Source organism: Streptomyces kryoterrae, assembly GCF_054072135.1.
This window is the reverse complement of the sequence record NZ_CM133358.1, coordinates 8,622,501-8,678,056: the sequence shown is the minus strand read 5'-3', so window position 1 is coordinate 8,678,056 and position 55,556 is coordinate 8,622,501. Positions and strand designations below refer to the sequence as shown.

Sequence of the window (55,556 nt, the reverse complement as noted above, 5' to 3'; positions counted from 1 at the left end):
GTCCTCGTCCGGGACCCCGTCGAAGTTCTCCGCGATGCACTCGGCGCTGTCGCGGAAGGTGCCCTCGGCGTGCGGGTAGTCGTTGCCCCACATGATCGTGGAGAGGCCGGTGATGTGGCGGGCCTTGACGGCCGTCGGGTCGTCCGCGAACTGCACGTGGATCTGGCGCCGGACGTACTCGGTGGGCTTGAGCGGGTAGGGCCACTTGTCGTTGATGGCGAACAGCCGCCCCATAGAAGGCTGTTCGGTCGGGGGACGGTTGTCGTCCCAGAAGCCGAGCCACCAGTCGGGGTCCTGGCCGGTGCCGGTCTTCCACGCCTTGTCCATGTAGCCCATGAAGGAGACCAGCCAGCCGGCCGTGTACTCGATCAGGTTGAAGTGCAGGTCGGGGAAGCGTTCGCACACACCGCCGCCGACGAGGCTGGCGATGATGCCCTGCGGACCGGCCACGGCCGACCCGACCGCGAAGCCCATGGTGCGGCCCGCCACCATGTCGTCGGTCAGGTTGCCCTTGCCCATGTTCATGGCGTTCATCAGACCCCGGACGGTCACCGCCGTCTCGGACACCGCCTCCTTGACCTTCACCCCGCCGGTGGCCACGTGGATGAAGACCGGCAGCCCGTGCGCCTGCGCCGCGGCCCAGACCGGGTCGTACTCCCGCGAGTAGAAGGGCAGCGGCGGGATCTCCGGCAGGAGGATCGCCCCGAGGCCCAGGCGTGCGATCCGTTCGATCTCCGCGACGGCCTCGGGCACGTTCGTGAGGGGGATCGCCGCCGTCGGGCGCAGCCGGTCCTTGTACGGCAGATACCGCTCGACCAGGTAGTCGTTCCAGACACGGGCGTGCGCCATGGACAGTTCGTGGTCGTCGGTGAACAGGACGAACAGCGACAGGTTCGGGAACATCACCGAGGCGTCGACGCCGTCGATGTTCATGTCCCGGATGATGTGCTCGGGATCGCCGTCCGGGGTCTCCCCGCCGGTCTGACGGTATTTGGAGATGGTCCAGCCGTCGAACCCGATGGTGTGCAGTTTCTTGAACTCCGTGTGCCCGCCCGGCACGATCGGCTCGTCGAGCGTGAACTCCTCTTCCCAGAGGGCCCGTTCACGCAGGTTCTTGGGGAGCCGGGTCTTGAAGAGATCGACCGGCTCGATGATGTGTGAATCGCCGGAGACGACGAATTCCTTGAACACAGGCGGTACCTCTTTCGAACATCGTTGTTCGCGCAGAATCCACCCCGCGGATGAGGCCGAAGTTACCTGTACCGATCGGTCTAGTCAATGATTCAGCATACGGATTAGCGGCCTGACTCATTCAAGAAGCCTGACAGGCGCCTGACTCAGGGCCGATCAACGCATCCCCTTCCCCTGCGCCTGCAATTAAGTACACTCAACTGCATGACGACGGCTTACTCGTTCTCTTCGCAGCTCTACATTGACGGGCGTCGCACGGACGGCGATTCGGAGGCGTCGCTCGCCGTTCGCAATCCGGCCACGGAGGAATTGATCGCCGAGGTCCCCCAGTCCTCGCTCACGGATGTGCGACGCGCCGTCGAGGCAGCGCGCCGGGCCTTCGACGAGGGCCCGTGGTCCCGGCTGAAGCCCGCCGAGCGGGCCGCGGTGCTGTTGCGCATGGCCGAGGAGATGGAACGCCGGCTCCCGGACCTCGTCGCCGTCAACATCGCCGAGGCGGGATCGGTCCGTCCCCTCGCGGAGGGCCTGCAGACCCGCGTGCCGGTGGCGCACCTGCGCGACATGGCGGAGCGGGTGATGCCGACGTTCGCCTGGGAGCGCCCGATGCAGCCCACCGTCGCGCCGGGCATCGGCATCTCCCAAGGGGTGCTGCGCCGCGAGGCGTTCGGCGTGTGTGCCCTGATATCCGCCTACAACTTCCCCTTCTTCCTCAGCATGATGAAGGTGATCCCGGCTCTCGCGGCGGGCTGCACCGCCGTACTCAAACCGGCGCCCGCGACCCCGCTGGAGTCCCTCCTGATCGGCGACTTCGCCGACGCCGCCGGGCTGCCCCCGGGCGTGCTGAACATCGTCACCGGCGACATCGAGGCCGGCCGCGAGCTGACCACCCACCCCATGGTGGACCTGGTCAGTTTCACCGGGTCGGACACCGTCGGGCGCACGGTCTACGCCCAGGCCGCGGCCTCCCTGAAGAAGGTCGTCCTCGAGCTCGGCGGCAAGTCGGCCAGTGTCGTCCGCGCCGACGCCGACCTCGACGGCGCCGTACGGTCCGCGCTCGCGGGCATCACGACCCACGCCGGACAGGGCTGCTCGCTGCTGACCCGCACGCTCGTCCACGAGTCCGTCCACGACGAACTGGTCGCCCGGCTGGGCGAAGGGCTCGCCGCCGTCAGGGTCGGCGACCCGGCGGACCCGGCCACCACCATGGGCCCGCTGATCAGCGAGGCCCAGCGGGACAAGGTCGAGAAGCTGATCCGGGTCGGCGAGGAGGAAGGGGCCCGGATCGTCCACGGCGGCAAGCGCCCGGCGGGCCTCGACCGGGGCTACTTCGTGGAACCCACCCTTTTCACCGGCGTCGACAACGGCATGACCATCGCGCGTACGGAGTTCTTCGGACCGGTCGGCGTCGTCATCCCGTTCGCCACCGACGAGGAGGCGGTCCGGATCGCGAACGACAGCCCGTACGGCCTCGCCGCCGCCGTGTGGAGCGCCGACACCGTGGCCGCCCACGAGATCGCGTCGCGCGTCCGGGCCGGCGGGGTGACGATCAACGGCGGCAGCGCAGGCGTGAATCCGCGGGCGGCCTTCGGCGGATACAAACAGAGCGGACTCGGCCGGGAGTGGGGCGAGTTCGGGCTCGACGAGTATCTGCAGACCAAGACGGTCAGCTGGGCGGCACGATAGCGCTCCGCTGGAAGGGCGGTCATGAATCTGCGGGCCGGGGGGCCTGGTCGCGCAGTTCCCCGCGCCCCTTTCGGGGCGCGGGCGCGCCCGAATTCAGCAAGGCCCCTCAGGGAGCGCACCGCCCGCCAACACCTGCCTCGTCCTCCGACGAGGCCCGCCCCCGAGGAAGCACCCTCACACCGTCAGCACCATCGCCGATCCCATCCCCCCACCCGCGCACATCGCCGCGACCGCCGTCCCGCCACCCCTGCGGCGCAGTTCGTGCGCCAGGGTCACCACCATGCGGGTGCCGGTGGTCGCGATCGGGTGGCCGAGGCTGCATCCGCTCCCGAACGGATTCACCCGCTCCGGGTCGAGGCCCAGTTCACGAGTCGTGGCCACGGCAACCGCCGCGAACGCCTCGTTGACCTCGAAGAGGTCGACGTCCTCGATGCCGAGCCCGGCCCGGCCGAGCGCCTTGCGGATCGCGGCGATCGGCGCCAGCCCCGTCTCGACCGGGTCGACGCCGACGCTCGCCCAGGACCGTACGGTCGCCAGCGGCGTCAGTCCGTGCGCGGCGGCGACATCCGAACCGGCGACCACGACCGCCGCCGCACCGTCGTTGATCCCGCTGGAGTTGCCCGCCGTGATGGAGAACCCCTCGATCTCGGGGTGCAGCACCTTCAGCGCGGCGAGCCTCTCGCCGGTGGTGTCGCGCCGGGGATGCTCGTCGATGTGAAAGACCGAGGTCGCGCCGTCCCTCCCCGTGACCTTCACCGGCACGATCTCGTCGTGGAACCGGCCCTCGTCGATGGCCCGTACGGCCCGCTCGTGCGAGCGCAGCGCCCACGCGTCCATCTCCTCACGGGTGAGGCCGGCCAGCCGGGCGGTGTTCCAGCCGACGAGGACACCCATGTCGTTGTTGGGGGCCTCGGGCGTCGGAACGTGGGTCGGCGCCATCCAGGGGTCCTGCCAGTCGTCGGTGCCGGGGATCCGCCACCGGGACACCGGCGCCGTGGACGACGAGTGGGTGCCGCCCGCGACGACCACGCGGTCCATTCCGGCCCGTACGCTCCCGGCGGCGGTTGCCACACTGGCCAGCCCGGAGGCGCAGTGCCGGTTGTGGGCCAGTCCGGGTACGTGGGTCAGTCCGGCCTGGAGAGCCGCGTACCGGGCGATGTCCCCGCCCCCGGCGAGGGACTCGCCGAGGACGACGTCGTCGATCGTCTCCAGCGGCAGCCCACTGCGGTAGGCGGCCTCGCGCACGACGACGGTGGCGAGTTCGAAGGCACTGGTGTCACGCAGGGTTCCCCGTCGGGCGGTTCCGATCGCGGTACGGCACGCGGAGAGAAGCACGGCATCAACCATACAATTGAGAGTACTTAAATACGAGAGAGATCAACAGCCTCTCCGTGGATCCTCCTGGAAATCGGCGGTCAACCGCCGATCATCGGTCGCACATCTCGACCCGATTCAGAAAAGAGGATACCTTGTTCGGGTGAACTTCGAGCTCAGCGAAGAGCAGAGCATGCTGCGCGAAGCCTCGCGCGACCTGCTGGCGGACCGGGCCCCGATCGAGCGCGTACGGGCGTGGCTGGACCGCGACGAGGACGTCGACCCCGAGGTGTGGCGGCTCACCGCCGACCTCGGCTGGCCCGGGCTCGGCCTGCCCGAGGAGTACGACGGCAGTGGCCAGGGACTGGTGGAACTCGCCCTCGTCGGCGAGGAGTTGGGGCGCGCCCTCGGGCGGGGTCCGTTCGCGCCCACCGCGATCGTCGGCCGGGCACTCGCCGCCGGGGGCTCACCCGGCCTGCGGTCCGAGGTGCTGCCCGTCCTGGCCGCCGGATCATCGTGGGCCACCTGGGCGTTCGCCGAGCCGCGGGCCCCGTGGTCCCTCGACGGCGTCCGTGCCACCGCCCGCACAGACGGGAGTGTGTGCGTCCTCGACGGGGCGAAGACGGCGGTGCAGGACGCCGGCGGCGCCCGCTGGCTGCTCGTCACCGCCCTGCACGAAGGCGTCCCGGCCTCGTTCCTCGTCGACCGCGACGACGCGGGCGTCACCGTCCGCCGCCAGCGCACCCTCGATCCGACGCGCGCGTTCCACGAGGTCCGTCTGGACGGCGTACGCGTCCCGCGCGACCGCCGCCTCACCGGCGGTCCCGCCGAGATCCAGCGGCTGCTCGACGAGGCGTCGGTGCTGCGGTGTGCCGACGCGCTCGGGGTGATGCGGCGTCTGCTGGAGCTCACCGTCGAACACACCACGACCCGTGTGCAGTTCGGGCAGCCGATCGGCACCTTCCAGGCCGTCAAGCACTCCGCCGCCGACATGGCGCTCCTCGTGCACGGCGCCCGCGCGGCCACCCACTACGCGGCGATGGCCGCCGACGCGGACACCGACGACGCGGCCCGCGCGGCCTGTGCCGCCGCCTCGTACATCTCGGCGGGATCCGGCGAGGTCGCAGCGCGGGCACTCCAGCTGCACGGGGGCATCGGCTTCACCTGGGAGCACGACCTGCACCTTTATCTGCGCCGGGCCAGGGCCGACAGCGTCCTGTACGGCGACGCGGCCGTCCACCGCGACCGTCTGTGCACCCTCCTGCGGCCCTCCCCCGCGACCGCGTCCTCCTGAGCGAGTAGAAGCGCGAAGACCCGAAGCAGACCCGAAAGGTTCCCGATGGAGATCAAGGGCAAGAAGGCCGTGGTGTTCGGCGGCGCGTCCGGTATGGGCCGGGCCACTGCCGAGCTGCTCGCGGCCCGCGGCGCCGAGGTCGCCGTACTCGACCGTCCGGCGTCGGCGGGCGCCGAGGTCGCCGCCGCGTTCGGCGGGAGCTTCCATCCCGTCGACGTCACCGACTTCGAGGCGACGGAGAGCGCGCTGAGCGACGCCGTGGAAGCCCTGGGCGGGCTGCATGTGTCGGTCACCACCGCGGGCGGCGGCAGCGTACGGCGCACACTCGGCAAGGACGGGCCGCACGACCTGGAGACCTTCCGCCGGGTGCTCGACCTCAACGCCGTCGCCACCTTCAACGTCAGCCGGCTGGCCGCCGCGCACATGAGCCGCAACGAGCCCGAGGAGCCGGACGGTGAACGGGGCGTCATCGTCAACACGTCGTCGATCGCCGCCTTCGAGGGGCAGATCGGCCAGGTCGCCTACTCGGCCGCCAAGGCGGCCATCGCCGGCATGAGCCTCACCATGGCCCGCGACCTCGGCTCGCTCGGTATCCGCGTCGTCGCCATCGCACCCAGCCTGTTCGAGACGGGCGCCACCGAGAGGATCCCCGCCGAGGTACGGGCCGCGCTGGTCAAGGACGCCGCGTTCCCCCGCCGCCTCGGCCACCCCGAGGAGTACGCGAAGCTCGCCCTCGCCGTCGTCGACAACCCCATGCTCAACGGCCAGTGCCTCCGTCTGGACGCCGGCCAGCGATTCGGACCGAAGTGAGGTTCTGATGCCGGAACAGACAGAATTCCAGGGCAAGGTGGCCCTCATCACCGGAGGCGGCCGGGGCTTCGGCAAGGCGTTCGGCGAGGCCTTGTCCGGCCTCGGCGCGCATGTCGTGCTCGCCGACATCGACGGCGGCGCCGCCACCGAGGCGGCCGCCGAACTCACCGCGAAGGGCCTGAGCGCGACCGGGGTCACCTGTGACGTCGCTGACGAGGGCGAGGTCGGCGCGGTGGTGAGCGGGATCGTCGAACAGCACGGCGGACTGGACGTCCTGGTGAACAACGCCGGCCTGCACGCCGCCTACAACAGGCCGTTCACCGAACTGGGACTGGCCAAGGTAAGGCGAGTTCTCGACGTCAACGTCATGGGCACCGTCATCTGCACGCTCGCGGCCCACCAGGCCATGCGGGGCCGGCCCGGTGCCTCCATCGTCAACATCTCGTCGTCGGCGGCCTACGCGAACCGAAGCATCTACGGCGTGTCCAAGCTGGCCGTGCGGGGCCTGACGGTGTCGTTCGCGCGGGAGTTCGCCGCCGACGGCATCCGGGTCAACGCGATCGCGCCGGGTCTGATCCTCACCGACGCCGTACGGGCCCAACTGTCCGCCGCCGAGGCCGAACGCGTCCTGGGCGAGCAGATCCTGCGGCAGGAGGGCCGGGAGCAGGACATCGTCGAGGCGCTGCTGTATCTGGTCTCGTCGAAGGCGTCCTTCGTCACAGGCGAGACGCTGCGCGTGACAGGCGGTTTCGCGCTCTCCGTCTAGCCCTGCTTCCCCGTCGACACGGCTGTGGCCCCGCGACATTCGTCGCGGGGCCACAGCTGTATTGGCCGTCCTACACGGTCACCGGTTCGTTGTCCGGCTTGTCGGCCAGCTCCTTCTCCTCGTTCGTGATCGCTTTCAGCAGCACGTACGGTGTGGCGATCTTCCAGACGGCGTACGCGACCGAGGGGATGATGTTCGCGAGAATTCCGTTCCAGGCGAGCGGTCCGTCCTGGTTGAGGAAGACGAAGGCGCCCGGGATGAGCGTCACTCCCAGCACGATGCTCAGCCAGCCGTACCAGCGCGGGAAGAGCGGCTTCTCCCGGGTGTGGTCGATGAACGCGGCGTATCCGATCGACCAGACCTGGAGGACGAAGATGCAGGCGTTGCCCACGAACATCAGCCAGAACATGTCGACCATCGCGGTCAGGACATCGACGGAGTGGGCCTCCGGCCGATAGGCCGCCGCGGCGAGGATCGCGAGCGGGAAGAAGAACCCGAGCGGGGCCACCACGCCCGTGGTGAGCTGGGTCATGGACAGCAGTCCCCAGCCGCCCTCGACCCGGCGCAGCTGCAGGCTCGTCACGATGACGTACGGGTACTCGAACGGGACGAGCAGAACCATCAGGGCGACACAGGTGAGGATCCCTGTGCGATGGTCCTTGAGGAAGGCGACGACGTCGTCGGGGCTCTCCGTCGGGCTCATCGGCGGCGTGAGGTGACCCACGGCGAACGCGACGAGGAATCCCACGAAGAGGATCACGCCACACCACGCCGAAATTCTCTGCAGTCGTATATAGAGGTCCTTCTTCATTGCGGCTCCCTTGTATGCCGACCGGTTTCCACCGGTGTCTACCGACCGATCTCGTCCCAGCCGACGAGCCTGTCCATGAGCACGCTCGCGCTCGACAGGTAGTCGCCGTATCCGCTCCGGAAGAACAGCAGCGGGGTCTTCATCGACTCGACGCGCAGGTCCCGAACCCGCCCGACGACCAACAGGTGATCGCCGATCTCGACGATCTGTTCCACCGTGCAGTCGACCCAGGCGACGATCCCGTCCAGCACGGGATTGCCCAGGGCCGACGCCTGCCACGTGGCGCCCTCGAACCGTTGCCCGGCCGGCCCCGCCGCCAGCTGCCGCGACAGCCGCTCCTGGTTGCCCGCGAGCGCGTTGGCGCAGAAGCGGCCCGCGGCCCTGATCGTCCGCAGGGTCGCGGAGGAGCTGTCTGCCAGGAAGGACACCAGGGGCGGGTCCAGCGACACGGACGTGAAGGTACCGACGACCATCCCGTGCGGCCGTTGTTCGGCGTCCGTGGTGGTGATCGCGACCACGCTCGTGGGGAAGTTGCCCAGCACGTCGCGGAACCGCCGCCCGTCGATCGCGTGCGCGTCCGCCGTCCGGGAGTGCGCCGCGCCGTCGCTCATATCAGGATGCGCATCGGTTCGGGCAGTTCGAGGCCCATCGCGGCCAGCGCGTTCGCGTGATAGGCGGCGCCCGGCACATGGATCATGTGCTGGAGTCCGACATGCGCGTCGCGCCAGTACCGCTGCATCGGGTTGCCCTTCCGGATCGCGTTGCCGCCGGAGCGGGCGAAGATCTCGTCCAGGGCGGCGACGGCCCGCCAGGCGCAACGGACCTGGTTGCGCCGTACGTTGGCCCGGTCCTCCAGGCTGATCGGCTTGCCCGCCTCGACCTGGTCGTACAACCGGCTGATGCCGTCGAGGAGTTGCACCCGGGAGGCGGCGATCTCGGCCGCGGCCTCGCCGGCGGCGTAGAGGACGTACGGGTCGTCGCGCACCTGGACGCCGGTCACGGCGACCCGTTCCTTCTGCTGGGACAGGTGCAGGGCGAGTGCGCCCTCGCAGATGCCGACGACGGCCGCGGTGATGCCGAGCGGGAACATCGAACTGAACGGCAGCTTGTAGAGGGTGTCGGTCAGCCCGATCGCCTCCGCCGCGGTGCCCTCCTGGACCATCTCCTGGCGGACCGTGCGGTATTCGGGGATGAACGCCTTGTCGACGACGACGTCCTTGCTGCCGGTGCCGGACAGGCCGACCACGTCCCAGGTGCCGTCGATGATCTCGTAGTCCTCGCGGGGCAGCACCACGTGCAGCACGGTGATGGGCCCCGCGGGCCTGCCCTTGCCGTCCCCGAGCAGCGCCCCGAGGAAGTCCCACTCGCAGTGGTCGCTCCCCGAGGAGAACGGCCAGCGACCGCTGAGGACATAGCCGCCGTCGACCGGGTCGGCGATGCCGTTGGGCATGTACGGCGAGGCGATCCAGGTGTCCGGGTCGTCGTTCCAGACCTCCTGCGCGAGCCTGGGGTTCATCTGGGCGAGCTCCCACGGGTGCACGCCGACCACACCGCACACCCAGCCCGCTGCCCCGTCGTGGCGGGCGACCTCCATGACCGCCTCGGCGAACTCCCGGGGGTGGGCCTCGTAGCCGCCGTACGCCTTTGGCTGCAGCATCCTGATCACACCGGCCGAGCGGAGCAGTTCCACCGTCCGGTCGCTCAGTTTGCCGAGTGACTCGTTCTCGTCGGCGAGTGCGGCCAGTTCGGAACCCAGCTCCTCGACACGACCCACCACTTCATGCGTCACGCCGCACACCTCCTGGTGACTGATCCCTCGCGTACGCCGGACGTCCCCGGCGGCAGGATGTCCTCAGTGTCGTGACACCCCCCGAGGCCCGCTGAGCGCTTTCCGCTGACCGGGACAGGCCCGCCTCAGCGGGTGACGCGGGGCCGCAGCGCGGCGGTGGAGCGGCCCTCGATGGCGGCGAACCACACGCCGGCGCCGTAGGCGAGGTCGTCGAGCCGGCGGGCGACGCCGTAGCGGAACGGGTCCAGTGAGTCGTCGCCACGCCGGTACTCAAGTGCGATGTCGGCCAAAGCTGCGACCGTCGCGGCCCGCCGCATCCGCCGGGACATCAGGCAGCCGACGGCGGTGAGCGGCCACCAGTGCCGGGTGAGCAGCGCGGAGGTCTGCGCCAGGGTGGCGAGCGCGCCGTTGCCCGCGAGCGGCACGGCCAGCCGGTACGGATGCCGCGTACCGTCGAACTTACGGCCGATACGCAGAACGACGACCCCGAGGACGGTGCCCGCGACCGGCGCCGACCAGCGCCGTTGGGCGAGCAGCGCGGCGGCGAACACCGCGCTCCAGGGCGCGAACACGGCCGGTGCGATGAACTCGGGGTGCCGCAGGGCGAGCGGATGCGCCCCGGTCCCGTACACGGCCTTGCGCAGGAACCAGTCGCCCACCCGCGCCCGATGCTCGTGGGAGGCCCGGACTGCGGGCTCGTAACGCACCCGCAGTCCCGCGCGGACGAGCCGCCAGCACAGGTCGACGTCCTCCCCCACCCGCATCCCCTCGTCGAACCCGCCCGCGTCCCGCAGCGCGTCCACCCGTGCCACCGCGCAGGCCGTCGGCGCCCAGGAGACGGGCGTGCCTGGGCGCACGGGGGCCGGGTGGGCGCCGAGGTCGAGGGAGGACCGGGTGTTCTCGTACCGCTCGATCCAGGTCGTGGCGCCGCCGGTCAGCCCGGTGATTCGGGGTACGGCCATGGCGACCCGGGGGTCGGCGAAGTGCCGGAGCAGGGTCGGGACCGTGTCGGGGTCCAGCACGATGTCGGAGTCGGCGAGGACGACGTACGGCGTGGTCACGTGGCGGAGCCCGGCGTTGCGCGCGCCGGCGGGGCCGGCGTTCGTGTCGAGGGCGACCAGCCGGGCGGCGTACCGGGCGGCGACGGCCGCCACGGCCGCCGGGTTGCGTGAGGCGTCGTCGACCACGATCACAGGCGGTCCCGAACCGCCTGTGCCGCCTGTGCCGCCTGTCCCGATGCTGTTCAACAACCGGTCCAGCTGACGCGGACGGTCGCGGACGGGGATCACGACCGTGTACCGGGGGTCGGGCGGCAACGGCAGCGAGTCGACGACGGGATGCGCCATGCCGCGGTCGAGCAGCCGGTCCGCGAGGAGCGCGCTCGCCGCGTCCCGTACGGGAACTGTCCGGCCGACGACGAGTCCGCGGGCCCGTGGCGTCAGCCGCAGCAGCCGGGTCGGGAACCCGCCGACGAGCGCGCGGCCTCCGTCGACGACCCTGGTGTGCCGGTCGAACGCGACGACCACGCCGACTCCGACGGGAAGCGTCATCGGCGTACGGTCCCGGGCCAGCGGGCCGGATCGACGAGGCGGCCCCGCTCGTCGACCGTCCACGCGCCGATCCACCAGCCCATGGCTGACACCATCGCGCACCCCCTCGTCGGAAACCCACCGACGAGGACGCCCCCTCCGTCGACAACCCCGGTGCACCGGTCGAACGCGAGGACGCTGCCCACAAGAAGAGTCATCCGCGCACCGCCCCGGGCCGGCGGGCCGGATCGACGAGGCGGCCTCGTTCGTCGACCGTCCACGCGCCGATCCGGCGGACCGCGGCCGACACCATCGCGTCCAGCGTCCGGCGGCCCTCCTCGGCCGAGGCCCCGGCGGGATCGCCGAGTACTCCGGTCGGCGAGACCGCGCGGACACCGTGGGCGACGAGGTCGGGCAGGAGGTCGGTCAGAGGGCGCGTGTCGCCCGCGACGGCCGCGTCGAGCCGTACGCGCTCCGGGTCCAGGCGCAGCATCAGGGAGGTCTCCGTGCGGCCGGCGTGCGCGTCGCCGCCGGGTGTTTCGCAGCCGGTCCAGGCGACGTGGTGGCCCTCGGCGCGGAGTTGGGCGAGGGCCGCGTCGAGGGTGGCGGTGTTGCCGCCGTGGCCGTTGACGAACACGACGCGGCCCGCCCACAGGGAGAGGGAGCGCGACAGTTCCACGACCACCGCGCCCAGCGCCCCGTGCCCGATCGAGACGGTTCCGGGGAAGTGCGCGTGTTCGCCGCTGGCGCCGTAGGTGACCGGCGGGGCCACCCACGACCCAGGCAGGGCGTCCGCCGTGCGCTGTGCGACGGCACGGGCGACGACGGTGTCGGTGTCGAGCGGCAGATGCGGGCCGTGCTGCTCGGTCGACCCGACCGGGACGAGGACCAGCGCACCGGGCGGTACGGCCGGCCAGACGGCGTCGGCCAGGATGTGCGCCGCCATGGTCAGGCGACCGGGGCGGGACCCGGCAGTTCGGCGCCCCCCAGGGTCAGCGGGAAGCCGGGCGGTATCACCAGGTCCTGGGGCGACAGTTCGTGGACGGAGGAGTGGCCGAGGCCCAGTACGGCCGAGTCGAGGCCGCCGCGCAGGATGTCGAGCACGTTCTCGACACCGGCCTGCCCGTTGGCGGCCAGGCCCCACAGGTAGGCCCGGCCGATCAGGACGGCTCGGGCGCCGAGGGCGAGGGCCTTCGCCACGTCGCTGCCGCGCCGGATGCCGCCGTCCAGGAGGACTTCGACCTGGTCGCCGACCGCCTCCGCGACGGAGGGGAGCACGCGGATCGTGGCCGGGGTGGTGTCCAGGTTGTTCCCGCCGTGGTTGGACACGGACAGGGCCGACACCCCGGCGTCGACGGCCCGTCTGGCGTCGTCGACCCGGGTCACCCCCTTGAGCAGGAAGGGGCCGCCCCACTCCGCGCGCAGCCACTTGACGTCCTCCCAGGTCGGCGGCGCGGTCTGCATCCACTCGCCGTAGGCACCGAAGAAGGTGGGCGCCTCGCCGCCGGGGGCCCGCAGGTTGGGCACGGTGAGGTCGGGGACGCGGCCGGACCTTGCGTACCGCCACAGCCAACCGGGCCGCGGCAGCACGTCGGGGGCGAACTTCAGCATGGTCCGGAGGTCGAGCTTCTCCGGGATCGCGGGGCTGCCCCAGTCGCGGCCGTGGGAGAACGACCAGTCCAGGGTGACGATGAGCGCCTTGGCGCCCGCCGCCCTGGCCCGGTCCATGCGCTGGACCATCGCGCTGCGCGTGCCACTCCAGTACATCTGGTAGAAGAAGTCCGGCTGGGCGTCGGAGACCTCCTCCACCGGCTTGCTCGCGAACGAACTGAGGCCCATGATGACGCCCCGGTTCGCGGCGGCCCGGGCGACGGCCACCTCACCGTCCGGGTCGACCGCCTGTACGCCGGTCGGCGAGATGAGCACGGGCAGCGCGGTGGGCACGCCCAGTACCGTCGTCGTCAGGTCGCGCTGCGCGTGATGGCCCACGACGCGCGGGGCGAAGCCCAGTTCGGCGAACGCCGTGATGTTGTCGTCGATGGTGCGCCCGCGCTCGGAACCCGCGACGAGCGCGCCGTAGACGGAGCTCGGCAGCCGTTTCCTGGCCCGGCGCTGCGCCTCGGCGACCGTCTCGAACCAGGGGTTCCTAGGCATGTCTCGCGTCCTTTCCGGTGGGCGTCAACTCCAGCCCGGCCAACGGGTGTTCGTCGCAGTCGCTGACCGGCGGTCCGACCGGTGGCCGCCGGGTGAGGACGAGGTCCACCGTCCTGCGGGAGTGGTCGCCGGACGGCTTGGGCACCCCCGATCCGTCGCGGTGGGCCAGCAGTTCCTCGCCGTATCCCTGTACGCACTCGGGGTCGGGGCCGTCCAGCGGCAGCCCGGTGAAGAACTTCGCGGCCATGCAGCCGCCCTTGCAGGTGTCGTAGAAGGCGCAGGAGGCGCAGGCTCCGCCGTGCTGCGGGGTCCGCAGTCGCCGGAACAGCTCCGAATCCCCCCAGACCTCCGAAAAGCCCCCCGGCTCACGGACGTTGCCCGCGAGGAACTCGTCGTGGATGGCGAACGGGCAGGCGTAGACATCACCGACCGGATCGATCAGACAGACCACGCGTCCGGCACCGCACAGGTTGAGGCCCGGCAACGCCTCGCCGTACGCGGAGAGATGGAAGAAGGAGTCCCCGGTCAGCACGTTCTCGCCGTGCGCCAACAGCCAGTCGTACAGCTCGCGTTGCTGCCCGGCTGTCGGATGCAGGTCGTCCCAGACGTCGGCGCCGCGTCCGGAGGGCCGCAGCCGGGTCAGGCGCAGTTGGGCGCCGTAGCGGTCGGCGAGCGCCTTGAAGGCGTCCAGCTGCGGGATGTTGTGCCGGGTGCAGACCACGGAGATCTTGAAGTTCCGCATTCCGGCGGCGGCGAGGTTCTCCAGCGCGCGCAGCGCCGTCGCGTACGAACCGGCCCCGCGCACCGCGTCGTTGACGTCGGCGGTCGCGCCGTCGAGGGAGATCTGGACGTCCACGTAGTCGTTGCGGGCCAGGCGGGCGGCTGCGTCGGGGGTGATGCGGACGCCGTTGGTGGAGAACTTCACGCCCACGTGGTGTGCGGTGGCGTAGTCGAGGAGTTCCCAGAAGTCGGCGCGGACGGTCGGTTCGCCGCCGCCGATGTTGACGTAGAAGACCTGCATGGCCTCCAGCTCGTCGATGACGGCCCTGGCCTCCTCGGTGCTCAGCTCACGGGGGTCGCGCCGGCCGGAGCTGGACAGACAGTGGGCGCAGGCCAGGTTGCAGGCGTAGGTCAGTTCCCAGGTGAGGCAGATCGGCGCGTCGAGCCCGTGCTCGAACAGGTCGACCAGCCGTGGCGTGGCAGCGACGGGAGCGGTCATGGTGTCCTTCCGACGACCATCGACGACTGGACAAGGACCGCCAACGCCCGTCCGTAGCGCGGGAGTTCGTCCTCCCCGAGGCCCGCCGTCAGGCAGGCGGCACGGGCCGTGGGCGCCGCCGCCAGGGACTGGACGACGGCCAGCAGACGACGGTCCTTGAGGAAAGAGAGCTTGCGGGTCCCGAAGTGGTAGAGCAGCGCGCCGAAGGGTTCGGGGCGCACGGAGACCTGAGGGTGCAGGTCCCAGGCCCGGTCGAGGTCCATGAGGACAGCCGTGGTCATGGCGCGGCCTAGTAGACGCCGCACATACCGTCGATGGAGACCTCCTCGATGAGGTCGTCCGCCTCGATCAGCGACTCCAACGACTCTTCGGCCGGGGTCTCCCCGCCATGGATCTCGGTGGCCGGGACGGACCGGGTGACGTGGATCTCGGTCATGCGACTCTCCCTGTACATCGCTCCCATCGGACATCCGGAGAATAATGGCACCGGGTGCCGAAAGTGAAGGGGCCGGGCGTCACAAGAACTGCGAGGGGCATGCGAGAGACACAAGAGAAGGTCAACTCCCCGTGAACCAGGCACAGATGACGCCCGACGTCATCGTCATAGGGGCCGGCGGCAGCGGCGCGGTGCTCGCGGCCCGGCTGTCCGAGGACCCCGATCGCACCGTGCTGGTACTGGAGTCCGGCCCGGTGCCCCGCCAACTCTCCTCGTTTCCGCCCGAGTTGCTGGACGCGCGGCTCGTGCCCGGTGCGCGGCCGGGGAACCCCGCGGTCCAGCCGTACCCCGCGCACCTCACACCGCACCGGCCGTACACGGTCGTCCGGGGGCGCTTCCTCGGCGGCTCGACCACCGTCAACGGCGGGTACTTCGTCCGGGCCCGGCGCGAGGACTTCGACCGGTGGTCGGCGGCGGGCGGTGCCGCCTGGTCGTACGACGGTGTGCTGCCGTTCCTACGGGCGCTGGAGACCGACCTCGACCACGGCGCCGACGCGTCGCACGGGGCGGCCGGGCCGGTACAGGTACGGCGCACGGATCTGCGGCACCCCGCCGCCATCGCGTTCCAGGACGCGGCCCACCACCTGGGTTTTCCGCAGGAGCCCGACAAGAACGCCCAGCGGGAACCGGGGTTCGGACCGGTCCCGTGCAACGCGGTCGACGGAGTACGCCTCAACACCGGCGTCAGCTACCTGCTCCCCGCCCTGGACCGGCCCAACCTGACGGTGCGGGGCGGCAGTACGGTCCACCGGATCGTCATCGAGCACGGCCGCGCGACCGGCGTGGTCGTCGAACACGACGGGCACCGCGAGATCCTGGACTGCGGCGAAGTCGTCCTGTGCGCGGGGGCGTTGCGCTCCCCGCACCTCCTGCACCTCTCGGGCGTCGGACCGCGCCTGGACCTGGAACGACTCGGCATCCCCGTCGTCCGGGACACGCCCGCCGTCGGGGTCCGGTTCGGTGACCATCCCCAGGTCGCCCTGGAGTGGACGCCCCGCTCGCCCCTCCCCGCACCCGTCGGCTCCTGGCTCGGCGGGGGCCTGCATCTGCGGTCGTCGGACGGTCGACACCCGGGCGGCGACCTGGAGATCCTGCAGTCGCTCGTCCCGCTGTCCGGGCTGATCGGCGGGACGGTGACCGTGCCCGGAGCGCCCCTCGCGTTCCTCGTGTCCGTCCAGTCACCGGGCCTCGAGGGCCGTATGCGCACCCGGTCCGCCGACCCCGACGTACCCCCGAGCCTCGACTACAACTACCTGCGCACCCCCGAGGACAGACGCCGCATGCGCGAAGCGGTCCGTACGACCGCCGCGCTGCTCGCCACCCCCGCCTTCGCCAAGGTGTCCGCCGGTCTCGTCGAGCCGGGCCCCGGGATTCTGGACGACGACCTGTCGCTCGACACCTGGATCCACGCCCACCTCGGCACCTCCCACCACACCTGTGCCACGGTCCCCATGGGCCCCGCCGTCGACCCGTACGGGAGGGTGCACGGCATACACGGCCTCCGGGTCGCGGACACCTCGATCCTCCCCTCGGCCCCGCTACGCGGCCCGGCGGCGACCGCCGTCCTCATCGGCGAGCTGATCGCGGACGCGATGCGCTCCGCGGGATAGGCGGTTGTTTGTCCGCGGGCCCGGTGGGGCTGGTCGCGCAGTTCCTCGCGCCCCTTCGGGACGCCACCGAACCGCAGCGAGTCCAAGGCCGGACCGTTGAACCCCGGCGCGGTACGGCGTCCCGTAAGGGGCGCGGGGCTGTGTCGATATGCGGCTCCGCCGCGTGGGCACGACCAGCCACGACGGCGCCGCAGCGAACCCACAACCCCTCGCGGACCTTCCAACGGAGCGCTGCTCACAGACCGCGCGCGGTGGCCCCGTCGAACCCAGCGCCAAGCTGCCGCATCGCGTGATCCAGAAGCACGCCGAGGTTCTCCTCCTCGGCGGTCAGCCAGTGTTCGTACGCGGCGATGCACGCGGCCAGGGCGGCATGCCCGAGCAGCCGCGGCAGCAGGTCGGACGCCGGACGGCCCATGCGCCGCGCGGCGAACTCCGTCACGAGCGCCCGCCACGTCGTGTAGCGCACGGTCGAGTCGGCGTGGAGCGTCGGCACCCGCAGGATCAACGTCATCCGCTGCCGGTGCCAGGGCACCACCGCCGGGTCGAAGCGGTTGAACTCGACCACCGCGCCGCGCAGCGCGTCCATCATCGGGGCGGCCGGATCGGTCGCCGCCAGCAAATGCTCCAGCCGCACCAGCTGGTCCTCGAAGTCGCCCCACACGAGGTCGTTCTTGGAGGCGAAGTAGCGGAAGAACGTGCGTCGGCCGATGCCGGCGGCGGCGGCGATGTCGTCGACCGTCGTCGCGTCGAAGCCCTGTTGGGCGAACAGTTCGAAGCCCAGGCGTTCGAGAGCGGCCCGCGAGGTGACCCGCGGCCGGCCCGTACGGGTCGCCCCTTCCTGGGTGTCACCGCCGGCCCGGTACTCCGCCGACCGCACCCCCGCCGCTCCGCCCGCCACGCTCTCCCGCCGTCCCGTGTCAGCAACCACACCGCACATCATGCATCGGCCGAGCCCCCGGACACCCACCCCGGCGGCACCGCGGGGAATCATCGCAGGCGGGCCGCTGTTGTCGCGCACAACAGCGGCTGTACGAATCCCCAGCACAGACCCCAGGCACAGATCCCCAGCACGAATCCCAAGGAGGCCGGGCGTGTACGGCGACCCAGCGACGATCCGCAAGATCCTGACCGAGCTCGGCGACACCTGGGCGATCGTGGGCCTGTCGTCCAACCAGCAGCGGGCCGCGTACCGCGTGGCCGAGGTGCTCCAGCGCCACGGCAAGCGGATCGTCCCCGTCCACCCGAAGGCCGAGACGGTCCACGGGGAGCGGGGTTACGCCTCGCTGGCCGACATCCCCTTCGACGTCGATGTGGTCGACGTGTTCCTGAACAGCGCCCTCGCCGGTCAGGTCGCCGACGAGGCCTCGGCCATCGGCGCCAAGGCCGTCTGGTACCAGCTCGGCGTCATCGACGAGGCCGCGTACGACCGCACCCGCGCCGCCGGCCTCGACATGGTCATGGACCGCTGCCCGGCCATCGAGCTGCCCCGTCTCGGCTGACCCTCGCACGGACCCGTTCCGGCAGCCTCACTGTGCCGGCCCACCGGACCGAGCCCGTCGCCGCAGCAGGAGAAGTCCGCCCGCGAGAGCGGTGATTCCGGTCGCGGCGGTCCAGGCGACGACGTCCGTCGTACCGGTCGCGGCGAGGTCCTCGGCCTTGCCGCCCTGGGCGGTCGCACCCGCCGAAGGCGACGCACCCGCCCCACTGGCGCTCGTGCTCTCCCTACCGGCGCTCGCACCAGGACTAGGACTCGGACTCACGCTCACGATCGCCCTGTCCCGGGTGAACGCCAGCGTCCCGAAACCGAGTTGGTCGTATCCCCCGCTGTTGGGGCCGTAGTCACCGCCGCCACCCTCGGGGGACGCCTGGGCGGCGATGCGCGTCAGGTAGGTCGCGGACAGGCCCCGGCGCCTGGTGTAGTGGTTGGCGATCATGGCCCAGACCGGCCGGGTCATCGCCGGGTCCACGGCGGCGGCGCTGGTCGCGCTCTCGCTGCCCGACCAGCCGCCCACCGCACCCTTCCTGCGGGTGTTCGCCGTGTACGGCACCTCACCGCCCATGCTCCACCTGGCCACGTACTGGGCGCCCTTGAGGAAGCGGCTGTCGTCGTAGCCGTACAGGTCGATGCCCTGGTTCCAGGCCATCTCGCAGACCGTGCCCATCAGACCGACGCCGAGCAGCGCGTGCCCCTGGTCGCGGCCCGCCTCGACCCATTCGCCGAGCCCCTGGTCGTCGTACACGACCGGGATGGCGTTCTTGACGGAGCCCATGCCGGCGCCGTGCTTGAAGTACTCGACGGCCCGGTCGATCCTGGCGCGGTCGTCGCAGAGGATGCCGACGGCCAGGACGCAGGCGATGGCCGTGAGGTCCCAGTTGGCCCAGTAGTTGGTGATGACGGCGCCGTTGTGGTTCGTCAGGAAGTCCTCGCTGAGCGGACAGAAGACGTCCAGCATCATCTTCTGGAAGCGGGCGAGGTCGAAGTCGGCGTGGTCACGCACGAGTTCGGCCGCGTTGGCGAACTGGTAGCCGTAGAGACCCGCCGCGAGGAACCGGTCGGCCGATCCCGCCACCCCGGTCAGTGTCGCCGACCAGGCGTTGAGGATCGCGACGGCGGTGTCCGCGTACGCGCTCTCACCGGTGACGTGCCACCGCAGGGCGTTCTGGTAGGCCGCGTGGATGTCGTTGTAGAGGATCGCGTAGTTCTGCGGCGAGCCCGCGCCCCGGTAGACCGTCGCCTGCGGGTTGGCCGTCCAGCCGCTCTGCGCATGACGGTTGGCGGTCAGCCGCGCGAAGCCCGCCGTGTACGGCGCCGCCCCGGCCTTCACCTTCCGCGCCATCCGGTCCAGATCCGTCCGGGTGTGCAGCATGCCCGGATGGACGAGACCCGCACCGGCCGCCGTGGCCTGCGGGGCGGCGAGGGTCGTACCGACACCGACCGTGACGGCGCCCGCCGCCGCGCCGGAGAACTTCAACATGCCGCGACGGCTGATCCCTGTGTTCAAAGCGACGGTCCTTGGCTCTGGGGGGGGTGAGTTGCTCTCGGAGTTACGGAGAGGAGACGCGCTTCAGAGCCGCCGATAACGAAAAGTGCGGGTTACCCAACCACGGCGGACGGTCGACATAATGCTCGGGTGACTTTCGCCTCACCTCCTTCCGGCCCCACGCCCAACTCCCCGTCCACGCAACGGTTTCCGGTGGTGATCGTGGGAGCTGGACCCGCCGGGCTCACCGTCGGGAACGTCCTGCGGGCCGCCGGCCTCGACTGTGTGGTGCTGGAGACGGAGAGCCGGGAGTTCATCGAGCGGCACCCCCGGGCCGGGTTCATCGAGGAGTGGGCGGTACGCGCGCTCCAACAGCGGGGCCTGGCCGACACGTTGCTGGAGCGGGCCGGTACGCACACGAAGTGCGAGTTCCGGTTCGACGGCCGACGCCATCGCTTCGAGTACGCCGAGCTGTCGGGCCACCGCCACTTCGCCTATCCCCAGCCGCTGTTGGTGACGGACCTGGTGCGCGAGTACGCGGACGTGCGTGGCGGCGACATCCGCTTCAGTGTGCGGGACGTGCTCGTCCACGACCTCGACACCGAGCGGCCCGCGGTGTCCTACGTGTCGGCGGAGACAGGCCAACGGGAGTATGTGCAGGGAGAGTTCATCGCCGGGTGCGACGGGGCACGCGGAGTGACCCGTACGGCGATTCCGGCTGCGCACGCCCGCGTCGCGCGGCACGACTACGGCATCGGCTGGCTGGCCCTTCTCGCCGAGGCGCCGCCTTCCAACGACTGCGTGATGTTCGGCATCCACCCGCGCGGCTTCGCCGGGCACATGGCCCGGGGCCCCGAGGTCACCCGCTACTACCTGGAATGCCCTCCCGGTGACGACCCGGAGAACTGGCCGGACGACCGCGTCTGGGCCGAACTCCACGAACGTCTCGACGCGTTGGGCGCACCCCCGCTCAACGAGGGCCGCCTGATCGAGAAGCGTGTTCTCGACATGCACAACTACGTGGTGGAACCCATGCAGTTCGGGCGGCTCTTCCTGGCCGGCGACGCGGCCCACCTCACCGCTCCCATCGCCGCCAAGGGCATGAACCTCGCCCTGCACGACGCCTTCCTGCTCGGCGACGGACTCGTCGACTACCTCACGAAGGGCGACCCCGACGCCCTCAACGACTACTCGAAGGCGTGTCTGCGGCGCGTCTGGCAGTACCAGGAGTTCTCCCTGTGGCTGTCCGACATCTACCACGGGGCGTCGTCGGGCGACCCGTTCCGCTCGGGCACGACCCTGGCTCGCCTCCGCCGCATCCTCAACTCCCCAGCAGCGGCTGCCGCGTTCGCCGACGTGTACATCGGCAAGGACGCCGACCACTGACCCCGGAATGCGCGGCGACCCGTACCTGCCCCCGGCTCACCGGCAACCCGCCGCCCGATGTCAGCTGACGCCCAGCCCGTCCACCACCACAGCACCCGGAAGCTCGGCGAACGCCTTTCCCTGCACCAGCAGCTTTCCGCGCCGCCGCCCGCTGCCGACCAGCACCCAGGGGAGGTCGACGAGGGCCGAGTCGACCAACAGGGGCCAGGCGTCCGGGAGTCCGATCGGCGTGATGCCTCCGTACTCCATGCCGCTCCCCCCGACGGCCGTGTCCATCGGTACGAACGAGGCCTTGCGGGCGCCGAGTTGGCGGCGCACCACCCCGTTCACATCGACCCGGGTGGTGGAGAGGGCGAGACACGCGGCGAGGGTGGTCTCGCCGCCGCGTTTGCCGGCCACGACCACGCAGTTCGCCGACTGTTCGACCAGGTCCCGCCCGTAGTGCTCGACGAAGACGGCGGTGTCTGCCCATTCCGGGTCGGTGTCGACGTACAGGACCTGGTCGGCGGGCACTCCCCCGGAGGGGACACCCCCAGCCGTCCAGTGGCGTACGGCGTCGGCGACCGGGGCGACGAGTTCGCCGAGGCAGTCCGGGGCCGGGGTGGCGGTGTCGAAGTCTCCGATGGGGGCCCGCATGACGGCACGCCAACAGCCGTGGGCGGACACCCGGCCGGGCGTCTCAGCTCACCGGCGGGACCGACACCGACATCAGCATCTCCAGCGGTTCGGCGCCGTCATTGCCGTACGTGTGGGGGACGTTGGCCTCGAAGGTGGCGCTCGCGCCCGCCGGGACACGGTGTTCGACCCCGTCGACCGTGAGCGTCAGTTCGCCCGCCGTGACGTGGAGGATCTCGAACGTGCCCGCGGGGTGCGGGTCGGACGGGCTGCTCTCACCGGGCATGAGGTGCCAGTCCCACAGCTCCAGCGGGCCCGGCGCCTCGGTGCCCGCGAGGAGCCGGTTGTAGCTGCCGGCGTCGGTGTGCCACAGTCGTACGGCCTGGTCGGCGGCGACGATGCGGACCTTCGGGCCCTGTTCCTGGTCGAGCAGGGTGGTGATGCTGACGCCGAGCGCGTCACCGATCTTCACCACCGTGCCGAGGCTGGGGTTGGTGCGGGCCTGCTCGATCTGGATGAGCATCCCGCGGCTGACCCCGGCACGGGCGGCGAGCGCCTCCAGGGTGAAACCGCGCTCGGCGCGCCAGCGCTTCACGCTGCGCGCCAGCGACTGGGTCAACAGGTCGAGGTCCGACAACGTTCCGTCCAAGTTCTCGTCCGACACTCTGTCTTCAGCTCTGCCTTCGGCCTTGTCTCCGGCCTTGTCTTCGGTACCTCATCCTGCCGTACCACCCTGAGTACAGAATTATGGATGACAGAGTTCAGTTCATTGCACTACCGTGTGGTGAACCGAACTGTTCACTCCACTGTACTGCGAGGCGTCCCCATGACCGCATTCTTCGCCCTGGTCACCAGCCTGCTCTGGGGGCTGGCCGACTTCGGCGGCGGCCTGCTGACCCGGCGTATGTCCGCGTTGACGGTGGTCGTGGTCTCCCAGTCGATCGCGGCGGCCGTGCTCGGCACGATCGTGGTCCTGACCGGCGGCTGGAGCGAGGCGGGCCCGAGGCTCTGGTTCGCGGTCGCCGCGGGCGTCGCCGGACCGGTGGCCCTGCTCTCCTTCTACAAGGCGCTCGCCCTGGGCCCGATGGGGGTCGTCTCCCCGCTCGGCTCCCTCGGCGTCGCCGTCCCCATCAGCGTCGGGCTCTTCCTCGGCGAGCGTCCCGGGCTGCTCCAGTTCGCGGGGATCGCGGTCGCCGTCGTCGGGGTCGTGCTCGCGGGCGGCCCGCAGCTCAGGGGCGCGCCCGTGCAGCGGCGGGCGATCCTGCTCAGCCTGCTCGCGGCGTTCGGCTTCGGCACGGTGTTCGCCCTGATCGCGGAGGCGTCGACCACACTCACCGGCCTCTTCCTCGCCCTCTTCGTGCAGCGCGTGACGAACGTGGCCGTCGGCGGCGTCGCGCTGTACGTCTCGGTCCGGCGGGGCGGCTCCGCCCTCCCGGCAGGCGGCTTCCCCTGGCGCCTGCTCCCCGCGCTCGGCTTCGTCGGCCTCGCCGACGTCGCCGCCAACGGCACCTACTCGATCGCCGCCCAGCACGGCCCGGTCACCGTGGCCGCCGTACTCGCCTCGCTCTACCCGGTGGTCACCGCCCTGGCCGCACGCGGTTTCCTCAGCGAACGCCTGCGCGCGGCCCAGGCTGCGGGCGCGGGCCTGGCCCTGGTGGGCACGCTTCTGCTGGCGACGGGCTGACGACCGGCCACCGTGACCACCGGATCAGGACTCCGCGCGCACGTCCCCGGCGCGCTCCTCGGCGTCCAGCTCCGCCAGCCGCGCCACCGCCCCCTCGTCCAGCTCCGCCAACGCCCGCAGCTGCTCCGGAGTGATCCCCTCCGGTATCGGCGTCGGGGCCGGTGTCCGCAGCGGTGGCCGCCAGCCCCCGGCCGGCGTCCAGCGGCGTACGACCCTGGCCGGAGCCCCCGCCACCACCGCGTGGTCGGGCACCGTCCCGCGTACCACCGCACCGGCGGCCACCACCACGTTCCGCCCGATCCGCGCCCCTGGCAGGATCACCGCACCGGTGCCGATCCAGCAGCCCGGGCCGATCTCCACCGGCTCCATGCGCGGCCACTGCTTGCCGATGGGCTCGTGCGGATCGTCGTACGAATGGTTGGTGGACGTCACGTACACGTACGGCCCGAAGTAGCAGTCGCTGCCGATGGTGACCGTCGTGTCGGCGATGACATGGCTGCCGCGGCCGAGGACGACTCCGTCCCCGATGCGCAGGATGGGGTCGGGGCCGAGGTCGAGATCCGGCATCAGGCCCGCCGTCAGGGTCACCTGCTCGCCGACGATGCAGTGGGAGCCCAGCTCGATCCAGGGTTCGCCGAAGACGGTGCCCAGCGGGAAGGCGAGCCGGGTACCTGTTCCCATCGCCCGGAAGGCCAGCCGCCCGGGGTTCTCCGCGGTCACGGAGCCCGTGCGCTGCACCCAGGCCCAGCCCGCGTGCACCGCGCGCTGCGCCAGCCGACGCCGCCATGACGAGAACGTGTTCTTGGGCTTGGGCACCCGCACACCGTACTCACGGCCGAGCGGGCCCAGCATGCCGTACACCTGTGATCTTCGCCCCACGGAGGTGGCGTACGGTCTGTCGTACTCGAGGACCAGGAGGCGCGATGACGCACAAGGCGTTGATCACCGGCATCGGCGGCAGGGAACCGAAGGTGGACGAGGAGGCGTTCGTGGCGCCCATGTCCTCGGTGATCGGGGACGTGACCCTGCAGGCGGGTGCGAGCGTCTGGTACGGGGCGGTCCTGCGCGGCGACGTCGAGCGGATCTCCGTCGGCGCCCGGAGCAACATCCAGGACAACTGCACGCTGCACGCCGACCCGGGGTTCCCCGTGACGATCGGCGAGCGCGTCTCCGTGGGCCACAACGCGGTGGTGCACGGCGCGACGGTCGAGGACGACTGCCTGATCGGCATGGGCGCGACGGTCCTGAACGGCGCGGTGATCGGCGCGGGTTCACTGGTGGCGGCACAGGCACTGGTACCGCAGGGCATGCAGGTCCCGCCGGGCTCACTGGTGGCGGGTGTGCCGGCGAAGGTGCGGCGGGAGCTGACGGAGGAAGAACGCCAGGGCGTCACACTCAACGGCACGCACTACGCGGAACTGGCGAAGGCCCACCGGCAGATCCACCAGTAGAGCAGCTCACCCGAGGGGCGCGGGGCCGCATCGAAACGCGGCTCCGCCGCGTGGGCGCGACAAGTCACGGTCGGCCCGCGCCCGAAGTCACTCCCCGGCCCCCACGGTCTCGACCTCACGCACAGCACCCTGCGCCTTCTTGGCCTTGCGCTTCAGCACCAGCATCGACGTCAGACCGAACAGCACCGCCAACAGCAGCCCCAGCCAGGAGAACCGCTTCAACCAGGACTCGGCGACGACACCCACGTAATAGATGACCGCCGTGGTACCGCCCGCCCAGATGATCCCGCCCAGCACGTTGGCGATCAGGAACTTCCAGTACGGCATCCGCAGCACCCCCGCGAGGGGCCCCGCGAAGATCCGCAGCAACGCGACGAAGCGGCCGAAGAAGACCGCCCACATGCCCCACTTCTCGAAGGACCGCTCGGCCGTGGCGATGTGCCCCTCGCCGAAGTGTCTGGGGAACTTGGCGCCGAGCCAGGCCAGCAGCGGCCGACCGCCCTTGCGGCCGATGGCGTAGCCGATGGAGTCACCGATGATCGCGCCGGCGCTCGCGCACGCCCCGAGGACGAACGGGTTGATCTCGCCGTGCTGGGAGGCGAGCAGTGCGGCGGAGACCAGAATGATCTCGCCCGGCAGCGGAATGCCCAGGCTCTCCAGCCCGATGACCAGTCCCACCAGCGCGTAGATACTGACCGCGGGGATCGTCTCCAGCCATTCCTGCACGTGCAACGCCGGTTCCTTCCGATCTCGCCGTACGCCCGGTACGCCTGTGTCCCCGGCGTGCGCCCGGCCCCGGGCGCACGCCAAAAGCCTACCGGGTCAGGGTGACACCGCCGTCCGCGCGCGGGACACCCCTGTACGGGAAGGAGTCCGGGGGTCAGGACGCCGCACGCACCTCCGCCCGTCGCTGACTCGTATCAGTCACCTGGGCAGAAGCGCGCCGACGGCCCCCGTGACGGAGCCGACCGCCTGTACCACCGTGACGACGACGGGCTCCGCCGCGTTCAGCGGCTGCGGCGGCAGGGCCGTCCCAGGAAAGGGCGCGGACTGCTCGTTGCCGTTGTCCGTGACGTACCGGGTCTCGAACTGCTGCTCGGAAGTGGCCTCGGGTGAGGGCGTGGGCGACCCGCCGGATCCCGAAGTCCCGCTTCCCGCATCGGGCCTGGGCCCCTGCTGCTCACCTTCCGGACCGCCCTCCCCCTTTTCCTTCTGCCGCTGTCCGGACTCGCCGCCCTTCGCGTCCTCACCGCCCTTGCCGCTCTCCTGCCGGTCACCCTTCTCGGCGGAGTCGTCGGACCCGGACGGCTTGGAGTCGAACGTCCAGATCTCCCCCGCCGCCCCGGACCTCGTCCTGACCACCACGTCCGTGCCGGCCCGGAGCGAGACGGGCACGACGGCCAGTTCCTCGCGCCAGTGGGGCAGCAGTTCGCCCTGGACGGTGATGTCGTAGCGAACGTCGTCGGCGTCGGACCCGACGCACCCGGAGAGAACGACGTCTCCGTCGCCGGCGTGGGAGTCGAGGCACAGGCTGGGGTCGGCGAGGCTGCGCAGGAGGCCGTCGTACTCGTACGACCACTGCTGGGTCTCGGCGGCGGAGCACTCGGCCAGCCGGGTCCCGGCGCCGGCCACGACCCGGCCGCCCCGGATGTCCAGGCACAGGCCCGTGGCGACGTGGCGCAGCCTGCCGCGTTCCGTCACACCGGGATAGCCGGCCGGAGTGGTCGGCGGGGAATCGCCGGCCTGAGACTGGGAGGCCGACCCGTGGTCGGCGGGGCTCGGGGAGGTGGTGTCCGGGGCGGCCGAGTAACCGCTCGCCGTGCCCCAGGTGGCCGTCGGCACGGTGCTCTCGTCCGACCAGTCGCGGGCGCCGAGCACGCTCGCGAGCAGCGCGAAGGACATGACGCCGACTCCGACGGCAACGGCCCGTCTCCGCCTTCCCGGGAGGACGAACCGCTCGTCGGGCAGCGGGAGATGGGCCATGAACCGATGGCGGCCACCGGTGCGTCCGCCGTCCCGGCCGGCCGGGCCGCGGGGAGAGGCACCCTGACCGCCGCGTCCCGGGCGGGAGTCGAGGTAGCGGCGGGCTCCCCAGCCGAGCACCGCCTCGGCGAGGAGCGTGCCGAGTTCGCCTTCGAAACAGCCGAGTTGCTCGGCGGCGTGCCGGCAGTGAGGGCACGTCAGCAGATGCTGCTCGACATCGGGCAGCAGAGCGCCGCCGCGCCGGATCGAGACGTCGAGGAGACGGTTGTAGAAGCGGCATTCATTGGTCGGCGCGAGTTCCCGATGGGCACGTACACAAGTGGAGCGGAATTGCTCGCGGGCCTGCTCCACCGCCACCGAAGCGCTTGCGGAGTCCACCCCGAGCAGACCGGCCGTTCCGGAAATGGGTTCGGCCTCGACCTCGGTGTGCCAGAGCAGGCACTGGGCAGCTCTCGGCAGGGCGCGGAATGACCGCTCGGCGAGTTGCCGCCTTTCCGATGTCCGGGCCCTCGCCGCGCGTAGACCACGCGCACCCGTGGGTTTGCGGAGTTCCGGAAGCACCACCGAAATACCGTCTTCGGCGGACCACTCCCGGACCGTTTCCCTTACCGCCACGAGGAGTTGGGGCCGCAGCGCCTGATTCGACTCACTGCGCTCCAGCCGCCCGAACACCCGGTGAAAGGCCGACGTGGCCGCCATGGTGGCGAGGTCTCCCTCGGCCGCGAGACAGATGGCCGCGTAGTCGTACGTCGACTGCCAGTGCCGCGCCAGCAGCATGGCGACGGCGTACGCGCTCTCCCCCTCCACCCGTCCGCGCAGTTGCGCGGCGAGGTTCATGTCGGATTCGGCCGGGCTCGCGCCAGGACGAGGAGGGTAGGGCGGACGTGGGGGGTGTGGGGATTGCACAGAACCAATTCCTTCCAAGCCGCAGGACGGCACGAGCGAATTGCACATCCACGGGAAAGAGGTGCTTGATTGGTGCGTACCTACGACTCGTCAGCTGTGGGACTTCGGGTCGACCGGCACGGAATCCCGAGCGGGAAAAGGGGGTCTGACCTCCGCCCCCGCGCGAGTTGGCTCACACTCGCACACACGTCTCACCATAAACAAGCAGTGCGAGTGACCAAAGTTCAAAACGAAGAGAATTCAGATGTGTTACCGGCGGTATCCGCACCGGCATTCGAAATTGCACCCCGATCGCCCGTCGAGTTGTGTGCATGAGCACCCGGATGGCACACACAATCTTCAACTTCCGGCCTCACGGGGGCCTCACGGGGACGGTAGTGGGCACAGAACGCCAAGCGCCTGGCCGCACACGGCCGGACCGGGGCGGTGGGGCCCAACCGGCAGACACCCAAACGGAGTTGACCATCGTCACCGGGCGCGCCGACCGGATCGCGGCCCGAAAAGACCGAGACCCGGCAGGTCCGTGGACCTGCCGGGTCGTGGCGACTCCCGGGAGTCGGTGAACTGTCGGCGGCGACCGTCAGCCGTTCGGGCGGAGGGTCCAGATGACGGTCATCTCACCCGTGACGGCGCCGTCCTCACGCTGGATGGCGACGGTCACCGGGAACTCGGGGCGCTTGCCCTCGTCGAGTTCGGCGACCACCTCGGCGGCGGGGCGGCCGAGGGTCGCGGTGGCCCTGACAGGGCCGAGCGCGATCTTCTTGAACGCGATCTCGGCGGTGACGGGCAGCGGTACGGCACGGGAGAGCTGATCGCCGAAGGCCGCGAGGACGACAGCCCCGCTGGCCGACTCCCCGAGCGTGAACATGGCACCGGCATGCGGTCCGCCGACGTGGTTGCGGTACTCACCCTGGTCCGGAAGAGCCAGCACGGCCTTCTCCGGAGTGGTCTCCAGGTACTCGAGGTTCAGCGTGCGCACCATCGGCACGGTGGCGGTGAGGAGTTCGCCGATCGACATCTGCTCTGTGCTCATGACCTTATGTTACTCACGAGTAGCCAGATCTGACCAGATACGGCCCCTCGACCGCCGGCCGGCCGTCGTATCGTTACCGGCCATGTGGCCAGAACAGCAGCCGCCCGGGGGCGAGCAGAACCCGCAGGACCCGCAGCACGCGCAGGTCCCGCCGCACAATCCGTACCAGCAGCCGGGCTATCAGCAGCCGAACCCGTACCAGCAGCCCGGATACCAGCAGACGGGGTATCCGCAGCCCCACCCCCATCCCCAGCCGCCGCAACAGCTGCCGGGGTGGGGCGCTCCGACGCCGACGGGCGCGCCGCAGCCGTCGCCAGGTGGAGGCGGAGACGGAAACGGGAACCGGACGAAGATCACCGCGATCGTCGCGGCCACCGCGGTCGTGATCACGGCCGGGGTGACCGGTTTCCTCGTCCTGGGCGGTGACAAGGACAAGGAAGCGGGCTCGGGTAACAAGGACAAGCAGTCGAGCGAGTCCGCGCCTGCTTCGACGCCCGCCTCGGCATCGGCGGACCCGAGCACCTCGGCATCCGCGCCGGCCTCCGACGACAACCCGCGGGACTCCCAGGCCGAGCAGCCGACCGTCGCCGGCTGGAAGGTGGTCGTGAACCCGAAGTGGGGCACCGCCTTCGACGTACCGGCCAACTGGGAGGTGGAGACGCCGGGCACGCTGATCGGTTTCGAGGACGCCGACGCCAAGGCCGGCGCCAAGCCCCTCATCACCATGTCGGCGCCCGCGTACTACAAGTCGAAGTGGTGCGTGTCGGACGACGACAAGGACGGCCGTACGTCGGACACCGCACTCGCGGCCGTGGGCACCAAGGGTGCGAGCGGCGCGAAGAACGCCGACGAGGTCGCCGTGAACCAGGTCCCCTGGTGGGTCTACGGCGGCTACACCCAGCCGGACAAGAAGAGCCTCGCCTTCGACGAGAAGGCGACGCCGTACACGACGAAGTCCGGCATCAAGGGCAGTTTCGCCAGGGCCCATTCGAAGAACACACCCCAGAAGGGGAAGTGCGCGAGCGACGGCAAGGCCATCACCTTCGGCTTCAAGAACTCGGCCGGCAACTTCGTGGCATGGAGCCTGTACGGCGCGACGGGTGTCCCCGGGGAGGTCTCCGAAAAGACGATCATGCAGATCCTGAGCACGGTACGGCTGCACGGGGACCCGACGGGGGCGTGAGCGACCCGCCGGGCGGGAGCGCGGGTGCCGCTGACCGGCTGAAAGCGGCCGGTTCCGGTCGGGGCGAGTCGGAAATTGGTTTGGCAGGTCGGCGGCGGCCCGCGATAGTCGCCCGGTGACCTCCGCCGACTCCCCCGCCCTACGTCCGCGCCTCCCCTCCTGGGCCGGCCGCAACTACAGGCTGCTGACAGCCTCGGCGGTCGTGACGAACCTCGGCAGCAACGGGGCGACGATCGCCGCCGCGTTCGCCGTGCTGGAGGCGGGCGGCGGTGCCGGTGACGTGGGTCTGGTGGCGGCGGCGCGGACGTTGCCGCTGGTGCTGTTCCTGCTGATCGGCGGCGTGATCGCCGACCGGCTCCCCCGGCATCGTGTGATGGTCGCCGCCAACGCCCTCAACTGCCTCTCGCAGGCGTCGTTCGCGGTGCTTGTCCTGGCGGGAGAGCCGCGGCTGTGGCAGATGATGACGCTGACGGCGCTCGGCGGCACCGGGCAGGCGTTCTTCGGGCCGGCCGCCGAGGGCATGCTGCTGTCCTCGGTCGAGGGCGACCAGGCCGGCCGCGCCTTCGCGGTGTTCCGGATGGCCATGCAGAGCGCGGCACTTGGCGGTGCGGCCGTCGGCGGGGCGATGGTCGCCGTGCTCGGGCCCGGCTGGGTCCTCGCGGTGGACGCGGTGGCGTTCGCGGTCGCCGGGGCGTTGCGCTCCTTCCTCGACGTGAGTCACATCCCGGCGCGCCGGCCGGGCGGCGGGATGCTCGCCGATCTGCGGGAGGGCTGGCGGGAGTTCGCCGGGCGGTCGTGGCTGTGGGTGATCGTCGTCCAGTTCGCCGTCGCCAACGCGGTCATCGGCGCCGCCCAGTCGGTCTACGGCCCGTTCGTGGCCCGCGACAGCCTCGGCGGGGCCGGGCCATGGGGACTGGCGCTGGCCACGTTCGGGGCCGGCACGGTCGCCGGGGCCGTGCTGATGACGCGCTGGAAACCACGTCGGCTGCTGCTCGCCGGCACGCTCTGCGTGTTCCCGCTGGCCCTGCCGGCCGCCGCGCTCGCCGTGCCGGTGCCCATCGCCGTGCTCTGCGCGGTGATGTTCGTGACCGGCGTGACGCAGGAGGTGTTCGGCGTGAGCTGGATGACCGCGCTGCATCAGGAGATCCCCGAGGACAAGCTCTCCCGTGTCTCCGCGTACGACTGGTTCGGCTCGGTCGCGATGCTCCCGCTCGCCACGGCGCTGGCGGGCCCGGCGGAACACGCCTTCGGCCGCGCACCGTCCCTGTGGGGCTGCGCGGCCCTGGTCGTGGTGGTGACGGCGGGCGCCCTGTCCGTCCGGGACGTACGAAACCTCACCCGGCGCACGAAGGAGGTCACCCGGGACGCGGCCCAGGAGGCGCCGGTGAAGGGCGAGTTGAAGAGTACGGGCGGCTGACGACTGCGCCGCGGCCCAGCCCACCGAGCCTCACCCGATACCGAACCCCCCTTGCGGTGGCACCGGTGACGGCACCGCCTCGTCGTCCCGGACAGGTGCGGCACCCCCGATGAAGTCCCGTACCGCGGGCCCGTGTTCGAGGCGGGCCGGGAAGGCGTCGGAGGCGACGCGTCGGGACAGGGCGGCCGGGTCCAGGGGGTGGTGCGAGGCGACGAGCACCGCGTTGCCGAAACGGCGGCCCCGCAGGACGCCCGGTTCGGCGATCAGCGCCAGCTCCTCGAACACCGTTGAGAAGGTGGCGAGTTGGGAGCGCAGAAAGGCGAAGGGCGCCGAGTCGGCGAGGTTGGCGAGGTAGACACCGTCGCCGCGCAGCACGCGCCCGGCCTCTTCGGCGTACGTGAGTGACGTCAGGTGCGCCGGGACGCGCGAGCCGCCGAACACGTCGGCCACGAGCACATCGGCGGAGTTGTCGGGGGCGGCCTCGAGCCAGGCGCGGGCGTCGGCCGCGTGCAGGGCGATGCCCGTGCCGGCGGGGAGCGGGAGGTGTTCGACGACCAGGTCGAGCAGCCCGCGATCGGCCTCGACGACGTCCTGCCGTGACCCGGGCCGGGTCACGGCGACGTACCGGGGCAGCGTGAACGCACCCCCACCGAGGTGCAGCACGTCCAGCGCCCGCCCGGACTCCGCGACGACATCCAGGACGTGCCCGAGCCGGCGCGCGTACTCGAACTCCAGATGCGTCGGTTCATCCAGATCGACGTACGACTGGGGCGCCCCGTCGACGGTGAGCAGCCAGGCACGCTCACGATCGACGTCCGGCATCAGCTTGGCAAACCCGTGATCGACGGCACGGGCAACGGGTATCGACTCGTTCACCCGTCAATTGTGCCTGTCGTGCAGCGCCCCTATGGGGGCGCGGGGCTGCGTCGTTATGCGGCTCCGCCGCGTGGGCGCGACCAGCCACAACGGCCCCGCAGCCCCCCACCAACACCAGCCACCCTCACACAATGGCTGTTACGGTCCCAGCCCCCACAGTCCGCCCACCCTCACGGATGGCGAACCCGAGCCCCGGCTCCAACGGCACCTCACGCCCCAGCTCCACAGTCATCATGACCGTCTCCCCAGGCCGCGCGACAGCCATCTCACCGAGGTCCACATCCCCCACGACATCCGCGGTCCGGATGTAGAACTGCGGCCGATACCCCGTGGCCACCGGCGTCGCGCGCCCACCCTCCCGGGTCGACAACACATACACCTGCGCGGAGAACCGGCTGCTCGGCACGACACTGCCGGGCGCCGCGACCACATGTCCTCGCCGCACCGCGTCACGCGGCACCCCGCGCAACAGCAGCGCCACGCTGTCCCCGGCCTGGGCCTCCTCCATGGGCTTGCCGAAGGTCTCCACGCCGGTGACGACCGTGTCCACGTCCGCGCCCAGCACCTCGACCCGGTCGCCGACACGAACCGTGCCGCGCTCGACCGCGCCCGTGACGACCGTCCCCCGGCCGGTGATGGTGAGCACGTTCTCGACCGGCAACAGGAACGGCGCGTCGAGATACCGCTCGGGGACGGGCACATACGTGTCCACCGCGTCGAGCAGCGCGTCGATCGACGCCGTCCAGCGGGGGTCGCCTTCGAGCGCCTTCAGACCCGACACCCGTACGACGGGTACCGCGTCGCCGCCGTAGCCCTGCGCGGTGAGCAGTTCGCGGACCTCCAGCTCCACGAGGTCCGTCAACTCCTCGTCACCCGCGTCGGCCTTGTTGAGGGCGACGACGATGTGGTCGACACCCACCTGGCGGGCCAGCAGGACGTGTTCGGCGGTCTGCGGCATGATCCCGTCGAGCGCGGAGACGACGAGGATCGCCCCGTCGAGCTGCGCGGCCCCGGTGACCATGTTCTTGACGTAGTCGGCGTGACCGGGCATGTCCACGTGCGCGTAGTGCCGGGTGTCGGTCTCGTACTCCACGTGCGCGATGTTGATGGTGATACCCCGCGCGGCCTCCTCCGGGGCGCGGTCGATCCGGTCGAACGGAACGAACGTGCCGGAGCCGCGCTCGGCGAGCACCTTGGTGATGGCGGCGGTCAGGGTGGTCTTGCCGTGGTCGACGTGGCCCATCGTGCCGATGTTGAGATGCGGTTTCGTGCGGACGTATGCCGTCTTGGACATGGCGGTACCTCGAAGCCTCTTCAGCGGTACTGAGTGAAGGTCCCGGCGCGGAGAACGCGGCCGGGACGGGGACCCCGAGGAAGTTCGCCGACCCTCCCCCTGCGGGGTCCGCCGGACGATCCGGGAAGGGTCAGCTTCGAGCGCCGTCGACTGCGGCCGCGAAGATCGGGACGGCAGCCTTCGGGGCATCCGCGACCGCGGATGCTGCGAGGAGGAAGGCGTACCGGAACATGGGGCTGATCCTCGCCGACGCGTCACCGCGCGTCGAATGGTTTTCCGGCGGTTCTCTGCGGACCAGGGGTTCCGGGTCGCGGGGATGCCCGCCACAGTGGCGCATGTCACGGCGTGGTGTTTCCGCAGGGTGTGGAGGCACGTGTCGCCCGGCGCGCCGGGAGTTCCCCCGGTTGTTCCCCCGTTGAGACGAACCATACGGCGGCCACACACACTCCTCAGATAATCTCGGCGAATGCTCGATGCCACCACCCGCTCTGGGGGCACCGCCACGGCCACTCCCCGGGCCATCGCCACGGAGCTCGCCCCGCTCTCGCCCGCCGCCATCGTCGTCGCCCCGGCCGGCGGCCTCGCCGCGCGCTGCACGAGAGCACTGCTCTCGCCATGGTCGCGGCTGTCGCTCCTGGTGCTGCTGCTCGGCGCCGCGGCGGCCTGCGTCCTGCTCTTCGAACCGCAGCGGCTCCTCGCCGACGGCTGGCCGCCCCAGGTCGGCGGTGCCGCCGCGGCGATGGTCTTCGGGGCCACGTACGGACTGTGCACCGTGGCGTTCGTGCCACGCCCGCTGCTGAACCTCGCGGCGGGCGCGCTGTTCGGTTCCCAGCTGGGCCTCGCCGCCGCCCTCGCGGGCACGGTCCTGGGCGCCGGGGCCGCCTTCGGCCTGGGCCGCGTCCTCGGCCAGGACGCGCTGCGCCCGCTGCTGCGCGCCCGCTGGCTCCAGGCGGCGGACGGCCAGCTCAGCCGGCACGGCTTCCGCTCCATGATGGCGGCGAGACTGTTCCCCGGGGTGCCCTTCTGGGCCGCCAACTACTGCGCCGCCGTCTCCCGCATGGGCTGGCTGCCGTTCCTGATCGCGACGGCCCTCGGGTCCGTCCCGAACACCGCCGCATATGTCGTCGCGGGCGCCCAGGCCTCCTCGCCGACCTCCCCGGCCTTCCTGATCGCGATGGCCTTCATCGCCGTACCGGCCGTGGTGGGCACCGTGGTGGCCTGGCGCAAACGACACCACCTGCGCGGGCACTGATCCCTCTCAAGGGGTGCCCTGGTACACGTCCAGCCGCCCGCACATCCCGAACTTCCCGTACGCCGAAGGCTGTTCGGCCCGTACGACGGCCGCCGCGAGGTGGGACGCGTCGCCCTGTTCCAGCCGGTCGAGCTGGTCGCCCGTCGCTTCGGCCGCCGCCCGGGCGCCGCGCCGCCAGCGCTCGCGCCAGTCGGCGATCCGGGGCCGTACGAGAGCAGCCGCGGCCTTGTGGAAGGCGGCCAGCGCCTCCGGCCCCGCCGCGTCCCGCAGCGCCCGGTACCCCTCAAGTGCGAGGTCCCGCCGGGCCCGGGCGACCCGCTCCCGCTCGGCGACGGGCGCGTCGGCCGGGATCATGGTCGCGGCGGCGTACGTCTCCGGGTCGGTCAGGTAGCGCGGCGGCAGCGTGAGCACGGCGTCCCCCGCCTCCGGCAGCCCGCTGTTCTGCATCAGGACGGTGATGCGCAGTTCGTCCTCGTTGACCAGCCGGTGGATCGTGCCCGGCGTGAACCAGGCGACCGTACCGGGTGCGAGCGGCGTCTCCTCGTACCCCGACGCCGTGAGGGTCTGCACCGCGCCCCGCCCGCCCGTGACGACGTACGCCTCCGAACAGGTCAGATGCATATGGGGAGTTCCGCCGCACACACCGTCGACGGCCGGCCAGTCGTAGACGGAGAGGTGCGAGACGGCGACGCCGCCGGGCAGCCCCGCGAAGGCCGTCCCGTCCGGTCCCGCACTCACCACGGGTGCTCCTGCAGGTACTTGGCGACGCCCTCGCGCTCCCACTCCCCGTCGGCTACGACGACCCGGTAGCGGCGGGTGAGCGTGTCGCCGGGCGCGAGCGCCAGTTCGTCGTAGTAGGCCCAGGAGGGAGCGACGGCCGCGAACGGCTCGTTGCGCACGAACCAGTGGGCCGGGTGGGCGCCCTCGCTCCCCAGGTGGTCGTTCTCGGGCGCGTGTGCGAAGACCAGCGTGGCGTGGCCGTCGGCACCGTCGAACTCGCCGGAGTACGCCAGCCACGGCGCCTGCCCGCCCATCAGGCCCGGCCCCTCGGAGTCGGGGCCGAGGATCCGACCGTCCCGGAAGGCGCGCGGGCCGCGCCAGAACAGGCCGGTGTAGCCCGCCGCCTCGCGCCCGGCGGTGGTGGGGCTGCCGAAGAGCAGCGGCTCGTCGCGCCGGTTGGTGATCGCGCTCGTCCAGGTCAGCGCCCAGGAACCCGCCGCCGGATCGACGTCGTGCACCTCGACCCGCCGCGACTCCTGCGCCCACAGCTCCCCGCTGTACGGATGCCAGGTGAGCCGCTCCGCGATGACGGCCCGGCCCGCGTCCGAGGCGACCTCGTCGAAGCCGACGTGGGCCATCGAGCCGACGCGCTCGGGGAGGGCGAGGTATCCCTCGCCGTGCACATAGGAGTTGCCGCCCCACAGGTTCGCCCCCGACAGGTGCGAGGCCGTCAGCTGGAGGCCCTTGTGCCAGCGGTGGTCGTTGGGCCGGTAGTCGGTGACGACGTTGCCGGCGAGCGTCCGGACCGGGTGCAGATACGGCTTCGGCGCCTCCCAGGCCGCCTCGGCCCCGTACACGTAGCTGAACAGCTCGACGCCGGTGACGGGTTCGGTCACGGTGATGCGGTCGCCGTGCGCGTGGACGATGCGCAGGCCCTCGGACGTGGTCACGCGGAGGCCTCCTCGGTGGCGGATTCGGTGTCGGCTTCGGTGTCGGCTTCGGAAACATCACCATCGTCGTCGGTCGCGGGCGCCCAGCCGGGCGCCCCGCCGTGCAGCGCGACGTAGTAGGGGTCGCCGGGGCCGATGTCACCGGCCCTGACGGTCGTGTCCGTGAAGGCGGACTTGTACAGCGCGGTGATCAGTTCCAGGCTGGTCCGCCCGTCGGCCCCGCTGCTGCGCGGCCGTTCACCGGCGCGCATGCTCGCGACCAGCTCGCGGAGCTGCGCCAGGTGTGAACTAGGCACGTCAGCACCGAAGTCCCGCCAGTCGGCCACCTCCGCCTCCGGCACGCCCGGCGCGGGGGTGATGGTCCAGTCGGCGTTGCCGTGCCCGTACAGATGGGTGAGTTCGACGGTGGCCCGCTCGCAGTCGATACGGATACGGCTGACCTCGTCGGGGCTGAGCACACTGTTGACGACGGTCGCCAGCGCGCCGTTCGCGAACCGGACGAGCGCGGTGGAGACGTCCTCGGTCTCGATGTCGTGGACGAGCCGACCGGCCATGCCCCGCACCTCGCTCCACGGCCCCAGCAGATCCAGCAGCAGATCCATCTGATGGATGCCGTGCCCCATCGCGGGCCCGCCGCCCTCCGTCTCCCAGCGCCCTCGCCAGGGCACGGCGTAGTAGGCGGTGTCGCGGTACCAGGTGGTCTGGCAGTGCACCACGAGCGGCCGGCCCAGCGCCCCCTCGGCGAGCAGCCGCCGTACGTGCGTGGCGGCCGAGCCGAAGCGGTGCTGGAAGACGATCGAGGCGTACGGGCCGCCCCCGAGCCCCTCCTCCGCCTCGATGGCGTCGAAGTCGGCGAGCGTGGGCACCGGCGGCTTCTCGCACCACACCCAGGCCCCGGCACGCAGCGCGGCCACGGTCTGCTCACGGTGCAGGGTGGGCGGCGTACAGATGGTGACCAGGTCGGGCCGCTGTTCCCGGAGCATCTGCTCCAGGTCGGTGTACCCGTGCGGAATCCCGCTCTCCGCGCAGAACGCCTTCACCGCGTCGGCGTTGATGTCGACGGCGGCGACGACCTCGGTCTCGCCCTCGTCGGCCAGCCGGGCGAGCGCCGGCAGATGCGACCCGCGCCCGATGGCACCCGCCCCGATGACGGCGGCCCGGATACGACGGCCGGTGAGCGGCGGGAGGGGGGCGAGTGAGGTGAGGTCGGCGGGAGCGCCGCCCGCGGGGGACTGCCCCGGTGGGACCGGGGAGGTGTCGGGACTGGTTACGGGTGTGGTCATGTGCGTGATCAGCACTCCATCGGACGCGATGCCTGACGTGGGCCAACGCGTGGTGACTCCGGACCTCCGGGGCAGCAAGCGCTTTCTCTTCACGCGCAAACTATGTTCCGTCCCAGCGGCCGGTCAACACCAAGACCAGGGTGCCGACGGGATGGACGGTGCGGGCGGGCAATACGGAGAACCCCGCCCTTTACCACCCCTTGACTCCGGCCCCTGTGCTCGGCCTGTCACCGGGGGCCGCTAGGCTGCCCCCAACACACCTGCTCTTTGCCGTCTTTCGCTGTCGCGCGCGACGACCCGGTGTGCCCGTCGGCCCTTCCACGATCAGCGCTTGGACCACGTAACTTCATGTCTTGGTTTGAATCCCTCATCCTCGGACTCGTCCAGGGGCTGACCGAGTTCCTCCCCGTGTCCTCCAGCGCGCATCTGCGCCTGACGGCCGCGTTCTCCGGCTGGGAGGACCCGGGTGCCGCCTTCACGGCGATCACCCAGCTGGGTACGGAAGCGGCGGTGCTGATCTACTTCCGCAAGGATGTCGGGCGGATCCTTTCGGCATGGTTCCGCTCGCTCACCAGCAAGGCGATGCGCGGCGACCACGACGCGCAGATGGGCTGGCTGGTGATCGTCGGCTCGATCCCGATCGGTGTCCTCGGGGTCACGCTCAAGGACCAGATCGAGGGACCGTTCCGGGATCTGCGGATCACCGCGACGATGCTGATCGTGATGGGCATCGTCATCGGCGTCGCCGACCGCCTCGCGGCACGCGACGAGACCGGCGGGAAGCACCGGGCGGCCAAGGAGCGCAAGGGCCTCAAGGACCTGAACGTACGGGACGGTCTGATCTACGGCCTGTGCCAGGCCATGGCACTGGTCCCCGGCGTCTCCCGGTCCGGCGCGACCATCAGCGGCGGCCTGTTCATGGGCTACACCCGTGAGGCGGCGGCCCGTTACTCCTTCCTGCTGGCCATGCCGGCGGTACTCGCCTCGGGCGTGTTCGAGCTCAAGGACGCGTCGGAGGGCGGCCATGTCTCCTGGGGTCCGACGGCCTTCGCGACGGTGATCGCCTTCGCGGTCGGCTACGCCGTGATCGCCTGGTTCATGAAATTCATCTCGACCAAGTCGTTCATGCCGTTCGTCTACTACCGCATCGCGCTCGGCATCGTGATCATCGCCCTGGTGGCGACGGGCGCCCTGAGCCCGCACGCGGCGGAGTCCTCGGGCTGACCACCCGGACCGCACACGGCGGAAGATCATCCGACCGTGACCAACCACATACCGTACGAGTAGCCACCCGGTAGCGCAGTGTCAGTCCTTGCGCCTACGCTGGTGCGCATGTCCCCCGATTCCCTGGCCCCTGGTTCCGTGCGGTCTGCTGCTGCGTTGAACGAGCAGATCCGTGCGCTCTGGCTCCGAGCAGGCGGATCCCTCTCGGCCCAAGAGCGAGAGGAGTACGAGCTGTTGGTGGTGAAGTGGGCCGCGGCGATACGCGGCGAGATCATCGAGGCCGCCTGACCCCGAGGCGGACGTACAGGAAAGCAGGGCACCTGCCCCGCTCCTGGGCACCACTGATGCGTACGCCACCTCCTCCGTCCCCTCCCGCCACGCAGCGTCACCGCCCGCCCGACACCCGCAGCACCGCGCCCGTCGTGTACGAAGCCTCCGCGGACATCAACCAGGCGACGACGGCCCGCGACTTCGCTCGCCGGCCCCGGTCTGCGGAGCGCTCCGCCCGGCCCGGGTCGCCCGTCGTCGCGTACATCCCGGTGTCGATGACGCCCGGCGCCACCGCGTCGACGCGGACACCGTCCGGACCAAGTTCCTTCGCCAGACCCACGGTCAGCGCTTGGACGGCCGCCTATGTCGCCGCGTGGTGCACAGAGTCACCGGGGCTGCCGAGGGCGGCAACCGCCGAGGACACGTTCACGATCACGCCGACGCCCCGAGCCGCCATGGAGTGCGCGGCCAGACGCGAACACAGCAGCGTACCCAGCAGGTTGACATCCACCACACGCCGCAGATCAACGGGGTCCGCGTCGGCGAGCCTGCCCAACGGCCCGGTGACTCCCGCGTTGTTCACCAGCCCCGTGACCGGACCGAGCCGCTCCTCCACCGAGTCGAACAGCCGGTGCACTCCGCCTCGACCGAGGTGTCGACCTGGACGGTCACCCACCGCGGCCCCGATCCCCCGACCACCACCCGTGACCACCGTGACGGACGACCCGCTCATGGGCGTACCTCCGTATCACGTTGGTTGCTCCGCACCCTGGGCCGGCACGTCTTCACGGTCGCAGGTGCGCGAGCACGTCCTCGTCGAGCGGATACGGCCGCTCCGCCGGCAACAACCCAGCCGCACGGACCAGTTCGCCTGCCCGTACGAGCCCGTGAACCTCGGCGGCGAGCGGCGTCACGTCCTCGATCCCGACGATCCACTCGTCGGCGTACCGAGCCGCCGCCTCCCCCGAAAGCCCCAACTGCAAGGACCGGTACGGCAACGGGTTGAGCCGGAGATCACGCTCCGGGTCCCACTGCACCCGCGCCACCGCCCGCCCCAACTGCCGCTTCCAGGACCCCTGGTCCTCGTGCAGCTCGGGAACATAGTGCGACAGACACGCGTTACGCAGCGCCCACAGGAATCCCTCCCGGCTGATCTCGACGGCCAGCACGGTCTCCTGCCCCTCTTTCGCGCCCCATCCGCATCGGTACATCATCCAGGTGAAGGACGGCTTGATCCATGTCATACGATCCCGTTTCCACGCCGCCGGAAACCGGCCCTCGCGTGCCGCCGCGAGCCCGATGTGTGGACCGTAGGCCTGATAGACGGTCACCGTGGACGCCGTGTGAAGGGCGCGTACGCGGAACTTGGGTTCCTGTTCGCGGGGAAGGTCGGGAAAGCCGACCGGCTGATCATTCACGCGACCAGCTTGGAGCCGGACACGCCCATCGGCCACCCAATATCCGTACTTCCCTTGGCTGCGCCCGTCCCGTGCCCAACACTGAGCCGATGACGCAGCGTGTGGAGCTCGCGACCGTGCTGGACCGGCTCTCCCTGGACGGACTCGTCACCGCGTACGCGGTGGCGGTGGACGACGGCGACTGGGAGGCGTACGTGGACCTGTTCGCGCCGGACGGGCGGGCGGACTACCGTTCGGCCGGCGGCATCGAGGGGGACGCCCGACAGGTCGCCGGGTGGCTCAGGCGGAACATGGAACTGTTTCCGATGCGGCAGCATCTGATCGTCAACCGCCGGGTCGGCTTCGGCCTGCTGGAGCAGGACACCGGCGACACCGCCAGCGTTCAGGCGGACTACGTCAATCCCATGCGCCTCGCGGACCGTGACGGCGAAGGCGGGTCCACCGCCCCCGACTTCGTGTGCGGCGGCCGGTACGCCTTCGGGCTGATCCGTACGGGGGACGGCTGGCGGTTGCGCGAGGTGGTCGTACAGGAGAAGTGGCGGCGCATGCCGACGCCGCACCCGAATCCGCGCCCGCAACCGGCCACCGAACCCGAACCCGCCACCGACTGACTCCTTTCCCCGCCCCATGGACCAGTCGCCGTAGGCCGTACGAGGAATCCGTCGGGCCTGGCCGGAGTCCTGCTGGTCCGAGATCGTCCCCACCGCGCACACTGAACCCAGGTGACCCACGTAAGGGGTGACCGACTGGGTAGGTGACCCGGTGATCCTGGGAAACCGACTGGTAGGAGGCGCCGTATGAAACTGCCCGGCCACTGGCTCGTCTCCCCGTGGCGGCGTTCCGTCGTCGCCGCGCTGGCCGGTGCCCTGCCGATGTTCGCCTTCCCGGCGCCGGCCCTGTGGTGGTTCGCGTACGTCGCGCTCGTGCCCTGGATCCTGCTCGTCCGGTCCGCGCCGACCAGCAGACGGGCGGCCTACGACGGCTGGTTCGGTGGCCTCGGATACATGCTGGCCGTACATCACTGGCTGCTGCCGAGCCTGCATGTGTTCACGGTCGTCATCGCGGCTCTGCTGGGCGCGCTCTGGGCACCCTGGGGCCTGCTCGTACGCCGGTTCCTGGCGGGTCGGCCCTCGGCGGGACGGATCGCCGCCGGGCTTGTCGTGCTGCCGTCGGGGTGGCTCATGGCCGAGCTGGTCCGCTCGTGGCAGGGGCTGGGCGGGCCCTGGGGCATGATCGGATCCAGCCAGTGGCAGGTGGCGCCCGCGCTGCGGCTGGCCTCGGTCGGCGGGGTGTGGCTGCTCAGTTTCCTGGTGGTGGCCGTGAACATCGCGGTCGCCGTCCTGGTCGCGGTGCGCGAGTCCCGGGTCCCGGCCGTGGCCGGGCTCGTCGTCACCGCCGCCGTGACCTCCGCGGCCTGGGTGTGGTCACCGCGTCCGGAGGTGGACGGTCAGGTCCGTATCGCCGTCGTGCAACCGGGCATCGTCGACGGGGCGGACGGCCCCGAGAAACGGTTCGCGCTGGAGGAGTCGCTCACCCGTCAGCTGGCCGGCCAGGACGTGGATCTGGTCGTCTGGGGCGAGAGCAGCGTCGGCTACGACCTCGCCGACCGCCCCGACCTGGCGAAAAGGCTCGCGTCACTCTCGCGCACGACCGGCACCGACATCCTCGTCAACGTGGACGCCAGGCGATCGGACCGGCCCGGCATCTACAAGAGTTCGGTGCTCGTAGGACCGGACGGCCCCACCGGTGACCGGTACGACAAGATGCGGCTCGTGCCCTTCGGTGAGTACATTCCGGCGCGTTCGCTGCTGGGCTGGGCCACCTCCGTCGGCAAGGCGGCGGGCGAGGACCGCAAACGCGGCACCGAGCAGGTGGTGATGAACGTCGGGCACGGGCTGCGCGTCGGGCCCATGGTCTGCTTCGAGTCCGCGTTCCCGGACATGAGCCGCCATCTCGCCCAGGACGGCGCCCAGGTACTGATCGCCCAGTCCTCGACCTCGTCGTTCCAGCACAGCTGGGCCCCCGAGCAGCACGCCTCGATCGCGGCCCTGCGCGCCGCCGAGACCGGCCGGCCCATGGTCCACGCCACGCTGACCGGCGTCTCCGCCGTCTACGGCCCGAGCGGCGAGCGCGTGGGCTCCTGGCTCGGCACCGGTGCGAGCACCTCGGCGGTGTACGACGTACCGCTGGCCCGGGGTGTCACGGCGTACGTCCGCTTCGGCGACTGGGCGGTGCACGCGGCCGTGCTCGTCATGGTCGTCCTGGGTGCGGTCGAGGGCCTGGGCCTGCTCAGGCGGCGCCGGTCCGCTCCTCCACCGCTCGTACCACCCGCTCGCACAGTTCGTGAGTCGCCAGTGCGTCCCGGGCGCTGAGCACCTTGCCCGCGCGGACGGCGTCGAGGAAGGCGAGCACGGCCTGTTCGATGCCTCGCTGCCGGGCCACGGGCACCCAGTCGCCGCGCCGCCGTACGGTCGGCTGGCCCTTGTGGTCGATCACCTCGGCGAGGTTGACCACCTGACGCTTGGTGTCCTGCCCGGACACTTCGAGGATCTCCTCGGCGGAGCCGCTGAGCCGGTTCATCACCCCGAGCGCGGTGAAACCGTCCCCGGCGAGCTGGAGCACCACGTGATGCAGGAGTCCGTCCTCCGTGCGGGCGCGCACGGTCACGTCGTCGACCGGGCCCGGCACCAGGAACCGCAGCGTGTCCACGACATGGATGAAGTCGTCGAGGATCATCGCGCGGGGTTCCTCGGGCAGCCCGATGCGGTTCTTCTGCATCAGGATCAGCTCACGCGGGTGGTCGGCGCACTGCGTGTACCCGGGCGCGAAGCGCCGGTTGAACCCGACGGCGAGTGAGACCCCGCGTTCCTCCGCCAGCCTCACCAGCCGCTCCGACTCGGCGAGTTCGTACGCCAGCGGCTTGTCGACGTACGTCGGTACGCCCGCCTCCAGCAGTCCGGCCACGATCTCCGGGTGCACGACGGTGGGCGCGTGCACGAAAGCCGCGTCGAGGCCCTGGGCGATCAGTTCGTCGAGGTCGGCGTGGCGCTGCCCGGCCGGCAGGCGCAGGCCGTCGGCGACCCGGGCGAGCGTCGCGGGCGTCCGTGTGTGCAGATGCAGTTCGACGCCGGGCCGCGCGCCCAGCACCGGCAGATACGCCTTCTGCGCGATGTCACCGAGTCCGATGCAGCCGACCTTCACGGGGTCTCCTTCAGCGGTTGCCTGCCGGGGTCATGCCGGAAGCATAGGGCCGCCCGGGTTTTCGCCAACCGGCCGAGTCCCCGGAAACGCATGGTGGGGACGGTCTCGGTGAGCGACCATGCCTGCATGACGACACAGACGCCGCGCAGTGAACCCGCCCAGAACGCCGACGAACGCACCATGCTGGAGGGCTGGCTGGACTACCACCGGCAGACCCTGGCGTGGAAGTGCGAGGGCCTGACCGACGCCCAGCTCAGAACCGCCTCGGTGGAGCCTTCGGAGCTGTCCCTCATGGGTCTGGTGCGGCACATGGCGGAAGTGGAGCGGGGCTGGTTCCGCAAGGTGCTGGTGGCCGAAGATCCGGGGCCGATCTACTACACCGAGGAGGACCAGGACGGCGAGTTCCATCTGACCGAGGCGGACACCTGGGAGGAGGCGTACGGCACCTGGCAGGCCGAGATCGGGATCGCCCGGCGCCACGCCGCCGGCTTCGGTCTCGACGACCTCTCGAAGGGCAGAAGCAGGCACAGCGACGAGCCGTTCAACCTGCGCTGGATCTATACGCACATGATCGAGGAGTACGCCCGCCACAACGGCCACGCCGACCTGATCCGCGAACGGCTCGACGGAACGACCGGCGACTGACGGAGCAGCGGTGGAGGGCGCGCCTCGGGACGGGGACAGCCGTCAGCCGGGGCCGTCCCGCACCCTCCGTAAGGGGCCGGAGATCACCCGTGTGGGGCATCCTCAGCTTGTCCACGGTTCCAGAACGGGCCGGACACAGCAGAGTTGCGCGGGTGCATCGAACGACGACCACCGCAACGCTTCTGGTCACTGTGGCTGTCACAGCCCTCTCCGGCTGCGTCACGATCCAGCAGCCGACCGCTCCCGGCCCGCCCCCGGCACCGTCCCAGCCGTCGGTGCCCCGCCCGGATGGCCGGGCCGAACCACAGATCGTGCAGGCGCCCGCCCGGGAGGCACTGGAGCTCATTGGCCCCGACCGCAGGCCCGCTCCGGCCCCGCGGACACCGCGGACCGTGGGCGAGCCGCACCGCCCGGCCGGAGCGGCGCCCGCAGCCCCACCGGCCGCCGCTCCGGCACCTCCGCCCCGGCGGAGCAAGCCGAAGAAGCGCCCGCCGAAGCCGGAGCGCCGCCACACCCAGCCCCGTGTCGAACTCCCCGAGGTGTCCCGCCCGGTACGCGAGAACACGGACGTGTGCGCCCTCGGCAGGAAGTACGGCGGCTGGGGCAAGGACAGCCCCCAGACGGTCATCTGCAAGGAGGCGTACGGGGGTTGAGCGCACAGAGGTCGGTCGAGAGGCCGGTCTCAAGATCAGTCGGTCTGCGTCGGGCCGACGGACAGGCACCTTCCGGAGCCCGCCCGAGCCCTCCAGGACCCCCTAGGGCCGCTGTCTCGGCGGCCCCCAGGAATCCCCTTCCGGTTCCCCGGCGGAGTCCTCCTCCCCCAGCCGCAGCTCCAGTCGCCCGATGGCCGCCCTGACCCCGTCGCCGTAACTGTCGTCGCCCAGGGCCTCGGCCGCGCCGCGGGCGCGACGGATGTGGGTGCGGGCGGCGTCGGGGCGGTCCAGCTTGACGTAGTCGGCGGCGAGGTTCAGGTGCAGCGACGGATAGAGGGCGCGCACCGCGAGCGCCCCCTCGTGCCGGACGACCTCCGCGACCCGCTCGTCCGACAGCTCCTGCGCCGCCGACAACGCCCGGAGATCCCACGCCAGTTCGTCCGAGGGGTCGTCCTGTGTGTCGGCCATGTAGTGCGCCAGCGTGCAGCGGTGCAACGGGTCGCCGGCTGCGCCGATCTCCGCCCACAGCCCCAGGAAGCGCCCCCGTGCCTCCTCGCGGTCACCGCCGTGATGCAACATGACGGCCTGTCCGATCCGGGTCATCATGGCATCCGGTGCCACCTGTTCCTGCCGCTCCGTCACCGCGCCCTCCACCCTCGTCCGCTGTGCCCGCTGTCCTTCCCGACGCTAGCCGCAGGCACTGACAATCCCGGTCAGGCGAGCCGTCAGGGCACCGGACCGGCCCCGGGACGGACGCGGACCGGCCCGGCGACGCGGCTCGCCGTTCCCGGGTCGGCCAGGTCGGGAATCAGCGCGGGCCGAGGCTCAGCCGAGGTCGGGAATCGTCCAGTCGACCGGCGCGTGCCCCTGGCCGGCCACCGCCTCGTTGATCTGGGTGAACGGGCGCGAGCCGAAGAACTTCTTCGCCGACAACGGGGACGGGTGTGCCCCCTTCACCACCACGTGCCGCTCCTCGTCGATCAGCGGGAGCTTCTTCTGCGCGTAGTTGCCCCACAGGACGAAGACCGCCGGGTCGGGACGGTCGGCCACGGACCGGATCACCGCGTCCGTGAACCTCTCCCAGCCCTTGCCCTTGTGCGAGTTGGCCTCGCCGGAGCGGACCGTGAGCACCGCGTTGAGCAGCAGCACTCCCTGCTCGGCCCACGGCATCAGATAGCCGTTGTCGGGGACGGGCGTGCCCAGCTCCTCCTTCATCTCCTTGTAGATGTTGCGGAGCGAGGGCGGGGTCTTCACGCCGGGGCGGACGGAGAAGCACAGGCCGTGGCCCTGCCCCTCGCCGTGGTAGGGGTCCTGACCGAGGATCAGGACCTTCACCCTGTCGTACGGCGTCGCGTCGAGCGCGGCGAACACCTCTTCGCGCGGAGGATAGACAGGACCCTTCGCCCGCTCCTCCTCGACGAACTCGGTCAGCTCCTTGAAGTAGGGCTGCTGCAGCTCGTCACCCAGGACGCCGCGCCAGGACTCGGGCAGCATGGCGATGTCGGTCACGTGAACTTCCTCCGATGTGCGGTGTGTTCCACTCACCGAAGAACCTACCGGCGCCCACTGACAACGGGTCAGCGAGAACGGGTCGGCGACAACCGTTCCCGACGCCGGCCGTGCGCCGGCCACGAGTACCGGCCACGAGCTCCGCTACCAGCTGGTCTTCCAGTACAGCTCCCACATCACCATCATGGTCGCCGGGTCGATGGACACCTCGGCACCGCCGATGTCCTCGTTCGCCGCCACATGCTGCTTGCCCTGCCACAGCGGCAGCAGCCGGGCGTCGTCCAGAAGGATCTGCTGAGCCTCCTCGAACTGCTCGCCGACGGCCCCGCGGTCGCTCTCCCGGCGTGACTCGGGCAGCAGCTGACCGGTGATCTGGGGCGACGTGTACGGCGTGCCGAGCGCGTTCTGTTCACCCACGAAGGGGGCGATGAAGTTGTCGGCGTCGGGGAAGTCGGGGAACCAGCCGCGCCCGAACACCGGGTACTCGCCCTTCTGGTAGCCGTCCACGTACGTCTTCCAGGGGCGGCTCTTGAGCGTCACGGTGAACAGACCGGAGGACTCCAGCTGCCGCTTCAGTTCCTCGAAGGCCGGCTTGGTCTGGGAGCCGTAGCGGTCGCTCGTGTACCAGAGGGTGAGCGGGACGCGCTCGGTGATGCCGTCCTCGAGGAGGATCTGCCTGGCCTTGGAAGAGCTGGGGTTCCCGAAGTCGTCGAAGAAGCCCGTGGTGTGTCCGACCAGACCCTTGGGGATCATGGAGTACAGCGGCTCGACGGTGTCCTTGTAGACGTTGTGGGCGAGCGCCGGACGGTCGACGATCTGGGCGATCGCCCTGCGGACCGAGAGCTTGCTGGACCACGGGTCCTTGGGGTTGAACACCAGGTAACTGATCTCGGTGGTGGCGTTCTCGATGAGCTGGAGGCCCTCCTCCTTCTCGTTGTCCTCGATGTCGACGACGTCGGCGGCGCTGAGACCCCGGTAGACGACGTCGATGGACTTGTCCCGGAGGGCGTCGGCCACCGCGGAAGAACTCCGGAAGTAGCGGATGGTGACGGCGTCGTTCTGGAGGTCCGCGATGCCCTTGTAGCGGTCGTTCTTGACGAGTACGGCCCTGTCGCCCTCCTTGTAGGACTCCAGGGTGTACGGACCGGAGCCGCTGACCTTGCCGTCCTTACGGAGCGACTTCGCGGGGTACTCCTCGGGGTCCACGATCGACATGGCGGGGGTGGAGAGCACGAAGGGGAAGGTCGCGTCGGCCTGGTTCAGGTGGAAGACGATCCCGCGGTCGCCCTTCACCTCGATCCGGTCGAGGCTGGTCAGCAGACCGGCGGGGCCACCGTTGACGTTGATCTTCTTGATCCGGTCGATGGAGTACTTGACGGCCTGCGCGTCCAGTTCGTGTCCGTCCGAGAACTTCAGGCCCTCGCGCAGCTCGCAGCTGTACACCGTGCTCGAACTGTCGGTGAACTCGCAGCTCTTGGCGGCGTCGGGCTTGGGCTCGGACCCGCCGGTCTCGAAGTTGAGCAGGGTCTGGTGGACGTTGCGGAAGAGCTCCCACGAGTTGTCCCAGGAGGCCGCCGGATCCAGTGTGCTGGGTTCACTGGTCGTCCCCACCACGATCGGCTTCCCCTCGTTGGAGGAGTCGGAGGAGAAGACTCCGCATCCGGCGACCATGGATATGGACGCGGCTGTCGCCAGCTGCCGCAGGCCCCGGTTCCGGTTGAACACGTGCACGCTCCTCGATCTGCCATACCAAGCCAACGGTCGGCAGACCATACCGCAGGGCCCCACCGGGCGGTCCAGCTTCCAGGACAGCCCGTTGATCAGCACGTATCGGGCAGCACTGTCGTCGGACTGTGTGACCTCGGACGTCGACACAGGAGCTATTTCTGTCAGCCGGGCACGCATAGGTCTGCGACGGTCGACATGGAGACTTTCCGCCACGCATCTTCCGGTAGAAGTCGGAGTGGACATCACATTCTCCGGCATACGGAGACTCCGGACAGGCGTCCGGGAACGCAGCGAGGCGGGGCGGGCGCTCCCTCATCGGGTAACGCCCGCCCCGCCTCGTACGCAGGGGGTCCGTACGTCAGCTGTTGCCGGCCTTGAGGAAGATGCCGCCGTCGACCACGAGCGTCTGGCCGGTGATCCAGTCGGCCTGGGCCGAGGTCAGGAACGCGGCGGCGCCTCCGATGTCGGAGGGTACGCCGAGCCGGCCGAGCGGGTAGGCGGCGGCCGCCTCCTCTTCCCGGCCCTCGTACAGCGCCTGCGCGAACTTCGTCTTCACGACGGCCGGCGCGATCGAGTTGACCCGCACCCCGGGCGCGTACTCGTGCGCCAGTTGCAGGGTCAGGTTGTCCAGCGCGGCCTTGCTGACGCCGTACGCGCCGATGAACGGCGAGGCCGACAGGCCGGCGACGGACGTGATGTTGACGATCGCGCCGCCGTTCTCCTTCTGCCAGGCGTGCCAGGTCTTCTGCGCGAAGCCGAGCGCCGAGACGACGTTGGTCTCGAAGACCTTGCGCGCCACGTTGAGGTCGAGGTCGGCGATCGGCCCGAACACCGGGTTCGTACCGGCGTTGTTGACCAGGAAGTCGACGCGCCCGAACGCCTCCAGGGTGCGCTCGACGGCGACGGCCTGGTGGGCCTCGTCGTGGGCCTTGCCGGCCACGCCGATGACCCGGTCGGCACCGAGTGTCTCGACGGCCTCCTTGAGCGCGTCCTCGTTGCGTCCGGTGATGCACACCCGGTCACCGCGCGCGAGCAGCGCCTCGGCGATGCCGTAGCCGATGCCCCGGCTGGCACCCGTGATGAGGGCGACCTTGCCCGAGAGTTCCACTGTCGTCATGTTCCTGTTCCCCGGTCCTAGTCGAGCGGTCCGCCGGCGACGTACAGCACCTGGCCGGAGACGAATCCGGCGGCCTCGCCCGTGAAGAAGGCGATCGCGTTGGAGATGTCGTCCGGGTTGCCCACGCGCTGCACGGGGATCTGGGTCGCCGCGGCGGCCTTGAAGTCCTCGAAGCCCATGCCGACGCGCTCCGCGGTGGCGGCGGTCATGTCGGTGGCGATGAACCCGGGGGCGACGGCGTTCGCGGTGACGCCGAACTTGCCGAGTTCGAGGGCGAGGGTCTTGGTGAAGCCCTGGAGGCCGGCCTTGGCGGACGAGTAGTTGACCTGACCCCGGTTGCCCTGGGCGGAGGACGAGGACAGGTTGACGATCCGGCCGAACTTGGCGTCCACCATGTACTTCTGACAGGCCCTCGACATCAGGAAGGCGCCACGCAGATGCACGTTCATGACCGTGTCCCAGTCGGAGACGCTCATCTTGAAGAGCAGGTTGTCGCGCAGGACGCCCGCGTTGTTGACGAGGATCGTGGGTCCGCCCAGTTCCTCGGCGATGCGCGTGACCGCGGCCGAGACCTGGGCCTCGTCGGAGACGTCGCAGCCGACGGCGATCGCCTTGCCACCGGCGGCGGTGATCTTCTCGACGGTGTCCTTGCAGGCGGCCTCGTCGAGGTCGATCACCGCGACGGCGCGGCCCTCCGCCGCCAGTCGTACGGCGGTGGCGGCGCCGATGCCGCGCGCACCGCCGGTGACCACGGCGACCCGCTGCTCAGTGGTGGACATTGCTGGTTCTCCTCGCCCTTGAAAAGCCCTGCGGCCCACGGTACGCCCTCAGGTGAGCGACCGCTTAGTACCTTCAGCACACGTGACGCTAGAAGTCCTGGCACCCGGTGTCAACGGCAGGCGGCGCCGGTGTGAGCCATTACCTGACCAGCAGCGCGAGCAACCGCTCGGCCTCGGCCCCCGGATCAGCGGTGAGGCCCGTGTGCACAGGCCCCGGCTGGACCACCGTCGAGCGTGGCGCGATCAGCCAGCGGAAGCGCCGTCCGGCATCGTCCAGCGCCGCCTGACCTGCGACTTTCCCGCCCGCGCAGACCCCCTCGACGGCACGCAGCGCGGCCCGCACGCCGGCCACGTCGGCCTCGGGGTCCAGCGCCCGCAGCTTGCCCTCGTCCAGATGCGTACGCGCCGCGACGAAGGACTTGGCGCGGCAGTACACCAGCACACCGGCGTTGAAGCACTCGCCGCGCTCGATCCGCGGTACGACCCGCAGCAGCGCGTACTCGAAGACGTCCCGCTCGCTCACTTCTCCCCCTCGACGCCCTGGATGCCCTCAGCGCCCTTGATCCGCTCGTGGATGACGGCGGCGCGCGCCAGGAGCGGCTCCGCGTAGGCCCGCCGGAGCGCGTCCGGCGAGTCGAAGCCGGGTTCGTCCGCGAGCCACGCGTCGGGGATCGCGGCGGTCACCTCGGCGAGCAGTTCCTCGGTGACCAGCGGCGCCAGTTCGGCGGCGGCCGAGGCGATGTCCGGGCCGAACGGCGCGAGCGCGTGCTCGGAGACGTCGTACGGCTTGGCGGCGGAGGTCCGGGCGCCGGGCCAGTTGTGGTGCCAGATCATCGTGGCGCCGTGGTCGATGAGCCACAGGTCGCCGTGCCACATCAGCAGGTTGGGGTTGCGCCAGGAGCGGTCGACGTTGTTGACGAGCGCGTCGAACCACACCACCCGCCCGGCCTCCTCGGCGCTCACCTCGAAGGCGAGGGGGTCGAAGCCGATCGCCCCCGACAGGAAATCCATGCCGAGGTTGGTGCCACCGCTCGACCTCAGCAGCCCCTGCACCTCCTGGTCGGGTTCGCCGAGGCCCAGTACCGGGTCGAGGGCGATCGTCACCAGTCCCGGTACCCGCAGCCCCAGCCGCCCGGCCAGTTCGCCGCAGACGACCTCGGCGACGAGCGTCTTGCGGCCCTGTCCCGCGCCGCTGAACTTCATGACGTACGTGCCGAGATCGTCGGCCTCGACGAGTCCGGGCAGCGAACCGCCCTCACGCAGGGGCGTGATGTAGCGGGTCGCGATGACTTCCTTGAGCATCGGCCCAGGTTACTGGGGCGTTCGCGGCCGGATGCCCGTACCGCCTGAACGGCGCGCGTGCAGGGTTCGTATCTTCGTACGGATCAGGAAACGCCTGCGGAAGGAAACGCCAGCATGAGCAGCGCCTCGCTTCAGCCCGTATCGGGACCGGCTCGTCGTACGGTCATGGCGGCGGCCGGCGCGGCGGGGCTCGCCGTCGCGCTGACCGCCTGCGGGTCGGACGACGACTCGTCGGACACCGCCACCGAACAGGGCGCCGCCGCCGGCACCGCCCTCGCGAAGACCTCCGACATACCGGAGGGCGGCGGCAAGATCTTCAAGGACCAGGGTGTAGTGGTCACGCAGCCGACGGCGGGCACCTACAAGGCGTTCTCGTCGAAGTGCACGCACGCGGGCTGTGCGGTGACGGGCATCACCAACGGTGTCATCACCTGTCCCTGCCACAACAGCGAGTTCTCGGTCGCGGACGGCAGCGTGAAGAAGGGCCCGGCGACCGAGGCGCTGGCCGCCGAGTCGATCAAGGTGTCCGGGGACTCCATCACGCTCGCCTGACCCTCACTCCCGCCCGGCACGGCGTGGCCGCTTGAGACAGGCCAGCACCTCGTCGGTGGTCGCGACCGTGGCGACCAGCGCGAGGGTGTTGCGGATCATCGCGGGGGTGTAGTCGGAGGGCACCCCCGCGATGGCGTCCTTGGGCACGACGACGGTGTATCCACGGTTCACGGCGTCGAACACGGCGTTGGGGATCGCGACGTTGGCCGAGACCCCGGTCACGATCAGCGTGCGGCAACCCAGGTTGCGCAGCAGGGCGTCGACGTCGGTGCCCTGGATCGGCGACAGGCCGTGCAGCCGCCGTACGACGAAGTCCTCGTCGGCGACCTCGATCGGCGGTGCGACGCGTACCGCGGTGGTGCCCGGGAGCTGCTGGACGGGGAGCCGTTCGGCGGCCCGGAACAGACGGGCGTTGTGGTTCGCGCCCCGGCCGTCCGGGCGGCGTTCGGCGATCGCGTGGACGACCTGCACACCGGTCTCGTGGGCGGCGACGACCAACCGGGCTACCTGGCCGAGCGCTCCCGACGACCGCGCCTCCCTGGCGAGTTCGGGCAGGGCACTGTCCGGTCCGACGACGCCCTGCTGGCACTCGACGGTGAGCAGGACCGTGGTCGCGGGGTCGAGGAGTTCGCTGAGCTGTTCGTACGACGGCATGGCGCTCCCTGGTCGCGGACCGTACGGGTGGGCGGGCGAGACTAACGTCCGTCGCGTGCGGGCGGAAGGCAGCCCATATTCTTTTCTGACGTAAGAGAACAAAGGGGGAACGCATGACCGCCACTCAGCGCCGAGGCCGGAAGATCATGATGACGCCGGTCGAGCTGGACGAGTTCCTGGCGACCCAGCGCACCTGCCGGGTCGCCACCGTGTCGGCCGGGGGCGCTCCGCATGTGAGCACGCTGTGGTTCGCCTGGGACGGCACCTCGATGTGGCTGTACTCGGTGGTCCGCAGCAAGCGCTGGACCGACCTGCGCCGCGACCCGCGGGTGGCGATCGTCGTCGACACGGGCGAGGAGTACGACGAACTGCGCGGCGTCGAGTTGTCCGGCGCCGTCGAGTTCGTCGGCGAGTCACCGCGCACCGGAGAACTGCGCGCCGAACTGGACGTCCCGGAAACCCTCTTCGCCCGCAAGAACTTCCACCTGGACGAGATGCCGCACGACGGCAGACACGCCTGGATACGCCTCACCCCAGAAAAAACGGTCTCCTGGGACTTCAGCAAGCTGCCACCCCAATAGCGGGTCGTCTCCGGCCCCGGCCCGCGACCCCAGCCCGTCCGGCGTTGAGGACGAGCGCGTTCAGCGCGAAGGGGGGTCTGGGGGCGCAGCCCCCAGGGATGGGACGGGTAGGGGCGGCGGGGGCGAAAGACCTACGACACGCACCCCCACACCCGCCGAACCCGCGGAGCGCCCCTCACCCCACCCCCCGCCCCACCACCCTCAACGCCTCCACAGCCGCCCGGATCGACGGCCGACGGTCGGCATCCGCCCGCCAGACCACGTACACATGCCGCCGCACACGCTGCCGCAGCGGAACGGTGACGACCCCGGCAGGTACCGGATCACGGCCCAGCAGCGGCGCGATACACACACCGAGCCCCGCCGCCACCAGTGCCAACTGCGTGTGCGTCTCCGCCGCACGATGCCCGATGCACGGCTCGACGCCCCTGGACCGCAGCGTGAACATCAGCCACTCGTGGCAGAACTCGCCCTCGGCCCACGTGATCCACTCGTCCTCGGCGAACTCCCCGAGGTCCACCTCGCTCCGGCCGGCGAGCGGATGAGCGACCGGCATCGCCACGTCCGCCGGGTCGTCGAGGATCGCCGCCTTGACCAGACCGTCGGGCAGCGGCATCGGCTTGTTGTACCAGTCGAGCACGACCGCCAGGTCGAGGTCCCCGCGCACCACCCCGGCGACCCCCGCCTCCGGTTCCAGCTCGCACGAGCGCAGCCGCAACCCGGGATGCGCCGCGCGCAGGGCCGCGAGCGCGGCCGGGAACAGTCCGCGTGCGGCGGTCGGGAACGCCGAGAGCCGCAGTTCGCCCACCACCTGCCCGCGCTGTGCCTCCAGGTCGGACTGGGCCAGCTCGACCTGGGACAGGATGCGCGCGGCGTGGTCCGCGAGCAGCTGTCCGGCGTCGGTGAGCCGCACACCCCGCCCGTTCTTGGCGAGGAGCCGCTGCCCCACTTCCCGCTCCAGTTTGGACATCTGCTGCGAGACGGCCGACGTCGTCACATGCAGCCCCTCCGCCGCCCCGCTGACCGAGCCGTGCCGGGCGAGGGCGTCTAGGGTGCGCAGGCGCTCCAGGTTCAACATGTAAGCGATCCTACGAGATAAGACGAACACTTGCTCGCTTGTGCTACGAGATCGACTCGGGGATCGTGGCACCCATGAGCCGCCTCACCGCCCGGAAGCCCACAACACCGGCACCCCCGCCCACCGCTGCCTCCACGCCCGCAGCCACACCTGCATCTGCATCCGCCCAGGTCAGTCGCCGCCCCACCCTCGACTGGCGTATCCGTTTCGGCGTGCTGTCCCTGATCTGGGGCTTCAGCTTCCTGCTGATCAAGGTCGGTACGCAGGGGTTCGAGCCGTTCCAGGTCACCTTCGGCCGACTGCTCTTCGGCACTGCGGTCCTGGCGGCGGCGCTGATGGTGAAGCGGGAGCGGCTGCCGCGCGGCGCGCGCACGTGGGGGCATCTCGCCGTGGCCGCGTTCCTGCTGAACGCGCTGCCGTTCTCGCTGTTCGCGTACGCGGAGCTGACGATCCCGTCCACACTCGCCGGCATCTGCAACGCGACCTCGCCACTGTGGGGCATGGCCCTGTCCCTGGTCGCACTCTCGGAGGACCGTCCGACGCGGGTACGGGTGGCCGGTCTCGGCCTGGGCTTCACAGGTGTGCTGACCGTCCTTGGCGCCTGGCAGGGCTTCCACGGCCTGGACGCGACGGGCATGGCACTGGCACTGCTGGCCTCGCTCAGTTACCCGATCGGCTGGATCTACGTCCGCCGTACGCTGGCGGGCTCCAGCCACTCCCATCTGTCCCTCAGTGGCGCCCAGTTGCTGCTGGCTACCCTGCAACTGGCCGTGGTCACGCCGCTGTTCACCGGAATACCCGACGGCCTCCCCGTCGGACCACTGCTCGCGATCGTCGCGCTCGGCGCACTGGGCACAGGCCTCGCGATGCTGCTGCAGTACGGCCTGGTCGCCGAGACGGGTCCGACGACCGGCCAGATGGTCACCTACTTCATCCCGGTCATCGCCACGGTCGCGGGCGTCACCCTGCTCGGCGAGAGCCTGACCTGGTCGACCCCGGTGGGCGCGGTGGTGGTACTGGCCGGGGCGGCACTCACCCAGGCCGGTCCTCGCCGGCGCCGGGCCGAGCCTCGGACATAGACCCCTGCCAAGCGCCCCGCGGGACTCACGTGCGTCGCCTGCGAATCCATCGCGACTGGTCCCGCCCTCGCGGCGGCGCCACGGCG

At 70.8% G+C, this 55,556-nt stretch carries 56 protein-coding genes and 1 pseudogene (1 of these 57 only partly in view); 21 read left to right on the top strand and 36 right to left on the bottom strand.

Annotated features, from left to right (window positions below; translation table 11 throughout):
• On the bottom strand, positions 1–1,191 hold the 5' portion of the coding sequence (locus ACW4TU_RS38615; RefSeq protein WP_457421096.1) for an amidohydrolase family protein. 87 nt of this gene lie to the left of the window's left edge; 1,191 of the gene's 1,278 nt are visible here — the first part of the coding sequence; its start codon is at positions 1,189–1,191; its stop codon lies beyond the left edge, outside the window.
• Positions 1,192–1,395: 204 nt separating this feature from the next.
• On the opposite strand from ACW4TU_RS38615, the gene ACW4TU_RS38610 reads away from it, so the two are divergent.
• Positions 1,396–2,874, top strand: coding sequence for an aldehyde dehydrogenase family protein (locus tag ACW4TU_RS38610; RefSeq protein ID WP_457421094.1), 1,479 nt, complete (start codon positions 1,396–1,398; stop codon positions 2,872–2,874).
• Between the two features lie 174 nt (positions 2,875–3,048).
• Here ACW4TU_RS38610 and ACW4TU_RS38605 read toward each other — a convergent pair whose 3' ends face one another.
• A complete protein-coding gene (locus tag ACW4TU_RS38605) occupies positions 3,049–4,221 on the bottom strand; it encodes a thiolase family protein (RefSeq protein WP_457421092.1) in 1,173 nt (390 codons plus the stop codon).
• A gap of 130 nt (positions 4,222–4,351) precedes the next feature.
• Between ACW4TU_RS38605 and ACW4TU_RS38600 the strand changes: the two genes are divergently transcribed.
• Genes ACW4TU_RS38600 through ACW4TU_RS38590 form a run of 3 tightly spaced genes read left to right on the top strand, consistent with a single transcriptional unit; the run spans position 4,352 to position 7,058 of the window.
• Positions 4,352–5,482 (top strand): acyl-CoA dehydrogenase family protein, encoded by a 1,131-nt coding sequence (locus tag ACW4TU_RS38600; protein ID WP_457421090.1) that lies wholly within the window; start codon positions 4,352–4,354, stop codon positions 5,480–5,482.
• A 45-nt stretch (positions 5,483–5,527) separates the two neighbouring features.
• Positions 5,528–6,292 carry an SDR family NAD(P)-dependent oxidoreductase gene (locus tag ACW4TU_RS38595; RefSeq protein ID WP_457421088.1) on the top strand — a complete coding sequence of 255 codons (765 nt, stop codon included), beginning with the start codon at positions 5,528–5,530 and terminating at the stop codon, positions 6,290–6,292.
• A gap of 7 nt (positions 6,293–6,299) precedes the next feature.
• Positions 6,300–7,058 (top strand): SDR family NAD(P)-dependent oxidoreductase, encoded by a 759-nt coding sequence (locus tag ACW4TU_RS38590; RefSeq protein ID WP_457421086.1) that lies wholly within the window; start codon positions 6,300–6,302, stop codon positions 7,056–7,058.
• 70 nt (positions 7,059–7,128) lie between these two features.
• Here ACW4TU_RS38590 and ACW4TU_RS38585 read toward each other — a convergent pair whose 3' ends face one another.
• From ACW4TU_RS38585 to mftA, 9 genes are all read right to left on the bottom strand, one after another.
• Complete coding sequence (locus ACW4TU_RS38585; RefSeq protein WP_457421084.1) at positions 7,129–7,818, bottom strand: hypothetical protein; 690 nt, start codon at positions 7,816–7,818, stop codon at positions 7,129–7,131.
• Positions 7,819–7,907: 89 nt separating this feature from the next.
• Entirely contained in the window at positions 7,908–8,480 is a 573-nt protein-coding gene (locus tag ACW4TU_RS38580) for a flavin reductase family protein (protein ID WP_457421083.1), read from the bottom strand.
• A complete protein-coding gene (locus tag ACW4TU_RS38575) occupies positions 8,477–9,658 on the bottom strand; it encodes an acyl-CoA dehydrogenase family protein (protein WP_457421081.1) in 1,182 nt (393 codons plus the stop codon). Before ACW4TU_RS38575 ends, ACW4TU_RS38580 begins: the two co-directional genes overlap by 4 nt.
• A 125-nt stretch (positions 9,659–9,783) precedes the next feature.
• Positions 9,784–11,208 carry a mycofactocin biosynthesis glycosyltransferase MftF gene (gene mftF / locus ACW4TU_RS38570; RefSeq protein WP_457421079.1) on the bottom strand — a complete coding sequence of 475 codons (1,425 nt, stop codon included), beginning with the start codon at positions 11,206–11,208 and terminating at the stop codon, positions 9,784–9,786.
• 193 nt (positions 11,209–11,401) lie between these two features.
• The gene (gene mftE, locus ACW4TU_RS38565; RefSeq protein ID WP_457421077.1) at positions 11,402–12,133 is read right to left on the bottom strand and encodes a mycofactocin biosynthesis peptidyl-dipeptidase MftE; all 732 of its coding nucleotides are present in this window, start codon (positions 12,131–12,133) and stop codon (positions 11,402–11,404) included.
• A gap of 2 nt (positions 12,134–12,135) precedes the next feature.
• Positions 12,136–13,341, bottom strand: a complete 1,206-nt coding sequence (mftD, locus tag ACW4TU_RS38560) for a pre-mycofactocin synthase MftD (RefSeq protein WP_457421075.1) — start codon at positions 13,339–13,341, stop codon at positions 12,136–12,138.
• Positions 13,334–14,560, bottom strand: coding sequence for a mycofactocin radical SAM maturase (gene mftC / locus ACW4TU_RS38555; RefSeq protein WP_457421073.1), 1,227 nt, complete (start codon positions 14,558–14,560; stop codon positions 13,334–13,336). Before mftC ends, mftD begins: the two co-directional genes overlap by 8 nt.
• Complete coding sequence (gene mftB / locus ACW4TU_RS38550; RefSeq protein ID WP_457421071.1) at positions 14,557–14,841, bottom strand: mycofactocin biosynthesis chaperone MftB; 285 nt, start codon at positions 14,839–14,841, stop codon at positions 14,557–14,559. Before mftB ends, mftC begins: the two co-directional genes overlap by 4 nt.
• A gap of 8 nt (positions 14,842–14,849) precedes the next feature.
• Positions 14,850–14,996: a mycofactocin precursor MftA gene (mftA, locus tag ACW4TU_RS38545; RefSeq protein WP_457421069.1), complete on the bottom strand. Its 147-nt coding sequence runs from the start codon at positions 14,994–14,996 to the stop codon at positions 14,850–14,852.
• A gap of 131 nt (positions 14,997–15,127) precedes the next feature.
• Here mftA and mftG point away from each other — a divergent pair, with 131 nt between their 5' ends.
• Entirely contained in the window at positions 15,128–16,666 is a 1,539-nt protein-coding gene (mftG, locus tag ACW4TU_RS38540) for a mycofactocin dehydrogenase MftG (protein ID WP_457421067.1), read from the top strand.
• Between the two features lie 235 nt (positions 16,667–16,901).
• Here the strand turns inward: mftG and mftR are convergent, their stop codons facing one another.
• Positions 16,902–17,594, bottom strand: coding sequence for a mycofactocin system transcriptional regulator (gene mftR, locus ACW4TU_RS38535; protein ID WP_457421065.1), 693 nt, complete (start codon positions 17,592–17,594; stop codon positions 16,902–16,904).
• A 163-nt stretch (positions 17,595–17,757) separates the two neighbouring features.
• Here mftR and ACW4TU_RS38530 point away from each other — a divergent pair, with 163 nt between their 5' ends.
• Positions 17,758–18,165 (top strand): CoA-binding protein, encoded by a 408-nt coding sequence (locus tag ACW4TU_RS38530; RefSeq protein WP_457421063.1) that lies wholly within the window; start codon positions 17,758–17,760, stop codon positions 18,163–18,165.
• Between the two features lie 27 nt (positions 18,166–18,192).
• Here the strand turns inward: ACW4TU_RS38530 and ACW4TU_RS38525 are convergent, their stop codons facing one another.
• A complete protein-coding gene (locus ACW4TU_RS38525; protein WP_457421061.1) occupies positions 18,193–19,641 on the bottom strand; it encodes an alginate lyase family protein in 1,449 nt (482 codons plus the stop codon).
• A gap of 219 nt (positions 19,642–19,860) precedes the next feature.
• Between ACW4TU_RS38525 and ACW4TU_RS38520 the strand changes: the two genes are divergently transcribed.
• The gene (locus tag ACW4TU_RS38520) at positions 19,861–21,033 is read left to right on the top strand and encodes a 4-hydroxybenzoate 3-monooxygenase (protein ID WP_457430534.1); all 1,173 of its coding nucleotides are present in this window, start codon (positions 19,861–19,863) and stop codon (positions 21,031–21,033) included.
• Between the two features lie 60 nt (positions 21,034–21,093).
• On the opposite strand, the gene ACW4TU_RS38515 is transcribed toward ACW4TU_RS38520, so the two are convergent.
• Entirely contained in the window at positions 21,094–21,669 is a 576-nt protein-coding gene (locus ACW4TU_RS38515) for a YbaK/EbsC family protein (protein WP_457421059.1), read from the bottom strand.
• Between the two features lie 43 nt (positions 21,670–21,712).
• The gene (locus ACW4TU_RS38510; protein ID WP_457430533.1) at positions 21,713–22,285 is read right to left on the bottom strand and encodes an XRE family transcriptional regulator; all 573 of its coding nucleotides are present in this window, start codon (positions 22,283–22,285) and stop codon (positions 21,713–21,715) included.
• A gap of 189 nt (positions 22,286–22,474) precedes the next feature.
• On the opposite strand from ACW4TU_RS38510, the gene ACW4TU_RS38505 reads away from it, so the two are divergent.
• Entirely contained in the window at positions 22,475–23,332 is an 858-nt protein-coding gene (locus ACW4TU_RS38505; RefSeq protein ID WP_457421057.1) for an EamA family transporter, read from the top strand.
• 24 nt (positions 23,333–23,356) lie between these two features.
• Here ACW4TU_RS38505 and ACW4TU_RS38500 read toward each other — a convergent pair whose 3' ends face one another.
• The gene (locus ACW4TU_RS38500) at positions 23,357–24,148 is read right to left on the bottom strand and encodes an acyltransferase (protein ID WP_457430531.1); all 792 of its coding nucleotides are present in this window, start codon (positions 24,146–24,148) and stop codon (positions 23,357–23,359) included.
• A 107-nt stretch (positions 24,149–24,255) separates the two neighbouring features.
• On the opposite strand from ACW4TU_RS38500, the gene ACW4TU_RS38495 reads away from it, so the two are divergent.
• On the top strand, positions 24,256–24,783 hold the full coding sequence (locus tag ACW4TU_RS38495; protein WP_457421055.1) for a gamma carbonic anhydrase family protein: 528 nt from the start codon (positions 24,256–24,258) through the stop codon (positions 24,781–24,783).
• A gap of 87 nt (positions 24,784–24,870) precedes the next feature.
• Here ACW4TU_RS38495 and ACW4TU_RS38490 read toward each other — a convergent pair whose 3' ends face one another.
• The 3 genes from ACW4TU_RS38490 to ACW4TU_RS38480 form a co-directional block, all read right to left on the bottom strand.
• Positions 24,871–25,515 (bottom strand): DedA family protein, encoded by a 645-nt coding sequence (locus ACW4TU_RS38490; RefSeq protein ID WP_457421053.1) that lies wholly within the window; start codon positions 25,513–25,515, stop codon positions 24,871–24,873.
• Between the two features lie 192 nt (positions 25,516–25,707).
• Positions 25,708–27,603, bottom strand: coding sequence for an RICIN domain-containing protein (locus ACW4TU_RS38485; protein ID WP_457421051.1), 1,896 nt, complete (start codon positions 27,601–27,603; stop codon positions 25,708–25,710).
• A gap of 649 nt (positions 27,604–28,252) precedes the next feature.
• A complete protein-coding gene (locus ACW4TU_RS38480; RefSeq protein ID WP_457430529.1) occupies positions 28,253–28,690 on the bottom strand; it encodes a DUF4442 domain-containing protein in 438 nt (145 codons plus the stop codon).
• A 97-nt stretch (positions 28,691–28,787) separates the two neighbouring features.
• Here ACW4TU_RS38480 and ACW4TU_RS38475 point away from each other — a divergent pair, with 97 nt between their 5' ends.
• Entirely contained in the window at positions 28,788–29,888 is a 1,101-nt protein-coding gene (locus tag ACW4TU_RS38475) for a DUF8017 domain-containing protein (RefSeq protein WP_457421049.1), read from the top strand.
• A gap of 115 nt (positions 29,889–30,003) precedes the next feature.
• Positions 30,004–31,305: an MFS transporter gene (locus ACW4TU_RS38470; protein ID WP_457421047.1), complete on the top strand. Its 1,302-nt coding sequence runs from the start codon at positions 30,004–30,006 to the stop codon at positions 31,303–31,305.
• Positions 31,306–31,335: 30 nt separating this feature from the next.
• Here ACW4TU_RS38470 and ACW4TU_RS38465 read toward each other — a convergent pair whose 3' ends face one another.
• Entirely contained in the window at positions 31,336–32,181 is an 846-nt protein-coding gene (locus ACW4TU_RS38465) for a spermidine synthase (protein WP_457421045.1), read from the bottom strand.
• A 124-nt stretch (positions 32,182–32,305) separates the two neighbouring features.
• Positions 32,306–33,475, bottom strand: a complete 1,170-nt coding sequence (gene tuf / locus ACW4TU_RS38460) for an elongation factor Tu (RefSeq protein ID WP_457421043.1) — start codon at positions 33,473–33,475, stop codon at positions 32,306–32,308.
• A gap of 466 nt (positions 33,476–33,941) precedes the next feature.
• Between tuf and ACW4TU_RS38455 the strand changes: the two genes are divergently transcribed.
• A complete protein-coding gene (locus ACW4TU_RS38455; protein WP_457421041.1) occupies positions 33,942–34,727 on the top strand; it encodes a TVP38/TMEM64 family protein in 786 nt (261 codons plus the stop codon).
• Between the two features lie 6 nt (positions 34,728–34,733).
• Here ACW4TU_RS38455 and ACW4TU_RS38450 read toward each other — a convergent pair whose 3' ends face one another.
• From ACW4TU_RS38450 to ACW4TU_RS38440, 3 genes are read right to left on the bottom strand one after another with little or no spacing between them, the layout of a single operon-like run.
• Positions 34,734–35,465 (bottom strand): cupin domain-containing protein, encoded by a 732-nt coding sequence (locus tag ACW4TU_RS38450; RefSeq protein ID WP_457421039.1) that lies wholly within the window; start codon positions 35,463–35,465, stop codon positions 34,734–34,736.
• On the bottom strand, positions 35,462–36,397 hold the full coding sequence (locus ACW4TU_RS38445) for a DUF6807 domain-containing protein (protein ID WP_457421037.1): 936 nt from the start codon (positions 36,395–36,397) through the stop codon (positions 35,462–35,464). Before ACW4TU_RS38445 ends, ACW4TU_RS38450 begins: the two co-directional genes overlap by 4 nt.
• A complete protein-coding gene (locus ACW4TU_RS38440; RefSeq protein ID WP_457421035.1) occupies positions 36,394–37,680 on the bottom strand; it encodes a Gfo/Idh/MocA family protein in 1,287 nt (428 codons plus the stop codon). The genes ACW4TU_RS38445 and ACW4TU_RS38440 overlap by 4 nt, the downstream gene beginning before the upstream one ends.
• Positions 37,681–38,028: 348 nt before the next feature.
• Here ACW4TU_RS38440 and ACW4TU_RS38435 point away from each other — a divergent pair, with 348 nt between their 5' ends.
• Together ACW4TU_RS38435 and ACW4TU_RS38430 are read left to right on the top strand one after the other, a co-directional pair.
• Complete coding sequence (locus ACW4TU_RS38435; protein WP_457421033.1) at positions 38,029–38,904, top strand: undecaprenyl-diphosphate phosphatase; 876 nt, start codon at positions 38,029–38,031, stop codon at positions 38,902–38,904.
• A 108-nt stretch (positions 38,905–39,012) separates the two neighbouring features.
• Entirely contained in the window at positions 39,013–39,192 is a 180-nt protein-coding gene (locus ACW4TU_RS38430; RefSeq protein ID WP_189150656.1) for a hypothetical protein, read from the top strand.
• Positions 39,193–39,289: 97 nt separating this feature from the next.
• Here the strand turns inward: ACW4TU_RS38430 and ACW4TU_RS38425 are convergent.
• Positions 39,290–39,870 (bottom strand): annotated as a pseudogene (locus ACW4TU_RS38425) (SDR family oxidoreductase); the annotation flags it as partial.
• An 89-nt stretch (positions 39,871–39,959) separates the two neighbouring features.
• Positions 39,960–40,592, bottom strand: a complete 633-nt coding sequence (locus ACW4TU_RS38420; RefSeq protein ID WP_457421031.1) for a DUF4291 domain-containing protein — start codon at positions 40,590–40,592, stop codon at positions 39,960–39,962.
• Positions 40,593–40,681: 89 nt separating this feature from the next.
• Here ACW4TU_RS38420 and ACW4TU_RS38415 point away from each other — a divergent pair, with 89 nt between their 5' ends.
• Complete coding sequence (locus ACW4TU_RS38415) at positions 40,682–41,203, top strand: nuclear transport factor 2 family protein (protein WP_457421029.1); 522 nt, start codon at positions 40,682–40,684, stop codon at positions 41,201–41,203.
• Positions 41,204–41,389: 186 nt separating this feature from the next.
• Entirely contained in the window at positions 41,390–42,964 is a 1,575-nt protein-coding gene (lnt, locus tag ACW4TU_RS38410; RefSeq protein WP_457421027.1) for an apolipoprotein N-acyltransferase, read from the top strand.
• Here the strand turns inward: lnt and ACW4TU_RS38405 are convergent.
• A complete protein-coding gene (locus ACW4TU_RS38405; protein ID WP_457421025.1) occupies positions 42,882–43,793 on the bottom strand; it encodes a Gfo/Idh/MocA family protein in 912 nt (303 codons plus the stop codon). The two genes, lnt and ACW4TU_RS38405, sit on opposite strands and share 83 nt — an antisense overlap.
• A gap of 126 nt (positions 43,794–43,919) precedes the next feature.
• Here ACW4TU_RS38405 and ACW4TU_RS38400 point away from each other — a divergent pair, with 126 nt between their 5' ends.
• Both ACW4TU_RS38400 and ACW4TU_RS38395 read left to right on the top strand, forming a co-directional pair.
• A complete protein-coding gene (locus ACW4TU_RS38400) occupies positions 43,920–44,438 on the top strand; it encodes a DinB family protein (RefSeq protein WP_457421023.1) in 519 nt (172 codons plus the stop codon).
• A 191-nt stretch (positions 44,439–44,629) separates the two neighbouring features.
• Positions 44,630–45,091 (top strand): hypothetical protein, encoded by a 462-nt coding sequence (locus tag ACW4TU_RS38395; protein WP_457421021.1) that lies wholly within the window; start codon positions 44,630–44,632, stop codon positions 45,089–45,091.
• A gap of 102 nt (positions 45,092–45,193) precedes the next feature.
• On the opposite strand, the gene ACW4TU_RS38390 is transcribed toward ACW4TU_RS38395, so the two are convergent.
• The 7 genes from ACW4TU_RS38390 to ACW4TU_RS38360 form a co-directional block, all read right to left on the bottom strand.
• Positions 45,194–45,733 carry a hypothetical protein gene (locus ACW4TU_RS38390; protein WP_457421019.1) on the bottom strand — a complete coding sequence of 180 codons (540 nt, stop codon included), beginning with the start codon at positions 45,731–45,733 and terminating at the stop codon, positions 45,194–45,196.
• A 183-nt stretch (positions 45,734–45,916) separates the two neighbouring features.
• Positions 45,917–46,600, bottom strand: a complete 684-nt coding sequence (ung, locus tag ACW4TU_RS38385) for a uracil-DNA glycosylase (RefSeq protein ID WP_457421017.1) — start codon at positions 46,598–46,600, stop codon at positions 45,917–45,919.
• 144 nt (positions 46,601–46,744) lie between these two features.
• Positions 46,745–48,325, bottom strand: coding sequence for an ABC transporter substrate-binding protein (locus ACW4TU_RS38380; protein WP_457421015.1), 1,581 nt, complete (start codon positions 48,323–48,325; stop codon positions 46,745–46,747).
• Positions 48,326–48,686: 361 nt separating this feature from the next.
• Positions 48,687–49,445, bottom strand: coding sequence for an SDR family oxidoreductase (locus tag ACW4TU_RS38375; RefSeq protein WP_164319896.1), 759 nt, complete (start codon positions 49,443–49,445; stop codon positions 48,687–48,689).
• Between the two features lie 17 nt (positions 49,446–49,462).
• Positions 49,463–50,224, bottom strand: a complete 762-nt coding sequence (gene fabG, locus ACW4TU_RS38370; RefSeq protein ID WP_457421013.1) for a 3-oxoacyl-ACP reductase FabG — start codon at positions 50,222–50,224, stop codon at positions 49,463–49,465.
• Between the two features lie 139 nt (positions 50,225–50,363).
• Complete coding sequence (locus ACW4TU_RS38365) at positions 50,364–50,747, bottom strand: DUF3037 domain-containing protein (protein WP_457421011.1); 384 nt, start codon at positions 50,745–50,747, stop codon at positions 50,364–50,366.
• Complete coding sequence (locus ACW4TU_RS38360) at positions 50,744–51,526, bottom strand: HipA family kinase (RefSeq protein ID WP_457421009.1); 783 nt, start codon at positions 51,524–51,526, stop codon at positions 50,744–50,746. Before ACW4TU_RS38360 ends, ACW4TU_RS38365 begins: the two co-directional genes overlap by 4 nt.
• Positions 51,527–51,640: 114 nt before the next feature.
• On the opposite strand from ACW4TU_RS38360, the gene ACW4TU_RS38355 reads away from it, so the two are divergent.
• Positions 51,641–52,078: a Rieske (2Fe-2S) protein gene (locus tag ACW4TU_RS38355; RefSeq protein WP_457421007.1), complete on the top strand. Its 438-nt coding sequence runs from the start codon at positions 51,641–51,643 to the stop codon at positions 52,076–52,078.
• 3 nt (positions 52,079–52,081) lie between these two features.
• Here ACW4TU_RS38355 and ACW4TU_RS38350 read toward each other — a convergent pair whose 3' ends face one another.
• Positions 52,082–52,732 (bottom strand): cysteine hydrolase family protein, encoded by a 651-nt coding sequence (locus ACW4TU_RS38350; protein ID WP_457421005.1) that lies wholly within the window; start codon positions 52,730–52,732, stop codon positions 52,082–52,084.
• Positions 52,733–52,845: 113 nt separating this feature from the next.
• Between ACW4TU_RS38350 and ACW4TU_RS38345 the strand changes: the two genes are divergently transcribed.
• Entirely contained in the window at positions 52,846–53,313 is a 468-nt protein-coding gene (locus ACW4TU_RS38345; RefSeq protein WP_457421003.1) for a pyridoxamine 5'-phosphate oxidase family protein, read from the top strand.
• Positions 53,314–53,488: 175 nt separating this feature from the next.
• On the opposite strand, the gene ACW4TU_RS38340 is transcribed toward ACW4TU_RS38345, so the two are convergent.
• On the bottom strand, positions 53,489–54,391 hold the full coding sequence (locus ACW4TU_RS38340; RefSeq protein WP_457421001.1) for a LysR family transcriptional regulator: 903 nt from the start codon (positions 54,389–54,391) through the stop codon (positions 53,489–53,491).
• A gap of 38 nt (positions 54,392–54,429) precedes the next feature.
• Between ACW4TU_RS38340 and ACW4TU_RS38335 the strand changes: the two genes are divergently transcribed.
• The gene (locus tag ACW4TU_RS38335; RefSeq protein ID WP_457420999.1) at positions 54,430–55,470 is read left to right on the top strand and encodes a DMT family transporter; all 1,041 of its coding nucleotides are present in this window, start codon (positions 54,430–54,432) and stop codon (positions 55,468–55,470) included.
• The last annotated feature ends 86 nt before the right edge of the window (positions 55,471–55,556 follow it).

What these genes read in the sequence shown, in the direction of transcription:
- mftA (WP_457421069.1), bottom strand. Translation starts at nt 14,996, where the DNA reads ATGACCGAGATCCACGTCACCCGGTCCGTCCCGGCCACCGAGATCCAT.
- ACW4TU_RS38505 (WP_457421057.1), top strand. Translation starts at nt 22,475, where the DNA reads ATGACCGCATTCTTCGCCCTGGTCACCAGCCTGCTCTGGGGGCTGGCC.
- ACW4TU_RS38430 (WP_189150656.1), top strand. Translation starts at nt 39,013, where the DNA reads ATGTCCCCCGATTCCCTGGCCCCTGGTTCCGTGCGGTCTGCTGCTGCG.
- ACW4TU_RS38580 (WP_457421083.1), bottom strand. Translation starts at nt 8,480, where the DNA reads ATGAGCGACGGCGCGGCGCACTCCCGGACGGCGGACGCGCACGCGATC.
- lnt (WP_457421027.1), top strand. Translation starts at nt 41,390, where the DNA reads ATGAAACTGCCCGGCCACTGGCTCGTCTCCCCGTGGCGGCGTTCCGTC.
- ACW4TU_RS38435 (WP_457421033.1), top strand. Translation starts at nt 38,029, where the DNA reads ATGTCTTGGTTTGAATCCCTCATCCTCGGACTCGTCCAGGGGCTGACC.
- mftD (WP_457421075.1), bottom strand. Translation starts at nt 13,341, where the DNA reads ATGCCTAGGAACCCCTGGTTCGAGACGGTCGCCGAGGCGCAGCGCCGG.
- ACW4TU_RS38595 (WP_457421088.1), top strand. Translation starts at nt 5,528, where the DNA reads ATGGAGATCAAGGGCAAGAAGGCCGTGGTGTTCGGCGGCGCGTCCGGT.
- mftF (WP_457421079.1), bottom strand. Translation starts at nt 11,208, where the DNA reads ATGACGCTTCCCGTCGGAGTCGGCGTGGTCGTCGCGTTCGACCGGCAC.
- mftB (WP_457421071.1), bottom strand. Translation starts at nt 14,841, where the DNA reads ATGACCACGGCTGTCCTCATGGACCTCGACCGGGCCTGGGACCTGCAC.
- ACW4TU_RS38400 (WP_457421023.1), top strand. Translation starts at nt 43,920, where the DNA reads ATGACGACACAGACGCCGCGCAGTGAACCCGCCCAGAACGCCGACGAA.
- ACW4TU_RS38360 (WP_457421009.1), bottom strand. Translation starts at nt 51,526, where the DNA reads ATGCTCAAGGAAGTCATCGCGACCCGCTACATCACGCCCCTGCGTGAG.
- ACW4TU_RS38495 (WP_457421055.1), top strand. Translation starts at nt 24,256, where the DNA reads ATGACGCACAAGGCGTTGATCACCGGCATCGGCGGCAGGGAACCGAAG.
- ACW4TU_RS38590 (WP_457421086.1), top strand. Translation starts at nt 6,300, where the DNA reads ATGCCGGAACAGACAGAATTCCAGGGCAAGGTGGCCCTCATCACCGGA.
- ACW4TU_RS38475 (WP_457421049.1), top strand. Translation starts at nt 28,788, where the DNA reads ATGTGGCCAGAACAGCAGCCGCCCGGGGGCGAGCAGAACCCGCAGGAC.
- ACW4TU_RS38345 (WP_457421003.1), top strand. Translation starts at nt 52,846, where the DNA reads ATGACCGCCACTCAGCGCCGAGGCCGGAAGATCATGATGACGCCGGTC.
- ACW4TU_RS38610 (WP_457421094.1), top strand. Translation starts at nt 1,396, where the DNA reads ATGACGACGGCTTACTCGTTCTCTTCGCAGCTCTACATTGACGGGCGT.
- mftE (WP_457421077.1), bottom strand. Translation starts at nt 12,133, where the DNA reads ATGGCGGCGCACATCCTGGCCGACGCCGTCTGGCCGGCCGTACCGCCC.
- tuf (WP_457421043.1), bottom strand. Translation starts at nt 33,475, where the DNA reads ATGTCCAAGACGGCATACGTCCGCACGAAACCGCATCTCAACATCGGC.
- ACW4TU_RS38375 (WP_164319896.1), bottom strand. Translation starts at nt 49,445, where the DNA reads ATGACGACAGTGGAACTCTCGGGCAAGGTCGCCCTCATCACGGGTGCC.
- fabG (WP_457421013.1), bottom strand. Translation starts at nt 50,224, where the DNA reads ATGTCCACCACTGAGCAGCGGGTCGCCGTGGTCACCGGCGGTGCGCGC.
- ACW4TU_RS38340 (WP_457421001.1), bottom strand. Translation starts at nt 54,391, where the DNA reads ATGTTGAACCTGGAGCGCCTGCGCACCCTAGACGCCCTCGCCCGGCAC.
- ACW4TU_RS38480 (WP_457430529.1), bottom strand. Translation starts at nt 28,690, where the DNA reads ATGTCGATCGGCGAACTCCTCACCGCCACCGTGCCGATGGTGCGCACG.
- ACW4TU_RS38605 (WP_457421092.1), bottom strand. Translation starts at nt 4,221, where the DNA reads ATGGTTGATGCCGTGCTTCTCTCCGCGTGCCGTACCGCGATCGGAACC.
- ACW4TU_RS38350 (WP_457421005.1), bottom strand. Translation starts at nt 52,732, where the DNA reads ATGCCGTCGTACGAACAGCTCAGCGAACTCCTCGACCCCGCGACCACG.
- ACW4TU_RS38355 (WP_457421007.1), top strand. Translation starts at nt 51,641, where the DNA reads ATGAGCAGCGCCTCGCTTCAGCCCGTATCGGGACCGGCTCGTCGTACG.
- mftC (WP_457421073.1), bottom strand. Translation starts at nt 14,560, where the DNA reads ATGACCGCTCCCGTCGCTGCCACGCCACGGCTGGTCGACCTGTTCGAG.
- ACW4TU_RS38440 (WP_457421035.1), bottom strand. Translation starts at nt 37,680, where the DNA reads ATGACCACACCCGTAACCAGTCCCGACACCTCCCCGGTCCCACCGGGG.
- ACW4TU_RS38525 (WP_457421061.1), bottom strand. Translation starts at nt 19,641, where the DNA reads ATGTTGAAGTTCTCCGGCGCGGCGGCGGGCGCCGTCACGGTCGGTGTC.
- ACW4TU_RS38455 (WP_457421041.1), top strand. Translation starts at nt 33,942, where the DNA reads ATGCTCGATGCCACCACCCGCTCTGGGGGCACCGCCACGGCCACTCCC.
- ACW4TU_RS38415 (WP_457421029.1), top strand. Translation starts at nt 40,682, where the DNA reads ATGACGCAGCGTGTGGAGCTCGCGACCGTGCTGGACCGGCTCTCCCTG.
- ACW4TU_RS38515 (WP_457421059.1), bottom strand. Translation starts at nt 21,669, where the DNA reads ATGCGGGCCCCCATCGGAGACTTCGACACCGCCACCCCGGCCCCGGAC.
- ACW4TU_RS38485 (WP_457421051.1), bottom strand. Translation starts at nt 27,603, where the DNA reads ATGAACCTCGCCGCGCAACTGCGCGGACGGGTGGAGGGGGAGAGCGCG.